42 protein-coding genes, 1 tRNA gene and 1 pseudogene (2 of these 44 only partly in view) are annotated in these 57,671 nt (G+C 64.1%); 19 read left to right on the top strand and 25 right to left on the bottom strand.

Annotated features, from left to right (window positions below; translation table 11 throughout):
• A protein-coding gene (locus tag RIA72_RS15805; RefSeq protein ID WP_350033025.1) for a formimidoylglutamate deiminase crosses the window boundary here: on the bottom strand, positions 1 to 284 show its 5' end (the start). It extends 1,066 nt beyond the left edge of the window; the window shows 284 of its 1,350 coding nt (coding positions 1-284); it begins with the start codon at positions 282 to 284; its stop codon lies beyond the left edge, outside the window.
• A 58-nt stretch (positions 285 to 342) separates the two neighbouring features.
• Here RIA72_RS15805 and hutI point away from each other — a divergent pair, with 58 nt between their 5' ends.
• The 6 genes from hutI to RIA72_RS15775 all read left to right on the top strand — a co-directional run bounded on the left by hutI (position 343) and on the right by RIA72_RS15775 (position 7,595).
• Complete coding sequence (gene hutI, locus RIA72_RS15800) at positions 343 to 1,527, top strand: imidazolonepropionase (protein ID WP_502957973.1); 1,185 nt, start codon at positions 343 to 345, stop codon at positions 1,525 to 1,527.
• A complete protein-coding gene (hutH, locus tag RIA72_RS15795; RefSeq protein WP_350033023.1) occupies positions 1,524 to 3,044 on the top strand; it encodes a histidine ammonia-lyase in 1,521 nt (506 codons plus the stop codon). Before hutI ends, hutH begins: the two co-directional genes overlap by 4 nt.
• Positions 3,044 to 3,844 carry an N-formylglutamate deformylase gene (gene hutG / locus RIA72_RS15790; RefSeq protein ID WP_350033022.1) on the top strand — a complete coding sequence of 267 codons (801 nt, stop codon included), beginning with the start codon at positions 3,044 to 3,046 and terminating at the stop codon, positions 3,842 to 3,844. Before hutH ends, hutG begins: the two co-directional genes overlap by 1 nt.
• Positions 3,844 to 5,520 carry a urocanate hydratase gene (hutU, locus tag RIA72_RS15785; RefSeq protein ID WP_350033021.1) on the top strand — a complete coding sequence of 559 codons (1,677 nt, stop codon included), beginning with the start codon at positions 3,844 to 3,846 and terminating at the stop codon, positions 5,518 to 5,520. The genes hutG and hutU overlap by 1 nt, the downstream gene beginning before the upstream one ends.
• Positions 5,521 to 5,595: 75 nt before the next feature.
• Complete coding sequence (locus tag RIA72_RS15780) at positions 5,596 to 6,759, top strand: acyl-CoA dehydrogenase family protein (protein ID WP_350033020.1); 1,164 nt, start codon at positions 5,596 to 5,598, stop codon at positions 6,757 to 6,759.
• Positions 6,759 to 7,595, top strand: a complete 837-nt coding sequence (locus RIA72_RS15775; RefSeq protein WP_350033019.1) for an HTD2 family dehydratase — start codon at positions 6,759 to 6,761, stop codon at positions 7,593 to 7,595. Before RIA72_RS15780 ends, RIA72_RS15775 begins: the two co-directional genes overlap by 1 nt.
• A gap of 13 nt (positions 7,596 to 7,608) precedes the next feature.
• On the opposite strand, the pseudogene RIA72_RS15770 reads toward RIA72_RS15775, so the two are convergent.
• The 12 genes and pseudogenes from RIA72_RS15770 to RIA72_RS15715 form a co-directional block, all read right to left on the bottom strand.
• A pseudogene (locus RIA72_RS15770) lies at positions 7,609 to 8,357 on the bottom strand (IS5 family transposase).
• A gap of 78 nt (positions 8,358 to 8,435) precedes the next feature.
• Positions 8,436 to 9,455 (bottom strand): sugar kinase, encoded by a 1,020-nt coding sequence (locus RIA72_RS15765; protein WP_350033018.1) that lies wholly within the window; start codon positions 9,453 to 9,455, stop codon positions 8,436 to 8,438.
• Complete coding sequence (locus RIA72_RS15760) at positions 9,455 to 10,240, bottom strand: 2-keto-4-pentenoate hydratase (protein ID WP_350033017.1); 786 nt, start codon at positions 10,238 to 10,240, stop codon at positions 9,455 to 9,457. The genes RIA72_RS15765 and RIA72_RS15760 overlap by 1 nt, the downstream gene beginning before the upstream one ends.
• Positions 10,241 to 10,259: 19 nt before the next feature.
• A complete protein-coding gene (locus RIA72_RS15755; protein WP_350033016.1) occupies positions 10,260 to 11,006 on the bottom strand; it encodes a FadR/GntR family transcriptional regulator in 747 nt (248 codons plus the stop codon).
• Between the two features lie 82 nt (positions 11,007 to 11,088).
• Positions 11,089 to 11,994 carry an alpha/beta hydrolase fold domain-containing protein gene (locus RIA72_RS15750; protein WP_350033015.1) on the bottom strand — a complete coding sequence of 302 codons (906 nt, stop codon included), beginning with the start codon at positions 11,992 to 11,994 and terminating at the stop codon, positions 11,089 to 11,091.
• A gap of 13 nt (positions 11,995 to 12,007) precedes the next feature.
• The gene (locus RIA72_RS15745; RefSeq protein WP_350033014.1) at positions 12,008 to 14,851 is read right to left on the bottom strand and encodes a TonB-dependent receptor; all 2,844 of its coding nucleotides are present in this window, start codon (positions 14,849 to 14,851) and stop codon (positions 12,008 to 12,010) included.
• A 119-nt stretch (positions 14,852 to 14,970) separates the two neighbouring features.
• Entirely contained in the window at positions 14,971 to 15,792 is an 822-nt protein-coding gene (locus RIA72_RS15740; protein ID WP_350033013.1) for a rhamnogalacturonan acetylesterase, read from the bottom strand.
• 41 nt (positions 15,793 to 15,833) lie between these two features.
• Entirely contained in the window at positions 15,834 to 16,586 is a 753-nt protein-coding gene (locus RIA72_RS15735) for an SDR family NAD(P)-dependent oxidoreductase (RefSeq protein WP_350033012.1), read from the bottom strand.
• A 12-nt stretch (positions 16,587 to 16,598) separates the two neighbouring features.
• A complete protein-coding gene (locus RIA72_RS15730; RefSeq protein WP_350033011.1) occupies positions 16,599 to 17,873 on the bottom strand; it encodes an MFS transporter in 1,275 nt (424 codons plus the stop codon).
• A 19-nt stretch (positions 17,874 to 17,892) separates the two neighbouring features.
• The gene (locus RIA72_RS15725; RefSeq protein ID WP_350033010.1) at positions 17,893 to 20,058 is read right to left on the bottom strand and encodes a heparinase II/III domain-containing protein; all 2,166 of its coding nucleotides are present in this window, start codon (positions 20,056 to 20,058) and stop codon (positions 17,893 to 17,895) included.
• Complete coding sequence (locus RIA72_RS15720) at positions 20,055 to 22,271, bottom strand: polysaccharide lyase 6 family protein (protein ID WP_350033009.1); 2,217 nt, start codon at positions 22,269 to 22,271, stop codon at positions 20,055 to 20,057. Before RIA72_RS15720 ends, RIA72_RS15725 begins: the two co-directional genes overlap by 4 nt.
• Before the next feature lie 173 nt (positions 22,272 to 22,444).
• Positions 22,445 to 25,477: a TonB-dependent receptor gene (locus tag RIA72_RS15715; protein ID WP_350033008.1), complete on the bottom strand. Its 3,033-nt coding sequence runs from the start codon at positions 25,475 to 25,477 to the stop codon at positions 22,445 to 22,447.
• A gap of 209 nt (positions 25,478 to 25,686) precedes the next feature.
• Here RIA72_RS15715 and RIA72_RS15710 point away from each other — a divergent pair, with 209 nt between their 5' ends.
• Positions 25,687 to 26,094, top strand: a complete 408-nt coding sequence (locus RIA72_RS15710) for a hypothetical protein (RefSeq protein ID WP_350033007.1) — start codon at positions 25,687 to 25,689, stop codon at positions 26,092 to 26,094.
• Positions 26,095 to 26,130: 36 nt separating this feature from the next.
• Here the strand turns inward: RIA72_RS15710 and RIA72_RS15705 are convergent, their stop codons facing one another.
• Positions 26,131 to 28,854, bottom strand: a complete 2,724-nt coding sequence (locus RIA72_RS15705; protein ID WP_350033006.1) for a protein kinase domain-containing protein — start codon at positions 28,852 to 28,854, stop codon at positions 26,131 to 26,133.
• 100 nt (positions 28,855 to 28,954) lie between these two features.
• Here RIA72_RS15705 and RIA72_RS15700 point away from each other — a divergent pair, with 100 nt between their 5' ends.
• From RIA72_RS15700 to RIA72_RS15670, 7 genes are all read left to right on the top strand, one after another.
• Entirely contained in the window at positions 28,955 to 29,623 is a 669-nt protein-coding gene (locus tag RIA72_RS15700; protein WP_350033005.1) for a hypothetical protein, read from the top strand.
• The gene (locus tag RIA72_RS15695; protein WP_350033004.1) at positions 29,620 to 30,009 is read left to right on the top strand and encodes a hypothetical protein; all 390 of its coding nucleotides are present in this window, start codon (positions 29,620 to 29,622) and stop codon (positions 30,007 to 30,009) included. Before RIA72_RS15700 ends, RIA72_RS15695 begins: the two co-directional genes overlap by 4 nt.
• A 31-nt stretch (positions 30,010 to 30,040) precedes the next feature.
• Positions 30,041 to 31,072: a hypothetical protein gene (locus RIA72_RS15690; protein WP_350033003.1), complete on the top strand. Its 1,032-nt coding sequence runs from the start codon at positions 30,041 to 30,043 to the stop codon at positions 31,070 to 31,072.
• 538 nt (positions 31,073 to 31,610) lie between these two features.
• Positions 31,611 to 32,105 (top strand): hypothetical protein, encoded by a 495-nt coding sequence (locus RIA72_RS15685; RefSeq protein ID WP_350033002.1) that lies wholly within the window; start codon positions 31,611 to 31,613, stop codon positions 32,103 to 32,105.
• An 878-nt stretch (positions 32,106 to 32,983) separates the two neighbouring features.
• Positions 32,984 to 34,873, top strand: a complete 1,890-nt coding sequence (locus RIA72_RS15680; protein ID WP_350033001.1) for a TonB-dependent receptor domain-containing protein — start codon at positions 32,984 to 32,986, stop codon at positions 34,871 to 34,873.
• A 31-nt stretch (positions 34,874 to 34,904) separates the two neighbouring features.
• On the top strand, positions 34,905 to 35,735 hold the full coding sequence (locus RIA72_RS15675; protein ID WP_350033000.1) for a TraB/GumN family protein: 831 nt from the start codon (positions 34,905 to 34,907) through the stop codon (positions 35,733 to 35,735).
• A 128-nt stretch (positions 35,736 to 35,863) separates the two neighbouring features.
• Positions 35,864 to 37,960 (top strand): winged helix-turn-helix domain-containing protein, encoded by a 2,097-nt coding sequence (locus RIA72_RS15670; protein WP_350032999.1) that lies wholly within the window; start codon positions 35,864 to 35,866, stop codon positions 37,958 to 37,960.
• Between the two features lie 10 nt (positions 37,961 to 37,970).
• Here the strand turns inward: RIA72_RS15670 and RIA72_RS15665 are convergent, their stop codons facing one another.
• From RIA72_RS15665 to RIA72_RS15645, 5 genes are all read right to left on the bottom strand, one after another.
• Positions 37,971 to 38,681, bottom strand: coding sequence for a carboxypeptidase-like regulatory domain-containing protein (locus RIA72_RS15665; RefSeq protein ID WP_350032998.1), 711 nt, complete (start codon positions 38,679 to 38,681; stop codon positions 37,971 to 37,973).
• 18 nt (positions 38,682 to 38,699) lie between these two features.
• Complete coding sequence (locus RIA72_RS15660) at positions 38,700 to 39,773, bottom strand: hypothetical protein (protein ID WP_350032997.1); 1,074 nt, start codon at positions 39,771 to 39,773, stop codon at positions 38,700 to 38,702.
• Positions 39,774 to 39,792: 19 nt separating this feature from the next.
• Positions 39,793 to 40,251, bottom strand: coding sequence for a DUF3617 domain-containing protein (locus RIA72_RS15655; protein ID WP_350032996.1), 459 nt, complete (start codon positions 40,249 to 40,251; stop codon positions 39,793 to 39,795).
• Positions 40,245 to 40,556 carry a hypothetical protein gene (locus RIA72_RS15650; RefSeq protein WP_350032995.1) on the bottom strand — a complete coding sequence of 104 codons (312 nt, stop codon included), beginning with the start codon at positions 40,554 to 40,556 and terminating at the stop codon, positions 40,245 to 40,247. Before RIA72_RS15650 ends, RIA72_RS15655 begins: the two co-directional genes overlap by 7 nt.
• 233 nt (positions 40,557 to 40,789) lie before the next feature.
• Positions 40,790 to 46,651 carry an autotransporter domain-containing protein gene (locus tag RIA72_RS15645; RefSeq protein ID WP_350032994.1) on the bottom strand — a complete coding sequence of 1,954 codons (5,862 nt, stop codon included), beginning with the start codon at positions 46,649 to 46,651 and terminating at the stop codon, positions 40,790 to 40,792.
• A 329-nt stretch (positions 46,652 to 46,980) separates the two neighbouring features.
• Between RIA72_RS15645 and RIA72_RS15640 the strand changes: the two genes are divergently transcribed.
• The 4 genes from RIA72_RS15640 to RIA72_RS15625 all read left to right on the top strand — a co-directional run bounded on the left by RIA72_RS15640 (position 46,981) and on the right by RIA72_RS15625 (position 51,151).
• Entirely contained in the window at positions 46,981 to 48,084 is a 1,104-nt protein-coding gene (locus RIA72_RS15640; protein ID WP_350032993.1) for a sensor histidine kinase, read from the top strand.
• On the top strand, positions 48,081 to 48,920 hold the full coding sequence (locus tag RIA72_RS15635; protein ID WP_350032992.1) for a LytR/AlgR family response regulator transcription factor: 840 nt from the start codon (positions 48,081 to 48,083) through the stop codon (positions 48,918 to 48,920). Before RIA72_RS15640 ends, RIA72_RS15635 begins: the two co-directional genes overlap by 4 nt.
• Positions 48,921 to 49,002: 82 nt before the next feature.
• The gene (locus RIA72_RS15630) at positions 49,003 to 49,797 is read left to right on the top strand and encodes a CPBP family intramembrane glutamic endopeptidase, BDIM_20840 family (RefSeq protein WP_350032991.1); all 795 of its coding nucleotides are present in this window, start codon (positions 49,003 to 49,005) and stop codon (positions 49,795 to 49,797) included.
• Between the two features lie 328 nt (positions 49,798 to 50,125).
• Positions 50,126 to 51,151, top strand: a complete 1,026-nt coding sequence (locus tag RIA72_RS15625) for a hypothetical protein (protein ID WP_350032990.1) — start codon at positions 50,126 to 50,128, stop codon at positions 51,149 to 51,151.
• A 195-nt stretch (positions 51,152 to 51,346) separates the two neighbouring features.
• Here the strand turns inward: RIA72_RS15625 and RIA72_RS15620 are convergent, their stop codons facing one another.
• The 5 genes from RIA72_RS15620 to RIA72_RS15600 form a co-directional block, all read right to left on the bottom strand.
• Positions 51,347 to 54,244 (bottom strand): TonB-dependent receptor plug domain-containing protein, encoded by a 2,898-nt coding sequence (locus RIA72_RS15620; protein WP_350032989.1) that lies wholly within the window; start codon positions 54,242 to 54,244, stop codon positions 51,347 to 51,349.
• Positions 54,245 to 54,794: 550 nt separating this feature from the next.
• Positions 54,795 to 54,871 (bottom strand) — tRNA-Arg (locus RIA72_RS15615).
• Positions 54,872 to 54,919: 48 nt separating this feature from the next.
• A complete protein-coding gene (locus RIA72_RS15610; protein ID WP_350032988.1) occupies positions 54,920 to 55,396 on the bottom strand; it encodes a DUF1178 family protein in 477 nt (158 codons plus the stop codon).
• A gap of 11 nt (positions 55,397 to 55,407) precedes the next feature.
• The gene (grxC, locus tag RIA72_RS15605) at positions 55,408 to 55,668 is read right to left on the bottom strand and encodes a glutaredoxin 3 (RefSeq protein ID WP_350032987.1); all 261 of its coding nucleotides are present in this window, start codon (positions 55,666 to 55,668) and stop codon (positions 55,408 to 55,410) included.
• Between the two features lie 3 nt (positions 55,669 to 55,671).
• Positions 55,672 to 56,526: a ComF family protein gene (locus tag RIA72_RS15600; RefSeq protein ID WP_350032986.1), complete on the bottom strand. Its 855-nt coding sequence runs from the start codon at positions 56,524 to 56,526 to the stop codon at positions 55,672 to 55,674.
• Between the two features lie 108 nt (positions 56,527 to 56,634).
• On the opposite strand from RIA72_RS15600, the gene RIA72_RS15595 reads away from it, so the two are divergent.
• Entirely contained in the window at positions 56,635 to 57,426 is a 792-nt protein-coding gene (locus RIA72_RS15595; RefSeq protein WP_350032985.1) for a methyltransferase domain-containing protein, read from the top strand.
• A 50-nt stretch (positions 57,427 to 57,476) separates the two neighbouring features.
• On the opposite strand, the gene fsa is transcribed toward RIA72_RS15595, so the two are convergent.
• A protein-coding gene (gene fsa / locus RIA72_RS15590; RefSeq protein ID WP_350032984.1) for a fructose-6-phosphate aldolase crosses the window boundary here: on the bottom strand, positions 57,477 to 57,671 show its 3' end. 456 nt of this gene lie beyond the right edge of the window; 195 of the gene's 651 nt are visible here — the last part of the coding sequence; its start codon lies beyond the right edge, outside the window — the gene reads right to left on this strand; the stop codon is at positions 57,477 to 57,479.

The following is a 57,671-nucleotide window of genomic DNA, read 5'->3' as shown; positions in this document are numbered from 1 at the left end:
TCGTCGGGCGTCAGCCGGTCGAGGAAGCGGTACATGATCTCGCGCCAGCTCCAGAAATTGTCGTCGGGCCGGCTGCGGCGCTCCGAAAGCCCGGCCATCCCGCGCTGGAACCCATGGCTATGCACGTTGCAGAGGCCCGGCAGTCCCGCGCGATGCTGTTCGTCGTCACTGTCCGCTGCGACGCCCGTTTGAACCGAGGCGATCCGCCCCCCGGCGATACCGAGCCGCACACCCTTTTCCCAGCGATTGTCGATCCACGCGCGTTCGAACCAGAGCGAAGCCATCATCCGTCCTCAAATATTATGTCTAGACATAATGGCGGATAAGAAGGATGCTGTCCAGATGGAGCAGCTTTGGACGAACGCCCGACTCGCAACGATGGCCGACGATGGTTTGGGCCTGATCGAAAACGGCGTGGTGGCGGCGAACGCCGGCCGCATCGTCTATGCGGGACCCGCCGAGAGCGCCCCTGCCGTCGCCGCGACGATCACCGATTGCCAGGGCCGGCTGGTCACGCCCGGCCTGATCGATTGTCACACCCACCTCGTCCACGGCGGTAACCGCGCGAACGAATGGGCGATGCGGCTCGAGGGTGCGACGTACGAAGAGATTGCGCGCGCGGGCGGCGGCATCGTGTCGACGATGCGTGCAACGCGCGAGGCAAGCAAGGCGGACCTGGTGGCCAGCGCCCTCCCCCGCCTCGACGCGCTGATCGCCGAGGGGGTGACGACGATCGAGATCAAATCGGGGTACGGCCTTTCGACCGAGGACGAACTCAAGATGCTGCGCGCCGCGCGCGCGCTCGCCGATCATCGCGCGGTTCGTGTCGAACCGACTTTTCTTGGCGCCCACGCGCTGCCCCCCGAATATCAGGGCGACAGCGACGCCTATATCGACCTGGTTTGCGGCGAGATGATTCCCGCCGCCGCGCCGCTCGCGAACGCCGTCGATGCCTTTTGCGAGGGCATCGGATTTTCCCCCGCCCAATGCGCGCGCGTGATCGAAGCGGCGAAAGCGCATGGGCTTTCGATCAAGCTGCACGCCGAACAATTGTCGGCGCTCCATGGCAGCGCGCTTGCTGCGCGGCATGGTGCGCTGTCGGCAGACCATCTCGAACATGCGACCGAGGACGACGTCCGCGCGATGGCGGCGGCAGACACGGTCGCCGTGCTGCTTCCCGGCGCCTATTATTTCATGCGCGAAACGAAGCTGCCGCCGGTCGACGCGATGCGTCGCCATGGAACGCGCATCGCGCTTGCGACCGACAATAATCCGGGCACGTCGCCGACGACCTCGCTGCTGCTGATGCTCAACATGGGCGCAACCCTGTTCGGGCTGACGATCATCGAAGCGCTGCGCGGCGTAACGGTCAACGCCGCCGCCGCCCTTGGACTCGGCGCCGAGGTCGGCACGATCGAGCCCGGCAAAGCCTGCGATCTTGCGATCTGGAACGTCAGCGAGCCCGCCGAACTTGTCTATCATATCGGCTTCAACCCGCTTCACCAACGTATCAAGGACGGACAATGATTATCACTCCCGGCGCCATGACGCTCGCCGACTGGCGCGAAATCTATGAGGGCGCGAGCGCGGAACTGAGCGAGGATGCGTGGGTCGCCATCGACGCCAGCGCCGCCGCGGTGGCGCGGATCGTTGCGAAGGGCGATCCGGTTTATGGGATCAACACCGGCTTCGGAAAGCTGGCGAGCGTGCGAATCGCGAGCGAAGACCTCGCGATACTCCAGCGCAATATCGTGCTGAGCCATGCTGCGGGAACCGGCGCCCCCTCGCCCACCCCCGTCGTTCGGCTGATGATGGCACTCAAACTCGCGAGCTTCGGCATGGGCGCCTCGGGGGTACAGCGCCGGACGGTCGCGATGATCGAAGCGATGCTGGAAAAAGGCCTCACGCCCGTCGTCCCGTCACAGGGTTCAGTGGGCGCGAGCGGCGACCTCGCGCCTCTGTCGCACATGGCCGCCGCCATGATCGGGGTCGGCGAAATCGACGTCGGCGGCAAGACGCTGCCCGCCGCCGATGCGCTGGCGCAGGCAGGCCTCGTCCCGCTCGAACTCGGCCCGAAGGAAGGGCTCGCGCTGCTCAACGGCACCCAATTTTCTTGCAGCCTTGCGCTCGCGGGTCTTTTCCGCGCCGAAACCGTCTTTCGGTCGGCCCTCATCACCGGCGCGCTCTCGACCGAAGCGGCAAAGGGGTCGGATGCGCCGTTCGATGCCCGGATCCACGCGCTGCGCGGCCATACCGGACAGCGCGAAGTCGGCGAGACGCTGAGCGGCCTGATGGCGGGATCGGCGATCCGCGCCTCGCACGCTGAAGGCGACCCGCGCGTCCAGGACCCCTATTGCCTCCGCTGCCAGCCGCAGGTGATGGGCGCCGCGCTCGACCTGCTCCGCCAGGCGGGGACGACGTTGGCAATCGAGGCCAACGGCGTCTCGGACAATCCGCTGATCTTTGCCGATAGCGACGAGGCGCTGTCGGGCGGCAATTTTCACGCCGAGCCCGTCGCCTTCGCCGCCGATATGATCGCGATGGCGCTCTGCGAGATCGGGTCGATTGCCGAGCGCCGCATCGCGATGCTCGTCGACCCTGCGCTGTCGGGCCTTCCCGCCTTCCTGACGCCGCGCCCCGGCCTCAATTCGGGCTTTATGATCCCGCAGGTGACGGCGGCTGCGCTGGTCAGCGAAAACAAGCAGCGCGCCTATCCCGCAAGCGTCGATTCGATCCCGACCAGCGCCAATCAGGAGGATCACGTCTCGATGGCGGCGCATGGCGCGCGCCGCCTGCTCGACATGGCCGACAATGCAAGCGCGGTGATCGGCATCGAACTGCTCGCGGCGTGCCAGGGGATCGACTTCCATGCGCCGCTCAAGTCCAGCGACGCGCTCGAAGCCGCACACAAGCATCTGCGCGCCGCGGTCCCGACCCTCGAAGACGACCGGCATTTCCACCCCGACATGGAAGCCGCGACGGCGCTGATCCGCTCGGGCAGTCTCGTAGCCGCCGTGCCCGCGCGGCTGCCGGGAGTCGGGTGATGGACTGGCTGCGCGTCCATCGGGGCGACGCGCCGCTCGTTATCGCCTTTCCGCACGGCGGCACCGATCTGGCCGGGCTCGACGACCAGTTTGTTTCGCCCTGGCACGCGCAGATCGATACCGACTGGTGGATTGCCGATCTTTACGCCTTTGCCGCCGATCGCGGCGCGACGCTGATCGCGACCGATATTTCGCGTAGCGTCATCGACATGAACCGCGACCCGTCGGGCGCCTCGCTCTATCCGGGTCAGGCGACGACCGAATTGTGCCCGACGACGACCTTTGACGGCGAACCGCTCTATCGCTTCGATCACCCCGACGAGGCTTCGATCACGCAGCGGCTCAACCTCTATCACCGCCCCTATCACGACAGGCTGACCGCCGAACTCGAGCGGCTGAAGGACAGGCATGGCCGCGTCGTCCTGTACGACGCCCATTCGATCCGCAGCCATGTCCCGCGCCTGTTCGACGGCACGCTGCCGCAGTTCAACATCGGCACCAACGGCGGCGCCACCTGTGCCCCCGAACTCGAAACGATCGTCGCCAACATCTGCGCCGCCAGCGGGCACAGCCACGTCGTCAACGGCCGCTTCAAGGGCGGCTGGACCACGCGCCATTACGGCCAGCCCGACGTCGGCGTCCACGCGATCCAGATGGAACTCGCGCAGCGCGGCTATATGGCCGAACCCGACGAACTCTCCCACGCCAACTGGCCCTCTCCCCTCGTCCCCGATCCCGCGATCCGGCCCGTGCTGGAACAAGTGATCGCCGCGACCCTCGATTTTGCGAAAGGACAATGATGACCCGCCCCCTTAATCCGAGGCTCGACAACAGCCGCGTGATCCGCCCGGCGACCGGCCCGGAGATCAGCGCGAAAAGCTGGCTCACCGAAGCGCCGATGCGGATGCTGATGAACAATCTGCACCCCGACGTGGCCGAGGCGCCGCACGAACTCGTCGTCTATGGCGGCATCGGCCGCGCCGCGCGCGACTGGGAAAGCTATGACCGGATCGTCGCGACGCTGAAGCGGCTGGAAGGCGACGAAACCCTGCTCATCCAGTCGGGCAAGCCCGTCGGGGTCTTTCGCACCCATGCCGACGCGCCGCGCGTGCTGCTCGCCAATTCGAACCTCGTTCCCGAATGGGCAAACTGGGAACATTTCCACGAGCTCGATAAAAAGGGCCTGATGATGTACGGCCAGATGACGGCCGGAAGCTGGATCTATATCGGCAGCCAGGGCATCGTGCAGGGCACCTACGAAACCTTTGTCGAGATGGGGCGGCAGCATTACGGCGGCGACCTTAGGGGCCGCTGGCTGCTCACCGCCGGTCTCGGCGGCATGGGCGGCGCGCAGCCGCTCGCGGCGGTGATGGCGGGCGCGAGCTGCCTCGCGATCGAATGCCAGCCGAGCCGGATCGAGATGCGCCTGCGCACCGGCTACCTCGACAAGCAGGCCTGGTCCATCGACGAAGCCATTGCGATGATCGAGGCGAGCCATGCCGAGGGCAATCCGGTCTCGGTCGGCCTGCTCGGCAACGCCGCCGAAATCCTGCCCGAGATCGTTCGCCGCGGCATTCGCCCCGACCTGCTTACCGATCAGACGTCGGCGCACGATCCGGTCAACGGCTACCTCCCCGCGGGCTGGACACTCGACCAATGGTTCGCAAAGCGCGAGAGCGATCCGGCCGCGGTCGCCAAAGCCGCCAAGGCGTCGATGGCGGTGCATGTGCGGGCGATGCTCGACCTTCAGGCTGCGGGCGTGCCGACCACCGACTATGGCAATAATATCCGTCAGATGGCGAAGGACGAAGGCGTCGAAAATGCCTTCGATTTCCCCGGCTTTGTCCCCGCCTATGTCCGCCCGCTCTTCTGCCGCGGTATCGGCCCCTTCCGCTGGGCGGCGCTGTCGGGCGACCCCGATGACATCTACAAAACGGACGCCAAGGTGAAGGAACTGCTGCCCGACAATGCGCACCTCCACAATTGGCTCGACATGGCGCGCGAGAAGATTCAATTTCAGGGCCTGCCCGCGCGCATATGCTGGGTCGGGCTTGGCGACCGCCACCGGCTCGGCCTCGCTTTCAACGAAATGGTCGCGTCGGGCGAACTCAAGGCTCCCGTCGTCATCGGCCGCGACCATCTCGACTCGGGCTCGGTCGCCTCGCCCAACCGCGAGACCGAAGCAATGCGCGACGGGTCGGATGCGGTCAGCGACTGGCCGCTGCTCAATGCGCTTCTCAATACCGCGAGCGGCGCGACCTGGGTGTCGCTGCACCACGGCGGCGGGGTCGGCATGGGCTATTCGCAGCATAGCGGCATGGTGATCGTCGCCGACGGCACGCCCGAAGCCGCAAAGCGGCTGGAACGCGTGCTGTGGAACGACCCCGGCACCGGCGTGATGCGCCACGCCGACGCCGGCTATGCGATTGCGGTCGACTGCGCGCGCGAAAAGGGTCTCGACCTGCCTTCGATCTAACGCTTGTTTCAGTTGCGCCGAAACAGCTTCGCATTCTAAGGCTCTCCCCGACGATCAGGGGAGAGCCAAACGCCGATGTCCGAAGCCCAACCGCAAAATCACCCGGAGATCCGCGATGCCGTACGCCGCCTCTGCGCCGATTTCCCCGGCGACTATTGGCAAAGGCTCGACCGCGACCGCGTCTATCCCACCGAGTTCGTCCGAACGCTCACCGAAGCGGGTTTCCTCTCGGTCCTGATCCCCGAAAGCTATGGCGGCTCCGGCCTCGGCCTCGGCGCGGCCACCGCGGTGCTCGAGGAGATCCATCGGTCGGGCTGCAACGGCGGCGCGTGCCACGCCCAGATGTACACGATGGGCACGCTGCTCAAACATGGCTCCGAAGCGCAGAAACAGACCTGGCTGCCGGCCGTCGCCAGCGGCGAGCTTCGCCTCCAAGCCTTCGGCGTCACCGAGCCGACCGCGGGCACCGACACGACGCGCATCCGCACTTTCGCCAAGCGGGTTGGCGACAATTATGTCGTCAACGGCCAGAAAATCTGGATCAGCCGCGCCGAACATTCGGACCTGATGATATTGCTCTGCCGCACCACACCGCGCGAAGAATGTGCGAAACCGTCCGACGGGATGAGCGTGCTGCTTGTCGACATGCGCGAGGCGGCGGGCAAGGGCCTGACCATCCGCCCGGTGCGCACGATGCTCAACCATGCAACGACCGAACTGTTCTTCGACGATCTCGAAGTGCCGGCCGCCAACCTGATCGGCGAGGAGGGCAAGGGCTTCCGCTACATATTGTCGGGCATGAATGCCGAGCGCATCCTGATCGCATCCGAATGTATCGGCGACGGCCGCTTTTTCGTCGACCGCGCGGCCGCCTATGCCAGGGACCGCTCGGTCTTCGGCCGGGCGATCGGCGAAAATCAGGGCGTCCAGTTTCCGATCGCGCGCGCCTATGTTCAAATCGCCGCCGCCGCCGAAATGGTCGACAAGGCGGCGCGCCTCTTCGACGCGGGCGCCGATTGCGGGACGGAAGCGAATATGGCGAAAATGCTGGCTTCCGAAGCCAGCTGGTACGCCGCCGACATGTGCCTTCAGACGCACGGCGGCTTCGGCTTTGCCGAAGAATATGACATCGAGCGCAAATTCCGCGAGACGCGGCTTTACCAGGTCGCGCCGATCAGCACCAATTTGATCCTGAGCCATGTCGCGACGCATGCGCTCGGCCTGCCCAAGAGCTTTTGATGGACGATTATTCCGCCTGGGTCGGCCGCAGCGAAACGCGCGAGGATGTTGCCACCGCAGCCCCTCTCGCGGGACTTGCCGCGCTGCTCGATCACGATGCCCCGCCGTGGGCGCCCAATATCGTCGCGCCACTGGGTCATTGGCTCTATTTCCTGCCCGACGCGCGCCAGTCGGCGATCGGCGAGGACGGGCATCCGCGCCGCGACGGGCGCGGGCTGCTGCCGCCCGTACCGCTGCCGCGCCGCATGTGGGCGGGCAGCCGTATCGCGTTTCTCGCACCCATGCCCGTTGGCGCGGTGCTGTCCCGTGTGACGACAATCGAGGCCGTCAAGCCCAAGCGCGGTGCGAGCGGCGACCTGCTGTTCGTCACGCTCCGTCATGCGATTTCGGCGAATGGCGTCCCCGCGATCCGCGAGGAACAGGACATTGTCTTTCGCGAAGCGGCCGGTACCGCAGCCGTGCCCGCGCCGATGCCAGCCGCGCCTGCTGCTCCCGATCCCGCCGACGCCATTCGCAGCATCGTGCCCGACGCGGCCCTGCTCTTCCGCTATTCGGCGCTGACCTTCAACGCGCACCGCATCCATTACGATCGCGACTATGCCCGCGACGTCGAGGGTTATGCCGGGCTCGTCGTCCATGGCCCGCTACTAGCAACGCTGCTGATGGATCATGCTCTCCGCTCAGGCTTCACTCCCAGCCGCTTCGCCTTCCGCGCCGAGGCGCCGCTAATCGACGGCGCACCCTTCGACCTCTGCCTCGCCCGCGATGGCGATGGCGCCCGCCTTTGGGCACGCGATGGCACCGGGCGTGTAACCATGCGCGCGAATCTTTCCTAGGTTGATTCGACATTCAGCACCGGAAGGCGATGGCTGCGAGGTATAGTGTTGCGAGGTAGTCGTGCGGCAACCGGTCGTATCGGGTAGCGACGCGCCGTAGCTGCTTGAGCTTTCCGATGGTGCGTTCGATCCGGTGGCGGAGCTTGTAAACGGCGGGATCGAACTCGCGCCGCCGAGGCATGCAGATGCGCCGTGGGATGATGGGCCGCGCGCCGCTGGCCTCGACATGGTTGAGGATGGCATGACCATCATAGGCCTTGTCGGCGAGGACATGGCGGGCGTCGAGGCCGGTCAGCAGCGGGATTGCGAGTTTGGCATCGCTGATATTGCCGCCGGTCAGGATGAAGCGCACCGGCCGGCCGAACGTATCGACCGCGATATGCCATTTGGAGGTCGTCCTCCTCGGGCGCGCCCCAGAGCCTGGTCGCAGCGCCCCTTTTTGGCCCGTTGCCGCCTGGACATGGGCGCGCACGATCGAACTGTCGACCATCAGATAGCATTATCCCGGTCGCGGACGAGCGAGGTGAAGATGCCTTCCCACGCCCCGGCGACCGCCCAGCGGGTCAAGCGATTATGGACCGTCTTGTACTTGCCATAGCGCTCCGGCAGGTCCGATCAGCGCGCGCCCGACCGCAGAACCCACAAAATACCGTTCACGAACAAGCGGTTATCCGATGCCGTCCGGCCAGGATCGGACAACTTGCCCGGTAACATCCGTTCAATCCGAACCCACTGCGCCTCGCTCAACTCATAACGCTTGATACCCATGATACCTCCGCAATCTGCGGAAACTCATGAATCAGACACCATCACATGCTGGGACTAAACACCTAGGCACCCTCACCGCGCGACGTCGCCAGCCGGAGCCGACGCCTGCTCGACCAATGCGCGGGAAAAAGGAGCTAGGTCACCGCGCAGCCCGTGCTTGAGGGCCGATAGAGCCAGTCCCTGACCAGCAATGGCCCCAAGCGACTTCTCTTGCCAGAACGCATCGAGCACGCCGGCCGCGAAAGCATCGCCAGTGCCAACCCGATCAACGATTGGCGCAATGATGGCATCGGCGGTCGTTGCATGGGCATCGCGCGTATCGACACGCGCAACGATGTGGTGTTCGGCAGCGCCGACGATGCGACGGGCGGTCGATGCAACCAGTTCGAGCGCCGGAAAGCGCGCAAGCAGCGCGAGCGCCGCCGCGCGTCTCCGGTCCGCGCCGTCACCCGAAAACTCCTCTCCCAACAAGAGTGAAGCATCGCGATGATTGCCGAACAGCACGGTCGCCTGCTCGACGATCGCGCAAAGGATTGGGGCAGGATCGGCTTGCCACCGCTCCCACAGTCGGCCGCGCCAATTGCCGTCGAACGACACCCCCATCCCGGCGGCGCGCGCGGCGCGCACGGCGGCGAGTGCGGCTTCGGCCGATCGCGGACCCAGCGCGGGTGTCACGCCCGACACGTGCAGCCATTCGGCTCCCTCCAGCAATGCCGGCCAATCCCAACTATGTGCCTCCGTCTCGGCAAACACCGATGCCGCGCGGTCATAGACGACCTCGGCCGCGCGCATCGGGCCGCCCGGAATATGGTAATAAAGACCCATGCGGCCTCCGCCGCGCGCAATATCGCCTGTGTCGACACCGTGACGGCGCAGTTCGGCAAGCACGCCGTCGCCGATAGGGCCGGTGGGCACGGCGCTGATCATACGGCTGTCATGCCCCAGAGCGGCCAGTGCAACCGCGACATTGGCCTCGGCCCCGCCCACCCAGGCGTCGAAGCGGGGCGACTGCAGCGGCAACTCGCCGGCGGGAACCGAGACGCGCATGACCATTTCGCCAAAACAGGCGACGCGGCGGGATATAAGGTTCATCAGGATAGTCCGGTTTCGGGGACGGCGGTGCAGCCGATTTGGATCGCCGGACCAAAGGACGCGGTCGCGCTTTGGCCGGGAAGGATGGGGTGGACACCCGTGATCGCTCCGGCCGATATCCACTGGCCGGGCGCGAGCGCAATAACGCCGCGCAGGTGCAAATCGACGAGGAAACGAAGCGAGCCCCACGGGCCGTCGAGCACATCGCAGGCCCGTCCGGTTCCAACCCTCGCGCCCTCGATCGCCGTGTCGACCTTCAGCCGGTCGAAGCCGGCGGCGTCGAGTCTTGGCCCCACCAGGATGCCGTTGTTGATCCCGATATCGGCAATGATGCCGAAGGGGGCGTGATCATGGACATCGGGTGCAGGCGAACTCGCGATCTCGAACCCTGCGCGAATTTCGCTTACAAGCTTCTTTGCCTCCTCCGCCGACGGAACATGATCCGGAACGCGGTCGAGGCGCAGCATGACCTCGGCTTCGACAGCCCCCGCCCCGCCGATGAAAACGGATGCCTCAGCAAGCGAGCCATCGGCGATCTCGGCGCAGCGAAATACCGGACCTGCAAGGCGCTCGGCCCCGAGCGACGCAATCAGCGGGACAGGAATCCGCCCGACCTTCCAGCCCAGAACCGGCAATCCAAGCGCGGCAATCATCTGCTGCTGGATTGCATAAGCGGCGTCCAGCGTCGCGGGCAAAGGCTGCGGGAAGGCAGGCAGCGCCGTTCCCGAACGGCGCGCATCCAACAAGACAGCAGCCGCGTCGTCGACACGCACAGAAATGCTCATGAGCGCGGCAACCGCAGCATCAGGCGAGCTTTGCGCTCAGCAGATAGCGTTCGCGGCTCTCGGCGGCGCGGCGGCGGAGTTCGTCGAGCGCGCGTTCCTCGGTTTCGTCGAGCATCGATTCGAGCAGGCGGTTGAAGTGCCGCCGCATGGCGAGGCGTGCCCCCGCCGGGTCGCGCCGGCGCAGCGCCTCGACAACATCGGCATGTTCGGATTGGCGCGCACTGCTGTTCTTGCGGCAGACGAGCGAATGGCTTTCCTTGACCTCGGGCAACTCTGTGCGCATCCGCCACAGATTCTCGATGACGTGGATGATTGCCTTGTTGTTCGATGCCGCCGCGATCGTCCGGTGAAATTCGCGGTCGATCGCGTTGATTTCATCCTCGCTCGCCTTTTCGTCGGCCATGGCGGCAAGCAGCTCGTCAAGCTTTTCGAGCGTTTCGGCCGAAATCGTCGGGGCCGCAAGCGCCGCAGCCTCGGCTTCGAACAGCGAGCGCGCCTCGGTCACCTCGAACGCGCTCACCTGGGGCAGTCTTTTGCTCTCGCTCGGCAGTTCCGCCTCGACATAGGCACCGGCGCCGGTACGGATATGAATCCAGCCGGTGGCCTGGAGCGCGATTTCGGCCTCGCGGATCGTTACGCGGCTCACCTCGAACTGTTCGGACAGCTCGCGCTCGCCCGGCAGGCGCGTTCCCGGTGGATAGGTCCCGTCCTCGATCATGCCGCGAATGGCGTCGGCGATCTCTTCGAAAAGGCGGCGTTCGGCCATGTCTCAATCGTCTCCCCGCTTATGGTGGAGAGAGTCCATACAATCCGGTAGGACAATTTTGAAGCATAACCGTGCGTCGGGATCAATTTTCATCGCCGCACGCTCCTTTGTCCGCGATTTCCAAGGCGCACAGAAAAGCGAATATCCGCTTCGTCATCGCTTCCCGCGAGGTGGCGTCGAATTTGCCATGTCCTCCCTGCGGAACAACGAACAAGTCGTGTGTCACCCCCAATTCGCCCAGCCGCCGCGCAAGCATTTGCGATTGGGCGACGGGGACGACCGGATCGGCATCGCCGTGGGCCATGAATATGGGCGGACTGCTCGCCGACAGCCAATTAACGGGCGACATTTGCCGCGCCAGATCGACCGCATCGGGATGTGCGCCAATCCAGTTGGCAACTGTCGGGTGCAGTCCGCCGCCGCGCCCCCCCAACGCAGCAAGGTCAGTGGGGCCATAATGGTCGATGATTGCAGCCGCACGCGGCGGGTTGCGACATTCAGGGGCGTCGATGGCGTTGGTTTCGGGAAGCAGCCCCGCCATCAGCGCCAGATGCGCCCCCGCCGACGTCCCGGATATGACGATACGATCGAGATCAAAGCCCAGCGCCGCCGCATTGGCCCCGACCCAGTGGAGCGCGCAGCGCGCATCCTCGACCGCGGCCGGCGCCCTGGCTTCACCCGCCAGCCGGTATTGAACCGTTATGATGGAAAAGCCCGCAGCCAGATAGGACCGGAACCCCGTCCAGTCATCGGCCCGCGCCCCCCGCGCCCATCCGCCGCCGTGGAAATGGATGAGCACCGGTGCGGGCGACTTCGCCGCAGCCGGGTGGATATAGGCGTCGAGATGCAGCGCGGTCTCGCCAATCTGACGATAAGCGACATCGCGCATCGTGCGTACCGGCACCGTGCCATCAAATGCAATGGCAGGCTGCGGTACCCAAAGTACCGCAGCCGCCGTTGCGACCCACGAGAGCAGAGCCTTTGCCACGCCCCGTGCCGGCTCAGATCCGCGCCCGGATGCCGATGAAATATTTTGCGCCATAATAATGATATTGGCGGGCGCTGCCATAGACCGGCATGTAGGTTTCTTTGGGGTTGTTGAAGATGTTGAGCGCCTCGAGGCGCAGCGACACGCCCTTCATCAGCGCCAGCGACGCCCGCAGATCCACCGTCTCGCTCGGTCCGACATAACGAAGTTGGGCATTCCCGCCCACAAAATCCTGATAATAGCGCGAGCGATAATTATAAATCGCCTGCAGCGAGAGCGGGCCGATGTCGTAATAAGCCTGTGCCGACAGAACATGCTTCGAATAACCCGAGAGGTTCGCGGGTTCGATAATGCCCGGCTGGACGCTGTCGGTCACCGGATCATAGGCGTCGCCCAGCCGAATATCGTGCGTCACGAAGTTCGAATCGGCGTAGTTGTAGCTGACCTTGGCGCCAAGGCCGTCGAGCGGCTTGGGCAGGAAGCCGAAGCGCGTCGCTGCCGTGAGTTCGAGGCCATAGATGCGCGACTTGTCCGGGCTATTCCGCGTCTGTGCAACGGGCACCACAACATCCTGACCGCCGATATTGAAGGTTTCGTCGATGATCACCGGCTGGAAACCGCCGTTGAACTGCTTGTAATAGACCGTTGCCGACAAAAGGCTGTCGCGGTTGGGATACCATTCGATCGCCGCATCGGCGTTCCACGACATCAGCGGCTTGAGCCGCGGGCTGCCGTTCGCGTTGATGTTGTTGATCGCATCCTCGATCGATGTGAAGCTGTTGCCACTTTCCAGCGTAATCGTGCGACCCGCACCAAGCGCGCTTGGCGCCGGACGCGACATGGCGCGATAGCCCGCGAGGCGGAACAGCGTATTCGGCGCAATCTCGAAGATCGCATTGACGCTCGGCAAGATACGCGTCGTCGAGCTCTTGATCGTCACCGTTTCGAAATCGCCCGTCGTGACAAGCTGGAGCGAGCTGTCGGGGTTCACGATGACGTCGAGGTCGCTGCGCAATCCATTCGACACAACGCGCGTGTTGACGACGCGAACCCCGAAATTGCCGCGCACAGGCATCGAACCCAGGTCGGCGTCATATTCGGCCATGATATAGCCCGCGAGCGTGCGTTCGGTGACATCGCGATTAGCGACCGAACGCTTGTCGTCGAGCGCGCCGGGGTCCTCGGTCCCCATATATTCGCGGAACAGACAATCGAGGTCGAAGGTCGCCCAGCTGTTGATGCTGTTGGCGTCACCCGCAGCCGACAGGAAATTGCGCTGCGGGAAGGTCTGGACCCGGCACAAATTGTTGATGCGGTTATCCTCGGTAATCGGCGGATTGAAATTGAAGTCGCCATTGCGGACATCATAGTCCCGATAGACGAGTTCGGACCAGCGACCGCCAGCGGCGATGGAACTCAGGAAGCCATCCATTTCATAGCGCGCATCGGCCCGGCCCGCGACGATCCGGTTGTACCGGCGGCTCTGGTCGCGGCGAAAGCGTGCATCGTCCCAGAAGAGGTCGTGGTTGTTTAGGTCGAAGCGCGGATCGATCGTGATCGTCGGGATGAAACTGCCCGGTGCGAGCACATAGGTGTACGGGATGCGCTGGTTGTTGATGGCAGTGCGAACGCCGTTGACGTCGAAGGCATCGGTTCTCAGGCGCGAGTTGCGTTCATCCTCGAGGCGGATCGTGCGCGAATAGGAGCCGTCGATCGTGATGGTCAGCCGGTCGGTCGGCATCCATTCGATCGACAAGCCGCCGCCCAGATATTCTTCGGACCGCGACAATTCGGTCGTGTTCGATTCGATCGACGTCAGACCATTGAAGCTGCGCAGCGTACCATTGTCGTCGAACACCGCATTGGTGATGCCATAGCGCCCTTCGGACAGATTGAGGTCGCGGCGATTCTCTACAAAGGTCCGGTCCGAATATTGGATGTCCAGATTGACGTTGACCTTGTCCGACGGCCGCCACTGGATCGCGCCGAAAACGGCATCGCGGCGATCGGTTTCGCTGATCTGGCGAAACGTATAGGCGTTCGGCGCCAGATAGAATGCGCGCGGCTGCGCATATTCGGCGCGCGTAAATTCGTTGCAGTTGCCGTTGGCGACGACGACCGCCGCCTCGCACGCGGTCCATGTCGTCGAGGCGGCGAAGGTTTCCTCCGGATTGTTCGTGTCGTTGCGCTGGATGCCGATGGCGATGCCGATCGTGTCGTTCGCAAACTGGTCGACATAGCTCAGCGTCCCGCGCCAGCCGATGCCGCCTTCGCCGACGACGCGATCGCCATAGGGATTATATTGCGCCTTGATTTCGCCCTGCAGGCGTTGCTTACCGAAGTCGAGCGGGCGTAGCGTTCCGATCTCGACCGTCCCCGCAACGCCGCCCTCGATCAGGCTTGCCTGCTGCGTCTTGTAGATCTTGATGTTGTTCACGAGTTCCGAGGGGAACTGGTTGAAGTTGACCGAGCGGTCGCCGCTGCCGTTCGAGGCGTCGCGGCCGTTGAAGGTCGAATTGCTGAGGAAGGGGCCGAGGCCGCGCAGCGCGATTTCGGACGCGTCGCCTTTTTCGCGGTGCGTCGTTGCGCCGGTGATCGTCTGGATCGCCTGACCGACCGACAGCGCGGGAAGGTCGCCGATGTCGTCGGCCGACAGCGCATCGACGATCGCCGTCTCTTGGCGTTTGGTGTTGATCGAATTCTGGATCGTTTCGCGAATGCCCGTGACGACGATGGCGTCGGTATCGTCCGCCACATCCTGAGCGATAGCGGGAACGGCAACAAGCATCGTCGATGCGGTGCCGGTCAGCATGGCGAGGCGCAACGCGCGCAGCGCGACCCGATTGTGCGAAATCACTTCAACTCTCCCCGTAGGCATATCGATTCTGTTCTGACCAATATCGTCAGCCAGATTCGTATTTATGTCAACCATTTTGTAAGCCGATATGGACTAGCCAATAATTCAGGCCAATATCCCTATTTCACGAGCTGGCTGCGCAGGCCGGGCACGGCGTGCGCCAGTGCCTGCGTTACCAGCCGCGCGGTCACTTCGGCGCCGATATCGCCGAGGTGCGTGTAATCGAACTTGCGCGTCACCTGCCCGCGCGGCCCATTGCCCTCGATTGGCGGAGGCGTCGGCGGCGTAGGCGGTGCGGGCGAGGTCGTTCCCGCGCGTGCGGCGGCGAGCTCGGCATCGCTCGGCGGCTCCTGCGCCAGCTTGGTCGCCATCTCTGCACCCATTTCCTGCACCTGCCGGGCGCTGAGCGCGTTGAGGTCGACGAGCGGGACCTCCATCGCCTTGGCGACGCCGCGCACCTGATCGGACCAGCTTGCGAGCGTGTTCTTGAGCTTGCCTTCCTTGAAATCGCGCCGCGTCAGCGGGGTGACGAGAACAGGCATCGCGCCCGCCGCGCGCACGTCGCTGACAAACTGCCGCAGGTTCGCCGGGAACTCGGTGGTCTCGTCCGTCCAGCGTTCGGGCCGCGCCGACTGGTCGTTATGCCCGAACTGGATCAGCACATAGATCGCGCGATACCCCGGCACCCGCGCCTCGGCGAGCGCGATGTCCCACGATCCCTCCTGCCGATAGCTGCGCGTGCTCCGCCCGCCGCGCCCCGCGTTGACGCACGCGACCGACGATTTCACATGCTTCGCGCAAAAGGCGCCGCCCCAGCCACTGTGCGGCGCCATCGTCGAGTCACCGACAAGGACAATCTTGTAGGGCGTGATCGGCTCGGCATCGGTGCGTTCGCGTTCCTTTGCCTGCGCGCCGCCTGCAAGCAGGGCGGTGGCAGCCAACAAAGCATAAGGCCGCATGAGTCCTCTCCCCCACGTAGCGTTTATGAGAAGTAGAGCCCGCCGTTGACGTCGAGGCAGACGCCCGCAAGAAAGCTTGCGGCTGGCGACGCCAGAAAAGCGATCGTCTCCGCAACCTCATCGGGATGTCCTTCGCGGCGCAGCGGCGTGTTGCCAGCGGTCGCGGCGCGCCCTTCGGGTTTCGAGAAGATGTCGTGGAAGCTCGTGCCGATGAGGCCGGGCGTCACCGCGTTGACGCGGATGCCCTGCGGCCCCAGTTCCTTCGCCATCGCGCGCGTATAGGTCATCAACGCCCCTTTCGCCGTTGCATAGACCGACGCGCCAGGCCCGCCGCCGTCGCGGCCCGCCTGCGACGATACGTTCACGACCGCTGATCCTTCGCCAAGGAACGGCAGCGCCGCCTGCATGACGAGGAAAACCGACTTCATGTTGAGCGTCATCACATGATCGAAAAAAGCTTCGTCCATTTCGCCGAGCGTCTTGCGCGCAACCATGCCGCCAGCAAGATTGACGAGGATGTCGAGCCGTCCGCTGAACGCCACCCCGACCTCGTCGAGCATCGCCCGCACCGCGCCGCTGTCGGTCACGTCGGCCTGGACAAGGAAAGCATCACCTCCGGCGTCCAGAATCGCCTTCAGCGTCTCGTCAGCTGCCTCGCGCCCGCTGTTGTAGTTGATCGCGACGCGTGCCCCGCCGCGTGCCAGCGCGATCGAAACCGACCGCCCGATGTCGCGTCCGCCGCCGGTTACCAGTGCGGTTTTGCCTTCAAAGTTCATTCTGTTCATTCCTTATTCTGGAGAGTTTGCTGCCCGCGCAGCAACCGGTTCGACCCGGCCGCCAATCAGGCGGAAAGCGAGGAAAGAGAGCGGCACAATCGCCGCCGAAAGCGCGAAGATCGGCGCGTAGCTTGTCTTGGTGAGCACGGGCACCAGCCAGGTGGTGATTAGTGTCCCCGCCACCGCGGCAGTGCCGCTGATCCCGGCAAGGCTGCCGACCGCGCCGCCGCCGAAAAAGTCGCTGGGCAGTGTCTGAATATTGCCGATCGCCGTCTGGAAACCAAAGAGGATACAGGCGATCAACAGCACCGCGGTCAGCGGATCGTCGGCGCGGATGGTGAAAAGCAGCGCAGGCAGCATGATCGCACAGCCGAGCGCGATCGCCGTGGTACGCGCCTTGTGGACGCCGCCGCCTGCGCCGATGATCCGGCCCGCAAGCCAGCCGCCGAACAGGCTGCCGAACATCGCGCCGACAAAGGGCACCCAGGCAAAAAGGCCGATCTGCTTGACGTCGAAACCGAAGGTTTCGGCGAGATAGATTGGCAGCCATGAGACGAACAGCCACCAGACGGGATCGAGGAAGAAGCGCGCCAGGATGACGCCCCAGCTCTGCCGGTGGCGGAGCAGCTCGCCGAGCGGGATACGGCGCGTGTCGCCCTGCCCCGCTTCGGTGCGGCCCGACAGGATATAGTCGCGCTCTTCGGCGCTGATATGCGGATGGATTTCGGGGTCGGCCTTGTAGAACCAGAGCCACGGCACAAGCCAGATGAAGCCGAGCACGCCGATCAGCAGGAAGGTGCCCTGCCAACCGAACTGCACGAACAACAGCGCGATCAGCGGCGCCGACACAATCCCGCCGAGCGACGCGCCCGCGTTGAATATCCCCTGTGCAAAGGCGCGTTCGCGCGACGGGAACCACAGCGCATTCGCCTTGGCGGCGCCGGGCCAATTCCCTGCCTCGCTGATCCCCAGCGACGCGCGCAGCACGACGAGCAGCGGCATCGAACGGACGAGGGCATGCGCGGCGATCGACAGCGACCAGACGACGATCGACAGCGTGAAGCCCAAGCGCGTGCCGATGGCGTCGAAAATGCGTCCGAACAGCGATTGGCCGAGCGCGTAGAAGACCATGAAGACGGTGACGAGGAGGGCATAATCCTCCTTCGTCGCACCGATGTCCTTCGACACTTCGGGCCACATCACCGCGAGCGCGTTGCGATCGATATAGTTGATGACGGTGGCGAGGCCGATCAGGCCGATGACGCACCAGCGCAAACGTCCGTGCATTATATCTTTCCCTTCGGAATCATTTTTTTCCGCCCGCCGGAGCAAGGTCGAAGCGTCCGACCGGACCCGTCCAGCCGAGCTGGCGCCCGTCGAGCGTGATGCGATGCGCCGTGCCCGCCGCGACCTCCGACGCAACCGTCACGGCAATGCGGCGCCCATCGACGAGCGTGATGATGACGAGGTCGGCGTCTTGTACCCGGCGATGATCGAGCGCGGCGACGCGCGCGCTGCTCGCGACGACGGTTTCAGCCGATGCGTCATAGCTGCCGTGCGGTTCGAGCAGCCCGACGAAGCGCGCGTCGGTCGCGCCTTCGACACGCTGGATCAGCGCAGGCTCGCGCCGCAGGTTGAACTCAGGATCGTTCGCACCGCTCTCGACGACCAAATAGCGCGCGCCCGCGGGCGGCAGCGCGTGATAGGAATAGAAGCGGCTGGCTTTCATCCAGGTCAGCCGCGCCTTGCCCGCCTTGCTCCCCTCGCCATCGACCCACAGATGCTGATAACCGTGCGCGCTCCCCAGCACCGGCCGCTCGGCAAGGTTCCGCGCGAACTCGATGTCGCTGTCGATGATATGGCCCGAAAAATGCAGCGGCAGGTCATAGACATGCCTGCCGCTGCTCGAGGCTTGGAGGAGGTCGAGGATCAGGGGTTCGGCAAGGCCGTCAACATCGAGCATCAAGAGCGCGCGGCGGATCGCGACGCCCTTGTACGCCTGATCGATTGCGCCGATCGACCAGCGCGTCGGGCCGTCGAGTCCCGTCGAAAGCTGCTGCGCGGGGTGGTTTTCGCCGAGGCGCCACTTGCCGTCGAACTGGCTCTTGCCATCGACGACCAGCGTGTTGTGCGCGACCGTCGCGCTCGCCCAGCTGTCGTTTTCGGGAAGATAGCGCCCGCCTTGCTTCGCCTCGACATTCAGGAAGCGCGCGGCGCCATAATCGGTGACGACCGGGCCATTATCATCGAAATAGAGCCAGTTGAGCCGGTCGAGATGCCCATGCCCCATCCCCTGCACACCGTTCTTGGCGACGAGCAGCGGACCGTCGATCGTCGGCCGCGCGCGCAGCAGCACGAGCGCGCCGTCCTTGCCCTCCGGCCCGTCGCCGAGCAGCCGCGAGCCGAAATTCCACGGGACCGCCTTGCCCGCCGCAAGGTCGGCGGCAAGCGCCTGCCCTTCGGGTGTCAGGACGGTGCGCCCCTGCCACTCTGCGATCGACAGAAAGGCCGGGTCTTTCGTCGCGGCATAGCCGATGGCGACTGCGTGATAGAGCTCCTCGGTCCGCAGCGTCTTGTCGGGCATCGCATCGTTTATCGGGATGAAATGGCCATTGTGCGTCACGTCGACCGTCGTGCGGATCGCCTTTTTCAATATGCCGCCGCGATAGTCGAAGATGCGGCGGTCGGGATCGTTTGCGGCAATGGCCGCCGCAAAGACCGCAAAGGGTTGGATGGCATAGCGCTGGTAGTATGGCCCTTCGGCATAATATCCGTCGGGCGAGAAAAGCAGGTCGAGCTGGCGCAGGAAGCCCGACTTGCCGCTCTTGTCGAGCCCGAGCAGCGCCTTGTCGACCAACTCGCGGTCGCCGAGCAGATAGCCGGCGAGGCCCACGCCCGCGCACGCCCAGGTCGCATGGTTGTGGATCCGCCCGATGACCTCCGGCGACCCGTCGGAGAGGAACTGCGCCATGGGGCGGATCACACGCTCGTCGATGCGCTGGCGATCGGCGGCGCTCAGCGCCGCGCGCACGGGTGCATAGCCCTGCACCGCATTGACGAGGAAAACGCTGTCGTTCAGGCTTTGCCAGAAGAGCCGCCCCGCCGTCTGGTTCGCCTGCGCCGGATGCGGACCGAGGCCGGGGTAAAGATCGGCATAGGCGAGCAGCAGGTCGCGCACATGGTCGCGATAGCGCGCTTCGCCGGTCAACCGGTAAAGCTGGCCTGCCGCGAAAATCGTGCGATAGTTGCGCTTATGCTGCTCGTGGGTGAAGCCGCCGCCAGGGTCCTTCGGCACCGGCACGTTGATGCCCGCGCGGATCGACGCATCGACCTCGCGCGCCGCGCGCTCGATTTCGGCGGCGAACATCGGGGCATGGTCGGCTGGGACTGCTTCGGCCGGTGCTGCGAAAGCCGCCGCAGGACTTGCCGTCAGCGCGGTTCCCGCGAGACAAAGCGCGAGGAAGCGGGTCACGGCTGCCCCTCCATCTGATTGTCGGTGACCGTGCCGCGCGGCGCGCCTTTCCACATTGTCTCGCCGATGCGCGGCGCTGGGGTTGCGGTAAAGCGGTTGCGAACGATTTTCGTATCGGGCGCGCCGACCGTGTGGATCACCTCGACGCCGCTCGATTGGGTGAACTGGTTTTGCGCGATCTTGACGTGCTGCGCGCCGGTGACGCGGAGCGACGGTCCGTCGCCACCACTTTCGGCCACGCGCGACTCGCGCATCGCGAACCACGGCCCGAAGGTGCTTTCGTCACTGCCCTTGCGCAGCAGGTCCGCGACCATCGCGACGCGCACGAACTCGCTTTTTTCTATCGTCAGCCGTTCGGCGGGATACCAGCCCTTCGGCTCCTGCTCGCCGGTGCCGTCGACGACGACATCCATATCGGCGAAGCGGCTCTGGCTGATCGTGATCGCGTCGGCAAAGGTCGACGGCGCGATACGGACGCCGGCAAGCCCCGCGCCCTTGCCCGGACCCGCAACCGTCACGCCGTCGAACGCCAATTCATAATTGGGCGCAACGCCCGCCTCCACCGCGACCAGCACCGCATCGCCGCGCACGCCGCGCGCATCGATGTCGAGATTTTCGAGCTGCAGACCGCCACCCGCAGCAATCCGCGCGAGCCCCGCTCCGCCGATACGCAGTACCGGCCTGGCGCCGGACGCGCCCGTGATGGTCAGGCGGCTCTGTACCGCCAGCGGTGCGGCGAGGTCATGGGTCCCGCTTGCGAGCGACAGCGTGTCGCCCGCGCTCGCGGCTGCAACAGCATCGGCGAGCGCGCCGACCGCGACGGGGATCGTGCGCCCGCTGCCGAATGCCGCCTCTGTTTCTGCCCCGTCATACCAGCGAACGCCCACCTCCTCGCGCGTCACCGGCACAAGGTCACGCGGCGCGCCAACCGACGCCAGCGCCGGATCGGCCGGATAGAGCAAGCCGTTCGCGGCGCGCTCGAGCTTGATTTCGCGATAGCTTATCCCGCGTGAAAACAATGGCTTGTCGACGCCTGAAGCGACATTGCCCGTCATCGCAATCCCGCTCGCATCGCCCTCGGCTCGGAACGGGTCGCCGCCCTTCGCGCCGACGATCAGGTTGCGCTCGAACCGGCTATCCTCCGGCGCCGCCGATCGTTCGGCATCGGCGCCTGCCGCAAGCGTGATGCGCGCGCTGTCGATGATGCTGTTGCCCTCGATCCGCGCATTGGCGACCTGATGATAGCGGTTGATGACCGAGTTCGGCACGCCGTTCATCACGGTGATCGCGCTCTTGAACGATGAACCGGCAAGCCCTTCGAAATAATTGTCGCGGACGATCTGGTCGCGATTGATGACCCGCACGCCGCCCGTGTCTGGGATGGAATTTCCGAAGAAGATATTGCGCTCGACAAGGTTACCGTTGCCGTGCCGCAGGACAAAGGCGCCTTGCGAGCGAAGGACGAGATTGTCGCGCAAGATATTGCCGCCCGCCTTGACCGAGACGATCTCGACCTCGCCGCTGCAACGGTCGAAAATGTTGCGCTCTACGACCGTCCTGCTGTCGGTCAGCGATTCCTCGCTGGTCCCGATGCGGATCGTCTCGCCGCCGTTCGATCCCAAGGGCGGACGCGGCCCGAAATAATTGTGATCGATGCGATGGTTGTTGGCGTCCGGCTGCCCCTTTGGACGGATGACCGCGAGCGTGACGCCGGCGTTGGTCTTGCCCTCGAAATGCGAATGGTCGACGCGGTTGCCCGTCCCGTAAAGCGCGACCCAGATATCCTCGGCGCGGCGGTCGGGCTTGCTGAACGCGTCGATGACGACTTCGGTCAGGCGGGAATCGACGGCGACCTGCTTCGAATCGCGGCGAAAAGATATGACCTCGCCGGTCGGGCTATGGCCGCCGCGAAAGACAAGGCCGGAGACGACGAGGTGCCGGCCGGCGAGCCGCAGGTTCGACTGGCCGGTCAGCACCACCTGACCTTTGGTCTGTGCGGCAAGGGTGATCGGCTTGCCCGCAACTCCGGCGCCGGTGAACACGGCCTGGAAATCGCGCCACTCCCCATCGGCAAGCAGGATGGTGTCGCCGGGCTGGGCGGCTTTGACCGCAGCCTTGAACTGCGCCGGATCGCGGACCAGCACATCGCGCGCGAGCGCGGTCCCGGATGCCGCAACCATCAGCGCCGCAAACAGAGCCAAACGAAGTTTCACTGTCTCTCCCAACATCGTCTATCTAAAACTGGTCTATACATGAGGTAGGACAATTACAATCAAATCTTACTGTCAAAATGACCTATCGGACTATCCGCACGGGACGAGGCTTGGCGGTTCCGGCAGCACGATCTGGACGGTGACCGGCTGCCGGATGGCCCGCGCCGACGGCGCTAGAAGCGCAGCGATGCGCCGAAGGTGATGCGGCGGTCGGGAAGCCCCTCGCCGCACAGCAGCGCGCCGTCATTCACGCAATATTGCGAGATTTTCGACTTGGTCAGATTGACGCCCTCGACCCCGATGTTGAGGAAATCGGTCACGTCATAATTGATGCTGGCGTTGAGCTGCCCGCGCGCCGAGGTGACGACGGGGAAGCCAAAGGTGCTCGCCAGCGTCGCGCCGCCCACCGTATCGAGCGTGCGGAACGCGCTCCGCCACGTATAGCGCGCGCGTGCCGAAAGCCCGTATTTCTCGTAATAGAGCGTCACGTTATAGGCATGCTTCGAAAAATCGAGCAGCCCCTGCTTGGCGACCACCGGCTCGAAATTGGCGTCGTTATAAATGCCGTTGATGGCGTTGAAGATATCGGTCCCGCGCACGGCCGATTCATTGACCGCGTCGCCGCCGCCGAACTCCTGATATGTATAGTTGGCAACGATACCGAAGCCCGAGGCAAAGCCGAGCACATCTTCGAATTGCGACAGGTCATATTGCACCGCGACCTCGATCCCGGTCTGCGTGGTGTTGCCGGTGTCGTTGATCGTTGTCAGGATCGGTACGCACATGCCCGACCCGCCAATCGGCGACAGCTGGTTGCGGAAGGCGATGGGGTTATAGATGCCGCCGCCTTCGCACGGCGCGGTGATGTCGCGAAAACCGTTGGCGTCGAGCGGCGCATCCTCGAGCTGCGTGACGAACAGGTCGGTGCGCTTCTTGTGGAACACCCCGATGCTCAGCACCGAAGCCGGCGCAAAATACCAGTCGACCGATGCGTCATAGGAGGTCACGGTTTCGGGGCGCAGGTTCGGATTGCCGATCGACGCCGCGGCGTTTTCGCTCGTCACGAACGAGACCGACGTGGATAAAAGGTCGAAGTCGGGGCGGTTGATGTCCCTGCCCCAACTGGCGCGCAGCAGAATGTCATCGGCGAGGTCGGCGACGACGTTCACGCGCGGCAGCAATTTGCTGTAACCGCCGCGGGTCACAACCTGTGTCACCGTGTTGCCGGTAACCGAGTTGCCGATCGAATCGAGCCGCGTGTCGAGCCAGCGGAGGCCGAAATTGCCGCGGATCGGCCCCGCCGCGAAATTGGCCTGACCGTATACGGCGTGCGTCGTTTCGTTGATGGTAAAGAAGCCCGCCGAATTGGCCGAGGCATCGTTGAGCACGCGCCGACCGGGCGCCGCGAGCAACGCTTGACGCAAGATGTCGATCGTGCCCTCGCGGTCGCTGAACGCGCGGTCGGGATCGACAAGCAAGAAATCCTTGAAGAACAGGTCGCGCCCGTCGCCGTCGCCGAAATTATTCGGGCCCGGCACCAGCAGGTCGGCGAACAGGCTTCCGCGCGGGCTGTCGTTGAGCGCGCTGAGCGTCAGCGTCGTGCCGACGTCATTGAACGTACTGGTCGTCTTGTTGTAGCGATGCCCGATATCGAAGGAGGTGAAAAAGGGCGTCAGATCCTCGACATCGAGCGACAGGTCGACACGAAAGGCGTCTTCCTTGTTGCGCGTGCTGTCGTTGCCAATGACGACCTGTTGCAGCACGACATTCGCGGGGTCGAGCAATTGCGCGACGGTCGGCGCGAGCGGTGAATCGAAGTTGATGCCGAACCGCAACGATCCGCCCGACAGATCATAGCGGAAAGGGACCGCATTATCGTTTCCGGTGAAAACGGGTGCGTTCGGATTGATGAAGTTCAGCGTCGTACTGAGATCCGGATTGGACGTGTTCGAAATAGACCGCGACGCCTCTACGCGCCCGGTCAGGCGGCCCGCGCTGAACTCCGTACCCAGCCGGTAAATCTCGCTCTTGGTCAGACGAGCCCCGACGTCGCTCGAAAAGCGCAGGTTCGGGTCGTCGCGGTCGACCGCGAGATTGGGTTCGAGAACGCCCGTTTCCGCAACCTGAATGCTGCCAAGCTTGACGCCGTCGAGCGATCCGAAATCGACCGTGCGGAACGAGGTCGGAACGCTGTGGTTCAGGATCACGTTGACGCCCGAACCCTGGACGCGCGAGCTGTCCTGCCGCCGCTCCTGATCGTTATAGACGGTGTCGAAATAGAATTTCAGATTGTCGCTCGGCGCCCATTCGATCGTGCCGGCGAAATTCTTGGTATCATATTCGAAATTCTCGAGTTCCTGATTGAGGAACTGGATGCCGACGAAATCGAAGGGTTGCGCCGCCGGGCGCTGGGTCGGCTGGTTTTCGAGAACCCCGTTGCGGATCACCGCCGCGTTGACATTTTCGACAAGCCCGCCGTCGAGGTCGACGCGTGGACGGAATGACGTGGCCTCCTGCTGGGCATAGCTGCCGCTGAGCACGATTCCGATCTCGCCGATGCCGGTCGACCAATTATTGCCGAATGTCGCCGAGACACGCGGCGTCACGCTTTTCGATAGCTCGCTATATTCGCCCTGCGCCCGTGCGGCGATGAGCGGTTCGCGCAAGTCGAGCGGGCGAATCGTACGCAGGTTGATCGTGCCGCCGACCGACCCTTCGATCGTTTTGGCTTCGGGGGCCTTGGTCACTTCGACCGAGGCGATGATCGAGGCGCTGACGTCCTCGAAGCTGATGCCGCCGCGGCCCGAACCCGACCCGACGGTCGATACGCCGTTAATCTCGACGCGGTTGTCATTGGTACCGCGGATCTGAACGCCGGTGCCGACGCCTGCCTCGCGTGTGATCTGAACGCCGGTGATATTCTCAAGAACCTCGGCAAGGTTCTGGTCGGGCAGCTTGCCGATATCCTCGGCCTGAATGACCTCGATCAGACTGTCGGCATTGCGCTTTTCCGAAAGGGCGCTCTGCAACGAACTGCGGATTCCGGTAACGACGATCGCATCGTCATCGCTCGCTTCGGCGGGCTGCCCCTGCGCGAAAGCGGTCCCCGACGCCAGCATCGCACCCAATGCCGTCCCGACAAGAAATCTTGCAAGTGAGCGAAAATTGGACGCGGCCGAAACGGTGCCGCCGACAGACATCGACATTTACCTCTCCCTCGTTGGCTATTTTTTGTCAGACATAGTGGTATGCCAATTCCTGTCAATCAATTTTGACAATTATGTCGTCATTATTGTCATACCAATTTGGCTGACGCAGCAGCGGAAGACTGGACCCGATGCCTTATCGTCGGCACGGGCAGAGTGCGGCTGCGAAACCCATATTTCCCGAAGGAGGTCACGCGAGCACGCGGCCGATGATCGTGGCGGCCGCCCTGTCGAGCAGTTCGCGCGACGCGACAATCTCGCGCCCGACCAGCGTCGACGCTTCGGATTTATCTGACGCTATGCTTGATTCGGTGACCGCCTTGCTCAGCGCTGAGGGCCGGAAGGCGATCGCGCCCGACATGCTGGCGAAGTTTGCCACCGCTGCGCGTAAGCGGATGCGAGATGAGAAAGGCGGCTATCGCCGCGACCATCTTCGCGCGCTGGCGCAGCGGGTCGAAGTCGATGTGGGAGAGGTCCGGATTCTCGGCTCAAAGAGCAATCTGCTCCAAGCGCTGGTCGCGGGGGCCGCCGAAACAAAGCCGGGCGCAGTGCCCAGCTTTGTTCCGAAGTGGTGCGCCCACGATGACGAAGATGAGAACTGGGTGATCGTCGTTTAAGGTTACGGGCGGCCGATAACCGGCGGTGCGTGTCTCTCAATTTCCCAGCGAACGGCGCAGCGCTGCTAGCCGGTTGCGGGTGGTCGTATCCTTGGTGACGCGCAGTTTCGTGTTCGCGGCAGTGAATGCACGCGCCGCTGCGGCGCGATCGCCGCGTGCCAGCGCGATTTCCGCCAAGGCAAGGTCAACCCCCGCACCGAACTCCGGTCGTCCCGTCAGATCAGCAGCCTTTTGCCGGTCGAGACCATCGAGTAGCGCGGCTGCCTCGGCATGGCGCCGGTTGGCCATCAGACATTCCGCCGTGTAGAAACGGATCACGTGCGTCAGCGGATAATCCGCGCCAAAGGCTTGACGCACCGACGACAGGGCATCTTGCGCAACGGTGAGACCACGACCGCGCTGAGCCGTCTGGCACAGTGCAACAGCATAATCATTTTGTCCGACGAGCGCCTGATGGGATTGCGAACCTGCCAGCGCCGCCGCGCCGCGCCAGACCCGCTCGGCTTCACGCGCGGCGTCATCGTAGCGGCCAAGCGCGGCAAAACTCTCGAACCGCGTTGAATGCAGGCCCAGCGTAAAGCGGTGATTGTCGCCGAACCGCGCGCGCATCGCCGCGAGTAGCGACTCACTCGCCCGGAGCGCTTCCTCATCCCTGCCCGACATGGACAGGCTGTTGACCCAGTGCTGGCGCGTGACCAGCGTGTCGGCATGATCGGCACCGCGCAGGCGCCGGGATTCCGTCACGATGGCGCGCGCGATAGGTTCGGCGTCCTGCGCGCGGCCAAGGCGCATCAGGACAAGGACCAGCGACGATTTCGCCTTGAGAAGCTGGGTGAGCGGCACGCCCGACCCATCGGCCTCGCCGATTGCGACCGCGCGCCGAAAGGCGCGCTCGGCCTGTTCGATGTCGGCCATATAGCCATAAGCGCCCTCGGCCTGTGCCAGCGCAAAACCCACCCGCCCCCTATCGCCGCGATCACCGAGGCGCAGACGTTCCGCTTCCAGAAGGCGCCCGGCTTCTTCGAGACGTTCGGGCTGGCCTGAGGTTGCTTCCATATGGATGCGCCCCATCCGCCCGATGATGGCATCATCGCTGCCCGTCGCATTCGCCTGTGCGAACAATTGCCCGGCACGGACATATTCGGCGCGGGCGGTGTCAAAATCGGACCGCCCGTGAAAGGCGCGCGCAACCGCCAGATGCAGCCGCGCCGCGACTTGTGGAGAGCCGGCAAACCGCTGATCGATGTTGCGGCTGGCTCGCTTGATGGCGTCGATCACGGTTTCATCAGCGACGGAGCGCGCGGGGTCGGGACTGGCCAGCACATCTTCCGCAATGAAGCTGTAGCCGGTGTCGGCCAACTCGCGCGCAGCGATGGCCTCATTGCGCTGCGTCCACGCATAAACCGCAAAGGCCGAGCTGGCGATAAGGCCGAGCACAAGGCTGGCGGCAGCCGCGCGTATCCAGGGACGGCGCATACGCCGGCGCTCGTCCAACTGCTGCTGTTCGGCGACAAATGCAGCGCGCTCGGCGTCGCGCGCCGCAGCTTGCCGGCGGCCATCGAGATGCTGCAGTCGGTGCGCCAGTTCGGCGGCGCTGTCCAGTCTGCGCTCTGGCGCAACCTCTGCGGCAGTACGGATGTCGTCGCGCAGCAGCGGATCGGCAATACGATGCTCCCAGCCTGGTCCGAGCGTCGCCGTGAAGTCGCCCACGGCTAGCTGATAGAGGATGAGGCCGAGCGCATAGATGTCGCTTTTGACCGTCGGCATGGCATCGCCGGTCAACTCGGGCGCGCGATACGCCAACGTGCCCGAACGCGGTTCGTCCTTGCCCAGATCAGCATCGAGCGAGCCCGGATCGGTGATGTGGAAGCTGTCCAGCACCGCCTCATCGAGCAGGCGTCCGCTGCCGAAATCCGCCAGCCGGACGACAAGCCCCTGTTCGGCTTCGGCGATGAGGATATTGGCGGGTTTTAAGTCTTTGTGCAGCACGCCAAGGCCGTGAACATCGGCGACGGCACGGCAAATACCTGCCGCGACGGCCAGACGCGTCTCCAGTGGAATGGAGAACAACCCGCCCGCATCGTCCGCCCAACCGATCAGATCGCGCCCGCCAAAGGCATATTCGAGAAAATAGGGCGAGGCGTCGAAATTCCATTCCAGCAGCGCTGGCAGCGGCGCGAAGGCTCCAAGCCCCGCGAACACCACGCGCGACAGCGCCGCCTCGCGTTTGAGCGCGCGCAGGCGGTCGGGCGCGTCAGCGAATTTGAAAACGCGGCGCTCGCCCGTCTTGTCATGGCTGGCCAGCCAGACATCGTCTGCGCCGGTATCGCCGAGCGGTTGAGCCAGCCGCCATTGCTTGCGACCCGGCACGATGTCGCCCACCGCGAAGGTAAAGCGCGGCGCGAGCGGAAATTCGACGCTGGCGATCTTGACCGCGCAGGTCAGCCGATAGCCGACGCGCGGCACGGTCTCGATGATATTGTCCTGCCGTTCGCCCAGCGCCTTGCGCAGCTTGGAGATGGCGGTCGGGAGGGAGCCTTCGACCACGGTGAGGCCGGGCCACACCGCATCGAGGATTTCGTCTTTGGTAACAACCTCACCCGCGCGCAACAGCAGCTCGTGCAGCACTTCAAGCGGTTTGCCTTCGAGCGCCACCACATGACCATCGACGCGCAACGCCCAGCTCGCCTCATCAAACTCGGCTCCCGCAAAATTCCAGAGCCGCCTGCGACGCCGCGAAGATGAAGTGCCGCCATTCATGTCGTTCCCCCTGTGCAACGGCTTTAGAAATTCTTGAGAACGCCATCAAGACTTTGGATGCGGGGGATTTTAACCCGTTCCAACAGGAAGGAGCGCGCGGATGAGTGGATTTGTCGAGCGGCCGATCATAGCGGTTGACGATGTCGGCGGTTTTTTCCGCACCGGAAAAGTCGAGGGCGCCAGCACATGGAGCGAAACGCACATCTCTTCGACGACGACGACCAGCGGCGGTGGAGGATACCTACATCAAGGCAGCGGATTTATCTCCAGCCCCACCACCAGCACGACAACATCGTCAAACGTAACCGAAGTGACCCGTTTCTTCCTCGCTTTCGGCAACGACGAGGAAGAAGAGTTCAAACTGAAGGGCGGGAAATTCCCGGTGCGCGATGGCCATGTCGTGTCGGTCATCCGCGTCGGCCCGAAGGGGGAGGGTTGGGGATACAACCTTGCCTATTATAATCATTCCACCAAGACCGGCTATGCGCCCGAAGCGTCGCTGAAGCACCCATTGGCCAAGCCACCCAGCATAGGACTCCTTCTTCTTGCGAGTGCAAGCATCGTGCTGGCCGCGATCTACGTGAATGTCCCCATTTATCTTCTCCTCATTCTCCTGGGAACCGCGATCTATTTCTACAGCAAAAAGCGAGGCGAATACCGGCGGCTGATCGAAGCGGTGCGCGCGTGCCGGGACCGGGAAATTGAAGCGGCCAAAACGGCCTATGCAGCCCGCAAGGGACAGAGCGAAGATCAGGAGGTACAGATATGAACAACCGGCATATGCGGAAACTGATGCCACTCGGCCCACTCGCGGCCCTGGCCCTGCCGCTGGCAGCCTGTGGGGGCCAGTCCGACTTTGCCCGGCAGATCGCGGCCGTTTGCGAAGAGGACGCCAAGCCGGGTCGAGATTGCGGTTGCATCGCCGAACGCCTCGATGCGTCGTTCCCCGATCGTCTCAAGCCTGCCTTTGTCGCATTGCGCTGGCCGCTCAAGCCGGCGCCCGACGACCGCGATGAGGTCAACGGAGCAATGCTGCGCGCAGCAGGGATTGACCCCGCAGACCGGCACCAAATGGAGTCGGCTAACCGTGCGTTTCGCGACATCTATCAACCGCTGCGCGAACAACTTCGCACCGAGTGCGGCGACGACTTGTAAAACCGCCTGACGTTCCCCCCAACCAGCCAAGGTGATTATCGTGCATCATAAATCTTACACACGCCTTCGCCGCATCGCACTCATGCTGTCTATCGCGCTGCCGGTAACCGCCTGCGATTCAGAATCCGACGCCAATGCCACCGCCGGTCCGGCGGCCAAGGGCGCGGCGGCTGGCACGACCCGAGCGCAGCCACCGGCCAAGGCATTGGCGCCCGCCGCACTGGCCGCATGGGAAAACTATGCCCGTAGCCAATGCGCACTCGAGGACGCCCACTTTACCCCAGTTGCTTTCGCACCCGTGACAAATGCGGAAGATTCTAAAGATAAGGGCGGCTTCATCACCGCCGACTTTAACGGCGATGGACAGCCGGACTTTCTTGTCGTCAAGGAAAGTCGCGGCTGCGCCACGCAGGGGCCGCCATATGGCAACGCGGGGCCGCCCAACGACTTCATCGTTTCCACAACCGCCGGCTACAGGGTCTTCGACGGCTTCATGGGCTGGATCGGTCCCGCCATGATCGCCCGTCGCGGCGACCGCGACGTGCTCAACCTGCCGGGCGGCTTCAATGGCCGCTGCGGCCCCGTAACCACGGTCACATGGGGCTGGACGGGAACCGCCATCGACGCCGTAGAGCGGCGTAACGAGAGCGGCCAACTCGTCGATCGGGAGGGCTGCGCCGTCAGTGCGCAGCGGCCCGCCACGCAGGGCGGCGGCGGAAGCTTTCCACCGATCGAGCCAGGCTATTGGGCGGCGGGCGGCACCTGTTCTGCGGTGATCGCGGACGCTCTCGAGATTCCGATCGACCAGACCGGCCTGAGCCATTTCACCGAGAAGCAAGGATGGTCGGGACGTTTCGAAGTGCTGCGATACTCCGCCCTTGGCGGCAACCGCTGGCGGATGCATGGACGGGAGCATACCGAGATCGGCGATGAACCGGCCCACCGGGACATCGTGGTCAATAGCCGAACCAGCTTCACCGAGCTGGGCGAGTTCGGAGCCCGCTATACGCATTGTCCGACATCGCAGATCCCCCGCTCCCTCCGCGGAGAATTCGAGCGATGACAGCCAGCAGGGACATTGGAGCGGCCTCGCCGGGCGGCGACTGACCAGAGAATGAAGTTCTGCTATGCCTATTGATCCCTTCTACACCGCGCGGGGCGCCGTCTTCGGACTCGCGTTCTTCGCCTTGGCGGCCTGCGAATCGGAATCCACCGCAGCGTCCAACGCCGCGCGGGGGAATGCCACGAACGTCGGCGCGTCCGCGCAGCCCCAGGCTACAACGCCGGTCGCGCCCGCGGCGGCGACATTGCCGATCGAACCGGGCATTTATGCCCAGGCGAACCAAGGCTGTGCCCGCGCCACCGAAATGCTTTTCTATGACGGGACAAATATCGGCGAGGTGAAAACCAACGAGGAATGGGAGGGCAATGACGGCCCGAGCTCGGAGGTTGAACGGATTGCGCGCGTCGGCCCGCCCCGCAGAAAACCCGATGCCGATTATGCGGCTGCCAGTCGCGGGTTCACCCTGGCTTGGTCCGCCGAACAAGACGGCGGCGATTTTCCTAGCCTCGCAGTGAAACCGGTAGGACCTGGCCGATTTGTGAGGCGCAGCATTGGCGGCAACACGATCATTTCATACGACGAAGAAAGCTATCAGAAATGCACCTTCGCGCAGCTCTCGCCGCAAATGCAGGCGGCGATCCGCGCCGAGCGGCCGCAATTGACAAGCAGAGCAGCCGCTGCCGGCAGCGCTGGCGCGTCGACTTCGATTCCGGCCCCTGTTACGCCATTCAATATCCGCCCAGGCCATTATGTGCCGGTTGGGGCCGCGTGCGGCACGACGATCGAGATGATCTTTTTCTGCGACGGGCGCCGCGCGGGATGGATCGCCCTGTCGCCCTTCGCGCCGAACCGCATGGAGCCGACCGCAAAAGCACGGCGGCGCGGCGCAGACTGGGTCCTCGATGCCGTAACGGGTGAAGTCCTGCAGGTGAAGGCCGCGGACAGGATCAGCGTTGGCGATCCCAACACGGGCGTCGAAACGATGCGGTGGTGCCCGGCCGGCGAGGTGCGCGCCTCGGCACGGGCGCGGTAGGTAAAGGGCAAACGGCCATGGTTTTTTTGTCCTACGCCGCGCGCGGCGCCCTTCTTGGTTTTCCGGCACTGGCCCTGCCGATATCGGCGTAAAAGAGCGAGGGGCCGTCTCTCGCCGTCTTTGGCGCCCCCTCGGCGGGACAGCCGCCGACATCGAGCGGATAGCGGCGCAGCGCGGCCTCGGCAGCTTCACCGACCATTGCCAGGCGGGGCGGATTTGCCGCTACCGCGTCAGCATCGAGAATCTTTAGGGCATCGAGTTCTTTTCAACCAACTGGGGATTTCGTAGACTGTCTGGCGATGGGCGGGGCCTCGGTCGAGACCGGCCTCACGCTTCGCCGCAATTCCAATACGGCTCCCGTCGATCCGCAGCCCTTTCTGCGCGCGCGACAGGGAAATTGCGCCTACGCCGTTCGAGCCGACATCGGCCATACACGAGGGATGGTCTATTCACTCTCAGTCCGCGCGGTGGATTTCAAGGCGAGTCACGATGCGCAGTATCGGACCCCACCAGTTCCTGCGCGAAATCGCGGCGAAGCGGACAGTGCGCGCTCCCGCCGGAACCGGCCGGATTTTTGAACTCCCCGATGCCGCAGGATCGGATAGGCCTGGAGCAATCTGGCTCGGTGTCCAGCATTTGCAGATGCATTCCCCAAGCGCGAAGCCTTGCCGAATACGCGCCGCGAACTCGTAATTGTCTCACCACTGATCATTTCGCAGCCTGCGGCAAAGTCGGTAAGATCGCCAAAATATCGGGATATCATCAGCCGGCCATCATCCTCCCCTTTTCCTTAATCCGATACGACAGCGGCAGTTTCGCACATTAGACCAGAGGCAATGATGTTTACCCTGTCCCCGCGACCGCTTGGCCGCGCGCTGATGGCTGTCGCCGCTATCGCCGGATTTCCCGTTCATGCGCAACCAGCGGATGAAGGCGACGAGCGTGCAGTCGAACGCGCCTCCGACGCATTTGGCATCCGTATCGGCACCGAGCAGATCGGGCTCTATAATGAAACCCAGGTGCGCGGATTCAACCTGCAGGACGCCGGCAATTATCGGATCAATGATGCCTATTTCGTGAAGTCGGGAGGTCTGATCGACACGGTCCTGTCCGGCGTGATTACGCGGGTTGGCTATAACGCTCTCGACGCCGATTTTGCCGCGCCTTCAGGAGTTGTGGAATATAGGCTGCGTTCGCCCTTCGACGCGCCATCGGTGCAAGCAGAAGCCATGCTTCGCGAATTTGGCGGGCAATCCTACGATCTTCGTTTGGCCCAAACAAGCGCCGACAGCCGCGTCGCTGGGCTGGTCGGCGCGCAGGCGCTGCTCGGTAAAAGCTCGTCAGGCTTGTCGCCCAGATATTATCGTTTCGGAACAGTGGCCGAGTGGCGCCCGGCCGAAGGCGCCAGCCTGACCGGCTTTGCCTCGCTCAATATATTCGACCTTGATGGGATTTATGGTGTCAGCGCGGCGGGCAATGCGCTGCCCCCCAAAATGAAGCACCCCCGCCGTTACGTCACAAGCTGGAGCGATCATGACGGTGCCGACCTCAACCTCGGCATCCTAGGCTCGTCACAACTTTCCAAGACGTTCGCTGTTTCGGGATCGCTCATCTATTCGCGTCTCGATCTCGACCACGCGGACTTCACGCAATTGATCGTCGACGAGAATGGCTCCGGCCGCGCCGTGGCCTTCTCGAACCGCCCGCGCGACAATCAGACCTGGTCGGCGTCATTTGGCGGAAGCTGGCGTCCGGCTGAGGATCATCGCCTGTACGCGGAACTGCGCGGCCGGCAGACACGCAACCGCTTTGCCCCGGGCGTTTCCGTCGACCTCGGCGTCTTCGATCTAGGCCATGGCATCGCGGCATCACCCGAACCCGATCTGCCTCCGTTGTCGACGACGCTTGATGCGATCGACCAATATAGCGGCGCCTTCGGCTATGAAATGACGACCGGACGACTCCGATTGAAGGCCGGAGTTCAGAAGACGTGGCATCAGCGCGAAATCACCGCCCCGGCTCGCCCGCGCGAGTCCAAGACGCAAAGTCCGTGGCTTTACGATGCGTCCGCTGCATTCGCGCTCGCCCCTGATTGGACCGTCTTCGCGAGTGCGACGCGTGGGCTTGAGGAATCCGGCGCGGCGCCGGACAATGCAGCCAACCGCAACGACATTCTGCCGCCCACGATCTCGACGCAGCAAGAGCTTGGTTTCCGTGGACAACTTGCCGACGGGCTGACGCTGATCGGCTCACTCTTTGCGATCAGTAAGGCCGCGCCGGGTTTCAATGCGAACAATGTCTTCGGTCTTTTCGGCCGACTGAGGCACCGCGGCGCCGAACTCTCGTTGGTGGGGAACCTCACACCACGGCTGCGTATCGTGTCGGGTGCCGTCTGGCTCCACGCCCGGCGTAGCGGCGATCCCGTCGAGACCGGCGTTTGGTCGAAAGAAGCGGTGGGTTTGCCCGACGTGCAGGCGATGACCGGTCTTACCTACGCGGTTCCCGGCGTCGACGGTCTGTCGTTCGACGGACAGCTCAGCCATTCGTCGAGCAGGCGCGTCTCTTCGCGGGGCGATTTGCGTACGCCGTCGCTGACCACCGCCGATGTCGGCGCGCGGTACGGATTCGAGATCGGCAAGGCCAAGATGGCACTGCGCGCACGCGTGACAAACCTGTTCAATGCCGACTGTTGGTTTGCCACACGCTCCGAACTGCTCGACCGCCCCGGCCGCCGCGCTTTCCGCCTGTCGCTGACGATGAACTATTGAAGCGCCACGAACGCTCCGCTGGAGATATGGAATGAAAATAATCCTGGTGTCGCTCTTGGGAATGGCCGTTCCTGCAATGGATGATCCCTCGGCAACGTCCTGCACGCCGCTGCCGGGTGTCGAAGCGCTGCGCGACGCGCGCCCTGATTTTGTGATCGTGGGCGAAGCGCATGGCACCGCCGAGCTCCCCGCTGCCTTCGCCGATCTTGTTTGCGCTTACGCCGCGGCGGGTACACCTTTAACCGTCGGATTGGAATTCTTGCCCGCCGAGCAACCGGTGCTCGACGCCTATCTCGCCTCTAGCGGTGATGACGCGGCTAAGGCTGCGTTGCTGGCCTCCCCCGCCTGGACGATCCGCGATGGCCGCGCCAGCCAGGCAATCTTCGGCCTGATCGAAGCTCTGCGAAAGATGAAAGCCACACACGGCGATCTGGCAGTGGTGGCGTTCGACCACCCCAGCGAACGGCCGGGAACATCGGCGACGCGCGAAAAGGGCATGGCGGACCTGCTGCTTGCCGCCAAGCGCGGACGACCCACGGCGCCGGTGCTGGCGCTGACCGGCAACGGCCACGCGGGCAAGAGCGAATGGACATCGCTGGGCCCGCCCTTCGCTGCCATGGCGCAGCTTTTGCCCGCAGAACGCACGATTGCCATATCCTTCCACGTCGAGGGAGGCGAGATCTGGTCATGCTGGCGCGAGACTCCGGAGGCAGACGAAGCATGTGGCCCCAGGCCAATCCGGGCAAGAAGCGACAGTCGCCCGCGCGGTATTGAGGCCGGCAGCGGCCGCAAAGGATTCGACGCCACGCTTTCGGTGGGTTCGCCTTTCACTGCATCGCTCCCGGCGAAGCCCGCGCCTTGAACTGGCCCGGCTCCGGTCGGCGCGCTCCACCGCGCATAGTGGCCGCCAACGACACCTGTTCATCGGCTACCGAAGTCGTTACGCAGGGTGCGATTGACGATTGGTCCTTCGACACAGTCCAGGCGGCGATGAACGAGATGTCTTCCATCCCGGTGCGTCCGATCGAGCTTGCGATCGAACCGCCGTTCCGGTTGCGAGCGCTGGAGGTCACTCCGGCGGCGCTGGAGATACGCCGCGGCAACGACGTCGTGACGCTAGAACCGCGCGTGATGCAGGTCCTCGTCGCGCTCCACCGCGCGGAGGGCCGCGTGGTCAGCCGCGAAGAACTGCTGGAACTGTGCTGGGAAGGCCGGATCGTCGGCGACGATTCGCTTAACCGCAGCGTCAGCCAGCTTCGCAAGGCGCTCGCCGACGAGGAAGACGTATCGGTCGATACGATCCCGCGCGTCGGCTATCGCCTGCTGGTACCGAAAAGTCCGCAGACTTCCACCGCGACGCCTGAACCCCCGCCGGCGCGACCGCGCCTCTCCTTCCGCACCAAGGCTACCGCCTCGGTCGCGGTCGTCGCCGTGTGCGCCATCGCCGGCGCGCTCGCGCTTTATGCGGGGAGTTCCAAAAGCTGGTCGGCCAGCGGCATACGTCCCCTGACGCAGGAAGCCGGCGTCGAAATGTTCCCCGCCATGTCGCCCGACGGGCTGGCGGTGGCGTATGCCGCCGGGCCCGGTTTCTGGGAACCGCGCGACATCTATGTGCGCAACGTCAGCGTCGGCGACGCCACCCCGGTGCGCCTCACCCAAACACCGGATGCCGATGAATATGCGCCCGCGTGGAGTCCCGATGGTTCCCGCCTGGCCTTCCTGCGCGAGGATGCATCGGGCGAATGTTCCGTCATAATCATGGCGCCGCCCAATGGCCCCGAACGCTTTGTCAGCAAATGCTCCGATGCCTATGCGGGCCTTGCATGGTTGAACCCGAGCACGCTGGTTATCGAAAATCGGCCGGTCGGGGCGCGCGCGCGACGCCTCGTCGCGATCGATATCACAAGCGGGCGCGCACGCCCGCTAACCAATCCGCCGCCCAACATGCTCGGCGACGGAGCTCCAAGCGTATCGCCCGACGGCCGCTGGATCGCATTCCGCCGTACCGCAGCCCTCGGCAGTGATTCCATTCACGTGCTCGACACGCGGACCGGAGCGACGAAAGGGTTGGCGGATGGTGGATGGAAAGCCGTCGGCTTCACCTGGGCGAACGACCAGCGCACGCTATTCTTCAGCAGCAATCGTGGCGGCGACTTCGGCCTGTGGGCGATCGATACAATGAGCGGAGCAGCGCCGCGCCGCGTCACATTGGGGATGTTGCCGCTCGGTAGGTTGTCGGCGGATCGCGAGGGCCGAAAAATCGCGGTGGAGACAGGGAGAATCCAGGCATCGCTCTCGCTAATCGACCGCGATGGTGGGCGGTCAACGCCGCTCCTAGCCCCCGAGGGCGTCGACTGGGATCCGGATGTCAGTGCCGATGGCGCAACGGTATTTGCGTCCGATCGCAGCGGCACCAATCAATTGTGGGTGCATCGGCCCGACGGACGCCTCGTCCGGCTGACCGACATGAAAGCCAGCTATGTTTTCGCGCCGCGCTGGTCTGTCGATGGCAAACAAATTCTCTTTCTCGCTGTCATTGGAGGCAAAACCGACGTCTTTTCCCTGCGACACGACGGTTCGGGACTGACCCGCATCACGAGCGATGGCGCGCCAAAAGGGCGCGCGATCTTGTCGCCGAACCACGATCAGCTTTTCGTTACATCGGTCAGCGGCTCAGGCTGGCACCTCGTTAAGCATGATCTTCGATCAGGGCGCAGCGCGCCGGTGCGGAATACTGCGGGCATTGCCATCATCGAGCGCGCGGGCGACCGCTTGTTCGCCCGGCGCACGGGCGCCAACGGCATCGTCGAAATCGATACAGCGTCGGGCGCTGTGCGCAAATTACCGACCAACATCGACGTCGAAGGAATCGAAAATTGGGCGCCGCGTGCTGACGGCATCGTCCATGTGCGCGGGACCGGGCCATCGGCCGAATTGTGGTTGACAACTTGGGCCGGGGTGAGCCGCCGACTTGCTGCGTTGCGTCAGGCTCCGCGAGCCCCGTTCGCGATTGCCCCGAACGGCGACATTATCACCCCCGAACTGATCGCAGGCGACCGCGATCTCATGCTGATCACTCTCGGTTGACCGCCGCCCATCATCGACTGCGGACTTCGATCCGCAGTTGGTAAATGCCCGGCCCGGTCCGTTCGAATCCGCTCGTAACTGATGCTCGCCAAGCATAATCGCGCTGAGGCGTCAATGCCATGCTGACCATCATTGGGCGGCCGCGATGGCTCGCGGTGACGCGATAGGGCACCGGGCGCAGCCCCGTTACAACCCAGCCTTCGCCCGTGCTGCGCAGCCGTTTTTCGATCGGCGAGCCGCCGCCGACAGGGTGCAGTGTCACCGTCACTTCATTAAGCGGCGTATAATCGCCGATCGCCGAGTTGACGACGAGCATCCCGCCGACGCCATAGGCATCCTCGGTGGTCTGCTCGGCGAAACGCAGTCGGAAGTTCCGCACCGCACCCGCATTGCCGGCGAAGGGCGCGCTATTGTCGGGGACGAGGTCGACCGTCATGTGCGTACTGTCGATGTTCAGCGTCGCCTTCGCATGCGCAGTCCATACGCCGGGGGGTTGGGGAAGGTGAATCCGGTAGCGCCCCTGCCGGTCGGTCCGCGCCGACCGGCTGATGCTGACCCCGCCGGGATTCGACTGATAACGCGCCGTCACTTCGGCATCGGCGACCGGCCGCCCCTGCTCATCGGCAACCTGCCCCTGGACGGCGCCCTTCACAGGTGTCTGCGCCTGCACGGCGGCTGGAGCGGCGAACAGCAGGGCAACGGCGAACAGGAAACGGGACATCATGAAACCCTCGGAAATTCAGCGAATGGCATAACGCTCGAAAATCGCGTCGAGTCGCCGCTCGTGCCGTTCCGACAATTCGACGCGGCGGCGCGTGAAGTCCGCGACACGATCGGGCATATAGGCGTCGAGCGTCGCGTCGAAGGCCTTCAACTCGTCGGCGAACGCCGCATATTCGTCCTTATACGCCTGCTTGTACCCCTCGCGCATGTCGAGAAATGTCCAGTCGGTCCGGTGAACATGCGGGTCCCAGCTGTTGCGAACCTGTTTCAGCGCGCGTTCGGCATTGCGTAGCCGGATCTGCGCCGCGCGCGTTTCGGCATCGCCCAGCGGTGCGATGAAATCATCGACCAGCGGCGCCGGCTGAAATTCGAGAGACCCCAATGGCGCGATGTACCCGTCGGCTTTTGCGGCCTCACGGGCATGATAGCGCTGCCACGCGCGTTCGAGCGCGCGCCGCGCCTCGACCACGCGGCGCACCGCATCTTCCAGCCGGGCGTGCATCACATCGTCCGGCGCATTCACGACGACGATCTGTTCGAACTCCCTCGTCAGCGTGTCGATCTCCGCGACGGCGGTCTCGATCTCGCCCAGCTCCGCCGACGCGCTCCGGCGCGACACCGCAAATGCGCGCATCGCGCCCGCATAGTGCCGCGTGGCGTCGCGATAGTCGCCAACCGCCTGCAACTGCTCACCCTCATCGTCCGACGCGCGTTCGATCCGCCGACGCAGCCGTTCCGCGTCGTCGAGGTGCAAATCCGCCAGGATCGCATCGGGGTCTCCCGCGTCGGCCGGTTCCTCGACCTCGACGGGGACCACCGCGCCGCCGCCTCCGCTGTGGCGTGCCATCAACGCATTCATCCGCCGCACGACCGCCAGGCATTCCTCGGGGTCGCTTTCAGCCAGCTCCGATGCTTCGTCATATAGCGCCTGAAGCTCGTCCGGTACCTTATACGGCACGTCGCCGGGCAGCTGCGACACTGCTTCTGCCGCTGACTGGAGCGGGTCGTCGCACGCGCGCGCCATCGCACTCGCCGGCACCAGCGCAAACGAAACGGCGGTGGCCACAAGGCCGTACCGGCTTATCAGCATCGCCGCGATACCCGTTCCGTCAGGCCGCCTCGGCGGGGCAGGCCGGTGATACGAACGCCCCCACCTGACGCGTACGAATGACGTGCGTTTCGCCATTCAGCTCCATTTCCATCGTGCCTTCGACATCGAAGGATTCCTTCTGGAACGTCCCCTCGATATTAAGTCGGCTGCCCGACGGATGCCGCGCCGCGACCTCGATCGTGCCGCCCGACATGCGGTTGGTGTCGACCGTCCAGCCGTCCTCGATCGTGCCCGGCACGGCAAAACGCCCCGCCACTACGTCCGCCGCGCGGATGCACCGTTCGTCTTGATGATCGACGTCGCCGGTCTGGACGACGCGGTACAGGCCTGCGCGCAGCGGTTCACCGCTCGCGCTCAGCGTCGATCGCTCGCTCGCGTCATCGTTCTTGGCCGTGCTGCACCCGGCCAGCAACAGAACGCCGCCCACGGTCAACAGGGCCTTGGATGGCTTCAACATTTCGGCTTTTCTGCCGGCGGAGCCATGCGATTGGTGGCATCGGCGACGTCGATCGCGGTGTTCGCGGCCGAATTGACAAGCGCACCGCCCGTGCCCGCCTTGCCCGCGACAACGCTGACTAGACCCGAACTGCGCGCAGCGCGCAGCAGTCCGCCCAAGGCCTTCTTTTTCTTCTTGCACGCCTTGGGCGGGTCGACTTGCTCGGGCGCCGCGGCCGTCGCCGGTTGCTCGTCGATGGGGGTCGCAGCCGAAGCGGGTGCGACAAGGGCAAGTGCGGGCAGAACTGACCAGAATACAGGTTTCATTGCTATCTCCTCTGATGATCGGGATCAGCGGACGGCGGTACATCAAGCCCTACCAGTCACGCCGGACGGGTCTCGCCTGCCCTGCCCGGCCGCGCGGCATAAGCACGTGCGCGACGAACGGCGGAACGATGCGACGAGCGGGCGGACCAAAGAAACCCCGACCGCGTCTGGACGCGGCCGGGGTCAAGGGCCGGGACATCGAACCTGATGTCCCGGCGACGGAAAATTGATGGTCAGAACCGGACTGACAGGCCGCCGGAGAAGGTGCCGCGATCACTGTTCGCAAGGTCCCGGCTATAGCCAACATTGACCCGCACCGACGGCGCCAGATCGATCGACGCGCCCACGGCAAGGTTCGCCGCGCTGCGGTCGAGCCGCGCGCCGTCGACGCGTATCCCCGCGCCCGGCGCGCCGGTAAAGCCGCCGGTCGCAGTCGCCGACATGCCGTCGAGCGTGAAGCGATAACCCATCGCTATATAGGGAGTGAAGGCAGTGCCACCCGCATCCAGCGTCGACGACAGCTGCAAGGCAACGTCGCCGTAAAGGCCGCGCATGCGCTTTTCGTCGACCGCCAGGCCAAAGGCGCCCGCACCGCTTTCAACCACCGCATCGCGCTTGGTATCGACATAGGTTAGGCCGACGCGAGGCGCCAAACGGATGGCTCCCAGCATCATGCCATAATCGACCGTCAGGTCGGCGACCCAGCTGTCCAGGTCGTAACGGCCTACCGCTGCGGATGAGGGCGCCGCGATCAGCGAACGGCTGGTGGTCGCGTCCGCACCGACCCGCGCCAGCATCGCATGGACACCCAGCCCGCCCAGCCGCGCATTGGCATAGGCCCCGACAGCAAAACCGTTTGCCTTTGTCTCGGCGCCCAGCGCGCCCAGGCTCTGCCGCGTGTCGAGCGAGCCGATGAACAGGCCCGCCTGGGTGTTTTCGCCGAAACCATAGCCGACGCCACCATAGACACCGTCGGTGCTGCTGTGACCCCCCGACGCGCCCGTCCTCACGCTGCCGTTCAGCTTGCCGTCGCCAAGCGCTGCCTGTCCGAACAGGAACAGGCCATCGCGCTTCGGCGCAACGGCGACCATCTGGCGCGTGCTGGCCGACAGGGTCAGCGCCGCGTCGGAGCCGATATGGAGCGCCGAGGCATAGGCTTCGCCGGTGAGCTGCGCAAAGGCGTTCTGGTTCGCCCGCCCCTCGGCATCGGTCAGAACGTTCAGCGCGTCGGTATAGGCCTGCACGCCATAACCGCCGCGGAGCACCTCGTTCGAATAGTCGATGCTGGTCCGCACGTTCGATGGATAATGAGCATCATTCTCGAACTCGCTGCGAATTTGCAGGCGATTGCCGTTCTGGACGACGAAGCCGAAGATCGTGTCGGACTTGTTGATCGTCGTGAAGCGGCCCTCGATGCCGCCTTCGGCCACGACAAGGTCGAGCAGTTCGCCTGGCGTCCCCTGAAGCACCCCGGTGATGTCGACAGCGGCGCCCTGCTCGATCGTCATCGCCCCCGAAATGTTCAGTAGGTCGCTGGCCGTCGGCGTCAATTCGAGGAGCAGGTTGGATCCGGTGCGGAAGATAACGTCGCCATTCACCGTCATCGTGCCCGGCGAAGCGCCCGGTGACAGCGTGCCGCGCACGTCGATATCGGCATTGACCGTGCCCGCCGACCCGAAGGTCGCGCCCGTGCCGACAAGGATCGCCGACGACGAGGTAATCGTGGTGCCCGCCTGACCGATGAGCCGGCCGCCGGTGATCGAAACGCCCTCCCAGCTGGTATCGCCGGTGAGCGAGATCACGCCGCCGCTAACCGCGAGCCGTTCGAAATCCGACACTTCCTCGCCGCTGAACTCGAACGGATTCTCATAGGTTGATGCCGTGCGAAGCTCGATCGTATCGCTCCCCGTCCCGCCCGAATAGCTGTTGCCGGGATCAAAGCTTCCAAGGATCAGGCGATCGTCGCCCGCGCCGAGGTCGACATCCCCAACAAGTGTGCCCAGCACCGCGAGCGTATCGCTGCCCGCTCCGCCGATGACCGGCGCGGTCAGCGTCGTGCCCGCAACGATTGTCGTCAACCCGCCGTCAATCGACACCGAGTCGAAGGTCGAGTCGGTATCGATGCGCAGTTCGCCCGCGCCCGAGCTTTCGAGCCGCTCGAAATTTGTCGCGCCGACGGACGAAAGCGTGCGAACCGTGCCCTCGCTCTGATTGAGCTGGAGCAGGTCATCGCCGTCACCGCCGTCCACTCCGCCGGCAACGGTCGCACCGCTGGCGAGAAGGAAGCGGTTGTCGCCGGCCCCGAAGGTCACGCCCTCCGCCGACGTCAGGCTGCTGCCCGCACCGAGTTCGAGCGCGCCATCGATCCCGACGGTCTGGAAGTTATAAGCGCCGCCGAGCAGCGCCAGCGTGCCCGGCCCCTCGGACTCCAGATCCTCAAAATTCTGGATCTGCGATGCGATGACCGTACGGCTTTCTTCGGCGCCCGACTGGATGCGAAGCAGGTCACGGCCTTCGCCACCGTTGACCGTGCCATCGAACGCCGCGCCGGAGGCAATGATCAGCTCATTGTCCGACCCGTCGAAATTGACCGTCTGTCCGGCCCCCAGATTGCCGAGCGTCAGCTGCGCCTCGCCAAAAATATTGGCGACCTCAAACCCGTTCATGCCGTTGATCGTCGATGCGTTCGTCAGCGTCAGGTTGAGCGTGTCGTTGCCCGCGCCGCCGTCGAGCGCGCCTGACAGCACCCCCGCCAGCGTCAGGTTCAGCGTGTCGTCGCCTCCGCCAAGACTGACGCCGCCCGCCAGCGTACCCGTCACCGTGACGATGTTGTTGCTGTCGTCGCCGACGATATTCTGGATGGTGCCCGTGCCATCGTTGAGGATCAGGTTCGCACCGTCGAGGAGTTCGATCGTGTCGATATCCTGATCGAGCGTGACGTTGATTGTGCCCTGCCCGCGTGCGGCATAGGATTCGAAACCGGTCAGCCCGCTCGGCAAATTGCCCGTGGCGCCGGCAAGCAGGAATTCGAAAGTGTCGATACCCTCGCCGCCGTCGAGCAGCCCCTCAATCACGCTGCCCACGCGCGCGACATAGCGGTCGTTGCCCGCGCCCAGCAGCACGTCGCCCTGGATCGTGCCCGAATTGACGACGATGTCGTCGCCCGCGCCCAGATCGACGCTGCCCGCGATCGTGCCATTGTTGGTGATGCGTTCGGACCCGTCGCTGCCGGTGAAGGTCACATCGCCTTGGCTGCTGACCGTATCGCCTGCATCAACCTGAATCGAAATGTTGGCGAGGCCAACGGTATCGACATCAAATTCGCCAACCACCGACAGGATTCCGGTGCCCTGCTGGGCGCCGGCCAGCCCCTCGATCCGCTCGAACTCGCGATATTTGGCAGCGTCGAGCCGGCCATTTTCGCTGCCGCTGCCGTCGATCAGCAGCGTATCGGTGCCGTCGCCGCCGAAAGCCGTTCCGGTCAGTGTCCTGCCGAGCGCAAAGACATAGGCGTCATCGCCCTCGCCCAGTCGTACATCGCCATTGACCGTGCCGCGGTTCTCGAACCGGTCGTCACCATCGGCCAGATCGACATTGCCGATGATCTCACCTTCGTTGACGATGTCATCGGTGGTGCCATAGGTCTGGATTGCGCTGGCGACCGTGCGCTCATAGCTGCTGTCGCTGATCGCACCCGGTACGTCCATGCTGGTGCGGCGGACGATTTCATTCTCTTCCAAAACCGTATCGATCCCGCTGCCGCGGATTGTGCCGCTGTTCGTCATGCGGAAGAGCGCGCGGGCCGGGCCATCGGGGTTGTTGGCGTGAACGAGAACCGCCACCGATTCTCCACCGGTCGCTTCGATAGCGCCGTCGTTATCGAACTCGACGATCGCATTGTCGCCATAGATTTGCGCGCCAAAGCCGTAAGCAAGGCCCGTCCCGCCATCGATGTCAGTGCTGCCGCCATTTGCGCGGATCGTGCCGCTGTTGCGGACGATTGCAGTGGTCTCGGGATCGCCGCTTTGCGAGCTTCCTGTCGATATCACGGTTAGGCCGCTACCGCCCGCTCCGCTGCCCTCGATCGTACCACTGTTGTCGATCTCGATCGACGCCGCCTCGATCCTTGCACCGCCGTCAGTCCGGCTGACCGCCGAAATCTCGCCGTCATTGTCGAGTTCGACGCGGCCTTGCGACCGCACGCTCATGCCGAAATAGCTGTCGGCGTTCGAAGCCGGCGTAACCTGCGCGATGCGACCATTCGCGCCGTTGTTGATGCGGGCGCGATGGTCGGCGTTCGAGAATACCGCTGAAAAGGCGGAACTGTTCTGCGAGGTGGCGGAAATCAGGCCCGAATTGATAAAATCAAGCGCGTCGCCATCATTCTGGGCGCTTTCGAGCCTTACGCCGCGACTGCCGGCCAGCGTGCCTTCGTTACGGATCGTCCCGCTAAAACCTTCGCCCATAAGCGCATAATTGCTAGAACTTATGTCGCCGCGATTGACGAAGGTTCCGCCGCCGGGAACATTGGCAATGCCGCGCAGATAGGCGCCATATCCGTTCCCCGACGCGATATCGGCATCGTTGACCACGGTTCCGTCGCCGATCATCATCATGCCGTTCGACAGCACGCCCTCGGCTGTCACCGTAACGACCGTATCTGCCCCCGATGCTTCGATCCCATGCAGTTCGAACCCCGAGCGGCCGTCGCTGTTGAGCGTCCCGTTCGCCAGCGCCGCCGTCGCGCTTTGCGAATAGGACCGGCCATAGGCGTCGTGGTCACCGCCACCGCCGCTGATCGCGCCCGTAACGGAGCCATCGCCTTTCGCAAGATAAATGTCGTTGCCGCCGCCAAGTTCGATGTCACCGACAATTCGGCCCTCGTTGATAATCACATCGGTGCCGTTGGTACCGCCATAGGCTGTCGCGCTGTTTCCCGTGCTCTCGAACGCCTGACCGACGCGGATCAGTCCTTGCGCGCCATTGCGCAATACCGTTGACGAATCTGTCCCCTGCGCCTGCACCGCCGCGCCGAACAGGCTGGAAATTTCGCCGTCATTGACGATCAGAGTATCGCCCCGCGCTACGATCGCATCGCCCGACGCCTGTATCTTGCCGATCTGTCCGCCATTTCGCCGATTGGTTATCGTCGCGCTCGTTGCGTCGATCGCATTCGCATTGATCGCACCCGCGGCGCGCGTGTTGATGCCAGAAATGGTACCGAGATTGTCGACCGACCCGCTGGTCCGAATCGCCGCCGATCCGTCGCGGGTAGGCAACGACGTTTCGCGGATCTGCACAGTAGCCCCTGCCTCCACGACCGTTTCCGCGTTACCCGCATTGAGCGCAGTCCCACTCGTCGTGCTGATGGTGGCATTTCCCGTGACGCGGACGCTGTCTGCCACTTCCGCGTCGATCAGGGCGATGGCGTTATTCGCCTGGCCGACCTGGTTCGCCCGGATAATGAGGTCGATCTTGCCGTCGCCGCCCTCGCCAAGTCCGCGCGACGTCGAAACGTCATGGACAATGATCGCCGACCGGCCCGGTGTGGCAGTCGTGTTAACGGTCGCATCGACATTGATTGTTCCGTCACCGCCGAGGTTGAGCGTTTGCTCCATCTCGTTGTTGCCGCCTGCCGTGGGCGCGGTAAGAGTCAGAACAGAATCATTGCCCGACGCCTCATAACCGACCGAACCGAAGGTGCGGCCGTCGGAAAGTTCGGCCGTGCCCTCAAAAACGCTCTGGGTCGTCGTACCTTGCGCGCGCAGCCAGAGATCGTCAACGCCGTCCCGCATGATCAAATCGCCGGTCAGCAAGGCGGGGCTGTTCGCCGTCGCGCCGAGATTGACCGCGCCCGCCGCGTGATCGAGCCGCCCGGCATTCGCGTCGAGCACCACCCGGCCATCTGCCGCTGGCACCGCCACATCGCCCTGCTGAGTCTGACCTTCGGGTAGATAAACGAAGCGATCCGACGACTGGGCGTGAGCGGCCGAAGCCAAGATGATCGAAATGCCGGCGGCGCTCGCCAGCAAGGACGAACGGTTGGGCGCGCGGGAGACACGGAGCTGGGCGATGCGGGGATGGATGGGTTTCACGGGTGGGGGACCTTTTCAATAACCTGAATGGTTGCCGGAGCGCGCAGTGCGCGCGCCGGCAACGCCACGCGACCGGGGAGTCCACATAGCGCCCGGCGCATTGGCCGACCGGCGCCATCGCCGGGATAGGCGCCGCGACCAACGGCGCACTCACGCGATCAATGGCTGCATTTCATGCAAAAAAAGATCATGATTTTAATGCACTACATCATTGGAAAATCAGCTGGCCATCAGGCCGCCATCATGGCTTTTGCGGCGACGGCGATCTAAACCGCCGCCAACACCGAACAGCGATGGGCACCATGATTCAGCCGTTTCCGGATTCCTTTATGTCCAAGCGCGCCGACGTGTCGGCAGCTGCGCAGCCGTTGGTCTTCGCCATATGGACCACAAGCTATCTGGCGATCGACCTGATCATGTGGGCCGGGGGACGATCCACGCTGGTCAGCAATATCGTCATCAGCCTGCCAATGATGCTCACCGCTCCGGCTCTGACCCTGGCGCTCGAAAAGGTGCGGCGACGATTGCTTCATCTCGGTCCGGTCCCAACGGCGTTTGCACTGGTCCCGCTGGCTATCGGCGCAGCGATGGCGCAGGGCGTGGTCGATTATTCCGTGGTCCGCGTGGCGGCGACGATTCTCTTTGCCGACTGGCAGGCCTATGTCCCGAGCGAGCATCGCCAGTTCGGGTTTGGCATTTACGTTTACACGCTGCATTTCCTGTGCTGCCTGCTCGCCCTGACGCTGCTTCAGGCGCGGCATTCGGTGGAAGTCGCGGCGCGGCAGCATGATGAGGCGCTGGGCGCTCGGCGCCGGGCGGAGGCCAAGGCGCTGCGCCTTCAGCTCAATCCGCATTTCCTGTTCAACGCCCTCAATTCGATCGCAGCGCTGGTCGCGACAGGAGGGAACCGCGTCGCCGATGCGATGATCTGCCGCCTCAGCGACTTCATGCGCGCAACCATGATGGTGGCTGCCGAAAACGACGTGAGCCTGGCCCACGAAATCGCGACGACCGAATCCTATCTGGCCATCGAACGGCTGCGGTTCGGCGACCGCCTATCCTTTGCGTTCAGTATCGCGCCCGATGCATGGGATGCCGCTATACCTGCGCTCATCCTTCAGCCGCTGGGCGAAAATGCCGTAAAACATGGCCTCGCCGGCCCGCATAGCGCCATCCACCTCCAGATCGACGTCAAACGAATGGGCGACCTGTTGGCCATTACCGTGACCGACCGACGCGTCACCATGAACGCCGATGCGGGAAGGATCGCTGTCGGCGGCACCGGGATCGGCCTCAGCAATGTTCGGGATCGTGTCGCCTTGTTCGGCGAGGGCCGCGGGCAAGTGGAAACCGAAATCCTCGCCGACGGCTTTTGCGTGCGATTGGTCATACCCTACCTACGCTTCGCGACCGCTGGTGGACCTTCCCAATGAAACGGCGCATCGAAAGGCCGGTCGATATCGTCGCGATAGACGACGAACCGCTTGCGCTCGCGCGGCTGGCGATGCTCGTTCGGGATATCCCCGGCACGAGGTTGATCGGATCGAGCTGCGATCCTGACGTCGCTCTGGCATTTATCGCGGAGCGACAACCCGACATCGTCCTGCTCGATATCCAAATGCCGGGGACAAACGGTATCGAACTGGCGTCGAGGCTCGGCCATGTGGACGGCTATCGCCCCTTCGTCATTTTCGTAACCGCGTTCGAACAACATGCCATACGGGCCTTTCAGGCCCAGGCAATCGACTATGTCCTGAAACCTGTCACGCAGGCTCGCCTCGAACAGGCGATCGCCCGTGTCCGCTTCTTGGTGCATCATCAGCGCATGTCGGCGGCGGCGCGCGACCATGAACGACGCCTGATGGAGTTGAGCGAGTCCGCAGGCCCAAATAATGATCCGCGCGACAGCGAAGAGATTTGGGCGATGCGCGGAAGCGAGTTCGTGCGGCTGCGCACCGGAGAGATCGAGCGCGCCGAATCCGAACGAGATTATGTCCATCTTCACAATGGCGAACGCGCATTCCTTTTGCGAACCACGCTCGGCGCGTTGCACGAACGATTGGGACACGACCGCTATGTTCGCGTCCGCCGTTCGGCGATCGTCCGGCTCGATCGCATCAGCGCCGTGCGCAACCGTGGATATGGCGATATTCGGATTCTGCTCCACTCCGGCGCTGCGGTGCAGGTCGGGCGGACCTATCTGAAGCCGCTAAGGCACCGGCTAATGGGACTAAATCCCGGCGAACGCTTCAGCCTCTTGGACGCCTGAACTGCCGCGGCAACGCTTTTATGGCCCGAAGGACGGGCCGGCGCCGTTCATCGAACTCTCTCTGCGTTCGTCGCGAACGCGCTTGCCGATCGTCGCGATCACAATTGTTGCAGGACCGCGGGAGACCCGCTCCGGTCTCGCTCCAGATAACGAAAGGCACATCGTGAACGGATTGATAGGGTTGGGAGGAACGCTGACAGTCCTGGTGTCGGTGGGACTGGTGTTGGGCTATACTGATCGCCAGCGATTTTCCTTGCGCTGGCTTCTGGTCGCGGCGCTGCTCGTGGCGCTCAACGATGCGCTTCTGACCCGCGCTTATGGACTGCTCCCTGACCTGATCGGCGGATCATGGAACTGGCAAGGCAAGCTACTCGCCCTTGGCGCCACTCTCGTCATCGCTTCGCTGCCTGCCTTCGGCTGGCGCCCCTCTGGCCTTGCGCTTGCGCAGGAGCCAGGAAGCCTTCGCGCGACGCTGCCCGTCGCAGGCGTCTATTGCGGCTTCTTCATCGTCATCGCACTTGCTTTCCCCGGCGGGCCGACTGACATGGAAACCTCCATTTTTCAGCTGACCATGCCCGGAATCGAAGAGGAACTCTTCTATCGCGGGATATTGTTGTTTGCGCTCAGCCGGGCATTTCGGGGCCGGTGGCGGTTTCTGGGCGTCGATTGGGGCTGGGGCGCGGCGCTTTCCTGTATGCTGTTCGGGATAGCCCATGCTTTCGGATATTCGGACGGACATTTCTCATTCGACGGGGCCGCCATGACGTTGACGGCCCTTCCCGCATTCCTTGCCGTCTGGTTGCGTTTGCGGACGGGAAGCGTGCTTCTGCCGGTCCTGTTGCACAATTTTGGCAACTCTTTTTCATTGGTCGCTTGATGCGATTGCGGCGGGTCCGGTCGCTGCGCCCGATCGATGTCGGGGACATTGATGTCGGGGAGTGCGGAACCGCGCTCCCCGACATCGCCACGCAAGCGGGACTGCTCATTGGCAGTCAGGGATATGACCGTTTCCGGCGGGCATGAGCACGGCCCCCGCGACAAACGGCCCGCCTGCGCGATGAATGCGCGCGCTTCGCCTGCATTGCGGCAATAACGCGGAGGCAGACCCACCGTTGGCCGCCGAGTTCCCGCGTTCGTCGCGGACCTGATTGCGCGGCCCATTGCATCCAGCTTGGCATTTCGTCCGAACAGATAGGGGACGACCTATGCCCATTCCTTTGCGCACGCTACTTTTCGTGAGCCTGGCGCTGCCCCTCCCCGCTGCGGCGCAGACGCTCCCTCCCACGCCGAACCCGTCGGCGGCGGAATCGCGGCGCGAGATCGAGAACAGTCGACGCGAAGCGCGCGAGAATCTGGAACGCGGACGGCGCGGCGAAATCGATCCGCGCGAAATCCGCCGCCCCCGCGACGCGGCTCCAACCGAAAGCTCGGCCGTACCTCCCGAGGTCATCGCGCGCTGGCGGGCCACGCCGCCTGAACGGCTGGGCACCGACCTGGATTTCGTGCGCGCAATGCAAAATGACGATCCCGCCGCTCTCGCACATTGGGAGGGTGTGCTCATGGAAATGAACAGCGATTTGCGTGCCGACGCGGGATCACGGCGATGGATGGGCGGCCCGGTCCACATTCCCGATCAGGGCGCTGTCGACATCACCATCGCTCAGCGCCGAAAGCCGCCGGAGCGCCAGGGCGTCAAGCGCAAGCCTGCCGAGGAAGAGCGTGGGGACGAGAGCGGGCGGAGGAAGCGAAATCCGGCGCAGGAACGCGACGCACTGGAACGCGAGCTGCGCGAGGCACGCCGCCAATATGACGATGCGATGCGGCGGCGTGACGACGATCCAGGCAATCAGGACCTGATCCGGATGGCCGAACACCAATCGGCAAGGGTCCGCCTTGCCGAAGAGCGCTATCAGACGTTTCTCCGTGAAAATGCGCCCGATGAATATCGGGCGCGCCAGCAACAGCTGGAAGCTATCGATCGACATATGGCCGACCCGCGCCAGCTCGACCGAGGGCAAATCCCGCGCCGTGCCGAGCCCGCGGAGCGGCCCAATGGTTCCCCGCTCTCCGAATATGAGGGCCGTCAAGGCACCAACCCGAATCATCGGATGCAGGGAACGCCGGAAGGCGGCGAGGGACCTATCATGCCGGGACGTGCGCACCAGTCCCCGCCAGCGCAAAGACCGGCAAGCCCGCAACTTCCCGAGTATCGCCCGCCCGCCGCAGATTAGGACGAGAGCCCACGAATTGCACTTCTTCGTCCGGCGAGGCAAATAAGCCATGGCGGCTGCGTCCGTGGGGCAAGGACGGCCACGCCCGGCGGCTATCCCGTATCTGTTGAACAGCCCTTATCCAAAACCACAGCGCGGCCATATAAAAGGGGTGGGTTCATGCGAACCCACCCCTTTCTGCCGTCAAACTATCGATCAGAAGCGGATATTGGCTCCCACTGTGAAGGCGCGGCCGAACAGATCGAACGCATCGCCCGTCTCAAGACCTGTCGGCGTACCGAACGGGGTGCCGGGCAGGTAGGGCGGCTGCGTGTCGAACACATTGTCGATCCCGAAATAGAAGCTGTACTTCTCATCGATCTCGTACCGGACCTGCAGGTCGTGCAGCCAATAATCGTCGATCTTGTTCAGCGCGAGGATGTCGGGATTGGTGCTGGTAAAGTTCAGCACATAATCACCGCCGCTCATGAACTTGGTCTGCCAGCTGAAGGTGAAATCATCGACCGAATAGGCGGCCCGGCCGGTGAAGCGGTGGCGTGAAAAAGCCTGCCCGAAGGTGCCGGCGGCGTCCTCGACCGGCGCGACCGGATCCGCCTGCGTCGAATTTTCGATGAGGTAGGTATAGTTGGCCGTGATCGACAGCCGATCGTTGGGCGCGATACCCAACCCGGTCCAATAGCGCAGGCCGACGTCGATGCCGCTGTTTTTATATCCGGCCACATTGATCAACTGGCCATCGACCCGGGTAACGCGGCCCGTGTTCGCATTGCGGACGACATTGTCGCAATAGAGCGGCAGGTCGGTCAGCAAACACTGCTGGATCGAATAGGTGCGATCGATCGTGTTGATCGCCCGGTCGATAGCGATGTCGTAATAGTCGAGAGTCAGTGACAGATTGGGCACCTGCACCGGCGTGATCACCGCACCGATGGTGAAGGTCCGCGCCTTCTCCTCCTGCAAGTCCAGATTGCCGCCCAAAAACCCGTTAATCCCTTGCAGGTCGGCGAGCGTATATTCGAACACGCCGTTCGCAGCGATTGCCGCCTGGATCGCCGGGATCGCGCGGCAGGCCGCCGCATATTCGTTCGACGTCGAGGCCGTCACGCCGTTGCATGGGTCGGCGACGGCCTCAAAGGTTTCGGAAGGTTGGCCGAACAGTTCGGATGCGTTCGGCGCCCGGTTCGCTTCGGCGTAGACGCCGCGCAGGCGTAACCCTCCGAACGGTTGCAGCTCGGCGCCGACGTTCCAGCTCAGCACGCTGCCGACGGTCGAATAATCGGACAGCCGGGCGGCCGCGATCAGGCCGAAATGATCGACGAAGCTGTCACGGATCAGGGGGATATTCACTTCGCCATAGATTTCCTTGACCGAGTAACTGCCGACAAGGTCCGGGGTCTGGTTCCCCGAATTGCCGCCGGTGTTGGTCAATATGTCCCAGTCGCTGACCGACTTCTCCTTGCGATATTCGAAGCCCACCGCAAAGCCGACGTCGCCGGCGCCCAGATCGAAGGGCGTGCCGCTGAGCGTTGCGGTGGCCACATGCTGCTGATTGGTAATTTCCTGCGACTTGGGAATAACCGCCTGAACATAGGCGGCCGCGCGCGGATCGACCGTATCATAGCCAAAAAGATTGATCGGGATGCAGCCCTCCGCACGAGCCGCGGGGTCGGCGCAGACGATATCAACGCCCAGAACATCGCCTGGACCCACCCGAACGGCATTCAGCGCGTTTCGATAGCGGCGATTGTCGATGTCCTCGCTGGCGTTGTAATCGTTCATATAGCCATAAACATAGCTGGCCTCATATTTGAACCGCGACCCGAGATCGCCGCGAATGCCCGCAACCGCACGCCAGGTGTCGCGACGTACGACATTGCTGCGGTCGAACACGTCGTTTTGACGGCGCCGGAACTGGATTGCAGCAACATCATTGTCGGGATCGGCATCGCTGTTACGCGCCGCAATTGCCGCGGCAACCTCTGCAGGAATAAAGGGGTTGGTTATCGACATGCCGAGATCGTCGGGGTCGGTATAAACATCGAGCCATTCGAGCGCGAAGGCTTCGATCTGACTGTTCGACCGCACACGCCCATAGGTCAGCTCGCCAAACAGCTTCGTCCCCTCGGCGATGTCGAAATTGGCAATCGCGGACCCGAGATAGCGTTCGACCGGCACCGAGATATAGCGATCATTGTTTCGGTTATAGCCGGCGCCGGCGGGAAAACCTGCCACGACATTATTGTCCCGGTCGAAGGTGAACAGACTGCCACCCTGATAGGCATTGTTGGCGAGGCCGTCGGCATCGACAAGCTGGAACCGGCCCTGCGACGCATAGCTGCTGTACGACGCGGGGCCGCAGATCAGCCCGGCACAATCCTGCGCCGAGCGCGCGCGCTTTCGCGACAGCAGCCCTTCGTCGCGGTCGTAGGTGAAGTTCATCAGGATATTGCCGCGATCGTCGGCGCCGAAGCTGGTACCGGCCGTTAGGCTTGTCATATAGCGCGCGTTGTCGCCCCTCCCGGTGAGCCCCGTCTGCCCGCGGACGGACACCCCCTCGAACCTGTCCTTGAGGATAAAGTTCACGACGCCAGCGACCGCATCCGAACCATAAACCGCAGACGATCCGCCGGTGACAATTTCAACCCGCTCGACGAAATCGGTAGGAATATTGTTGACGTCGACCGCCGAATCGCCCGGAAGTCCGCCCACCATGCGGCGGCCGTTGACAAGCACCAGCGTCCGCGACTCGCCTAGGCCCCGGAGGTCGATTGTCGCTACGCCGGTCCCGGAAATCAGGAAGTTGGAATTGGCGCGCGTCAGGCCAATCGCTACCTGCGGCATTTCATTCAGCGTGTCCTGAATGTTCTGCGCCGCATCATATTGCAGGTCGCTATTGCTCACCACCGATACAGGAACCGGCGCATCGACATCCTGGCGCGCAATCCGTGAACCGGTAACGACGATGGCTTCCCCCTCGGTGACGCCGTCATTCGCCATGTCTTGCGCTGCTGCCGATCCCGCACACAGCGCCATCCCAATGGCAAAGGACGCCGCGCCCGTACCCAACAGGCGCCCGCGAACAGTCTTATTCATTTCATACACTCCCTGTCGAAAACCCATGAGGCCGGAGCGATGTCGCTTCCGTGGCGCGCATGGTGATCGCCCGCGATGCTACGGACGTGAGCACACGCTTCGGGAATATCCCGCGATTATCCGAGGGTCCTTTCGGCGAATGGTGCAGCGCCGCGACGAGCGGCGGTAGGCGGACGGCGGGCAATCACGAGCATATACGCTCTTGATGCACTGCAATTCCGCCTTGGAACAATCGCTTCGAGTGCCTGTGGGGGATTGTCGGCTGCTCGGTCCGCCTGTGGCTGAATATACTCGTCGATCTCACCCACGGCGCGGCCATCGCAACCGCGATGGGCGACCGATCAACTGCCTCCAACGCTCAGGGTGACTATAAAAATGCGCTGACAGAACTGTTGAAAGGTTTTGAGGAGTGACCGCGCCCTTCCCGCTGGCGGAGGATCTGATCATTTCAGACCTGATGTTCGCCTATCGGCCAATACCAGCCAGAGTTCTCTCTTTTGTTCGGGATGGCTTTGGGAAAGATTGGCAGATTTAGGCGCTTTCAGTGTATTGGTGCGCCCGACAGGATTCGAACCTGTGGCCCCCAGATTAGGAATCTGATGCTCTATCCTGCTGAGCTACGGGCGCGTCGGGGTCGTGTAGCGGCGGCGCGCGCTCAGCGTCAATCGGCTTGGATCAATTGACCGCGTCGGGTGGCACGATCGGGACAAGCAGCGGCATGGCGGCGATGCCCTCGTCGCGCAGCGCCTCTGCCTCTTCGGGCGAGGCCTGACCGTGAATCAGGTCCTCGGCGGCGCGCCCTTCGTGCATCGCGCGGGCCGCGGCCGCGAAATCGCGCCCGACCCAGCGCGACTGCGGCAGCATCTCGGCCTGTTTCGCGGCGATTTCGGCCATCACGCGGCGGACAAGATCGGGCGAGGGTTCGTTTTTGGTGGGCGGTGCCGGCGCAGCCACGGCGGGGCCCGTAACGGACCGCTGGTTCGATTTCGCACCGATGCGCGGCGCCATCACCGCCTTGCTGACTTGGCTGTCGCCGCAGACCGGACAGGCGATCAGCCCGCGGGCCCGCTGGTCGGCAAAGCTCTCGCTGCTTGCGAACCACGCCTCGAACCGGTGCTCTCCGGCGGCGCAGCAAAGGTCGAACACGATCACGGCCGACGCTCCTATGCGCGCCCGATCAGCGCGTCGAGTTCGCCTTTCGCGTCAAGCGCGGCCAGATCGTCGCTGCCGCCCACGTGGCGGTCGTCGATAAAGATTTGCGGCACCGTCCGGCGTCCACCGGCGCGCGCGACCATGGCGTCAAAGCCGGCCCGATCCATCGTCACGTCGATTTCGCGAAAATCGGCGCCCTTGTCGTCCAGCAGCATCTTGGCCCGCGTGCAATAGGGGCAGAATGCCTTGGTATACACTTCAATCCTGGCCATCGCCTATCCTGTCATCCTTTCGCCCTGCATATCGGAATCCAACGAGGCAATGTCAAATTCGTTGCCGGTTGCGGCGTCGGGGACCACGCGCGCCCAGGTCAGCGCCGACACCCGCGCCGCGCCGCTTCGGCGCAGCACGCGCGCGGCGGCGCGCAGCGTTGCGCCGCTGGCGTGGACATCGTCGATCAGGATCAGGTGGCGACCCGCCGCGCGCAGCCTGGCATCGACGGCAAGCGCAAAAGCCCCGGCGACAACGCGTTCGCGCTCGCGCCGCCTCCTGCCGCGAAGCGAGGGGGTCGCCTTGACGCGGCGCAGCAGGTGATAATCGCGCGACGCCCCGGTCAGTCGCGCCAATTCGTCGGCGACAAGCGCCGCCTGGTTGAAACCGCGCGACCAGAGCCGCCAGCGGTGCAAGGGCACCGGGACGAGCAGCATCGCCTCCACGGGTCCGAGGGCCGCCAGCCGCCGCGCCATCAACTGCGCCATCAGCCGCGCATGTCCCGTGCGCCGCCCATATTTCAGGCGCAGGGCGACGGTTCGCGCCACCGCACCATAAGCGACGACCGCCGGCGCGCCATCGAACGGCGGCGCTTCCGCCAGACAGGCGCCGCAGTGGATCGACTCGCCCGGCATCGCGGACGGCAGCGGCAAGGAACAGCTGGCGCAGCAGGGGTCGCCCAGAAAATCCAGCGACGACCAGCACGGCAGGCAGAACTGCCGATCCTCGGCGACAACGGCGCCGCAGCCGGGACAGCGCGGCGGCAGCGCATAGTTGGCGACCATGCGCGCCGCGGCGCGGGCGAAGCGGATCGCCAACGCCGTCGGCCGATCCGATTCTGGTGCGTCCGGTGTCGCCATCGCCATCCCCGGCTTGTGAAGCATCGCGCGGGACGGCACAAGCGGCGCATGTCTGCCCCTCCCCCGCTACTCTTTTCCTCGGCCCGCCACCGCGCGCAACGCGATCGCATGGCCCGCCTTCCCGCGGCCGCCAATTTCCTTGCGCCGATCATCGCCGAAACGCTGATCGACCGGCTTGCCATGGTGACGCGCACATTTCGGCGAACGCTGGTGATCGGCGCACACGACGCGGCGCTGATCGGCCATCTGCGAGCCAGCGGTACCGATCTTGCCGTCGTTGAGGCCGGACCACGGCTTGCCGCCCGCGCGGATGCCATGGCCGTCGAGGCCGATGCGATCGAGCTGCCATTTCAAAGTTTCGACCTGATCGTCTGGCCGGGCGGACTCGACAGCGTCAATGACGTACCGGGTGCGCTGCTGCGGCTGCGCGCGCTGCTCGCGCCCGACGGCCTGTTGCTCGGCGCGTTCGTCGGCGACGGCAGCCTGCCGCGACTTCGCCGGGCGGTGATGGCAGAAGGGGTGCGCCCGGTCGCGCGGATGCACCCGCAGATCGACCTCGCCGCGACGGGCAATTTGCTCCAGCGTGTCGGCTTCGCGCTGCCCGTCGTCGATGTCGATGCGCTCACCGTGCGTTACGACGACTGGTTCGCGCTCGCGCGCGATCTGCGCGCAACGGGGCTCTCCAGTCGGCTGAACCCCGCGCCGCCCCCGCTGACCCGCGACGAAGCGGCGCGCATCGCAGTGGCTTTCGCCGCGGGAGCCGACGCCGACGGCCGCATCGCCGAAACTTTCCGTATCGTTCATTTCAGCGGCTGGGCGCCGCACCCGGACCAGCCGCAACCCGCAAGGCGCGGCAGCGGCACCGCATCGCTCGCCGACGCGTTGAAGCCGAAAGAATAGACGTCGCCCCGGCCGGGGCCGGGACAACAACATCGGTAAAGACCGGTCGGTTAAATCGACTGCCCGGTCTTCGCCCAGTCGGCGAGGAAGCCTTCGATGCCCTTTTCGGTCAGGACATGCTTGAACAGCCCCTTGATGACCGATGGGGGTGCGGTCATCACGTCGGCGCCGATCTGCGCAGCCTGTAGGACGTGGATCCCGTGGCGCACACTGGCTACAAGGATTTCCGTCTTAAAGCCGTAGTT

This window comes from Sphingopyxis sp. (assembly GCF_040216815.1).
Lineage (GTDB): Bacteria > Pseudomonadota > Alphaproteobacteria > Sphingomonadales > Sphingomonadaceae > Sphingopyxis.
This window is presented reverse-complemented; position numbering and strand designations above follow the sequence as displayed.

Coding starts and splice junctions, on each gene's coding strand:
- hutH (WP_350033023.1), top strand. CDS start 1,524: ATGATTATCACTCCCGGCGCCATGACGCTCGCCGACTGGCGCGAAATC.
- RIA72_RS15775 (WP_350033019.1), top strand. CDS start 6,759: ATGGACGATTATTCCGCCTGGGTCGGCCGCAGCGAAACGCGCGAGGAT.
- RIA72_RS15600 (WP_350032986.1), bottom strand. CDS start 56,526: ATGGCGACACCGGACGCACCAGAATCGGATCGGCCGACGGCGTTGGCG.
- RIA72_RS15760 (WP_350033017.1), bottom strand. CDS start 10,240: ATGAGCATTTCTGTGCGTGTCGACGACGCGGCTGCTGTCTTGTTGGAT.
- RIA72_RS15700 (WP_350033005.1), top strand. CDS start 28,955: ATGAGTGGATTTGTCGAGCGGCCGATCATAGCGGTTGACGATGTCGGC.
- RIA72_RS15715 (WP_350033008.1), bottom strand. CDS start 25,477: ATGTCGATGTCTGTCGGCGGCACCGTTTCGGCCGCGTCCAATTTTCGC.
- RIA72_RS15735 (WP_350033012.1), bottom strand. CDS start 16,586: ATGAACTTTGAAGGCAAAACCGCACTGGTAACCGGCGGCGGACGCGAC.
- RIA72_RS15595 (WP_350032985.1), top strand. CDS start 56,635: ATGGCCCGCCTTCCCGCGGCCGCCAATTTCCTTGCGCCGATCATCGCC.
- hutI (WP_502957973.1), top strand. CDS start 343: ATGGAGCAGCTTTGGACGAACGCCCGACTCGCAACGATGGCCGACGAT.
- hutU (WP_350033021.1), top strand. CDS start 3,844: ATGACCCGCCCCCTTAATCCGAGGCTCGACAACAGCCGCGTGATCCGC.
- RIA72_RS15755 (WP_350033016.1), bottom strand. CDS start 11,006: ATGGCCGAACGCCGCCTTTTCGAAGAGATCGCCGACGCCATTCGCGGC.
- RIA72_RS15675 (WP_350033000.1), top strand. CDS start 34,905: ATGAAAATAATCCTGGTGTCGCTCTTGGGAATGGCCGTTCCTGCAATG.
- hutG (WP_350033022.1), top strand. CDS start 3,044: ATGGACTGGCTGCGCGTCCATCGGGGCGACGCGCCGCTCGTTATCGCC.
- RIA72_RS15765 (WP_350033018.1), bottom strand. CDS start 9,455: ATGAACCTTATATCCCGCCGCGTCGCCTGTTTTGGCGAAATGGTCATG.
- RIA72_RS15670 (WP_350032999.1), top strand. CDS start 35,864: ATGAACGAGATGTCTTCCATCCCGGTGCGTCCGATCGAGCTTGCGATC.
- RIA72_RS15660 (WP_350032997.1), bottom strand. CDS start 39,773: ATGCTGATAAGCCGGTACGGCCTTGTGGCCACCGCCGTTTCGTTTGCG.
- RIA72_RS15650 (WP_350032995.1), bottom strand. CDS start 40,556: ATGAAACCTGTATTCTGGTCAGTTCTGCCCGCACTTGCCCTTGTCGCA.
- RIA72_RS15640 (WP_350032993.1), top strand. CDS start 46,981: ATGTCCAAGCGCGCCGACGTGTCGGCAGCTGCGCAGCCGTTGGTCTTC.
- RIA72_RS15780 (WP_350033020.1), top strand. CDS start 5,596: ATGTCCGAAGCCCAACCGCAAAATCACCCGGAGATCCGCGATGCCGTA.
- RIA72_RS15620 (WP_350032989.1), bottom strand. CDS start 54,244: ATGAATAAGACTGTTCGCGGGCGCCTGTTGGGTACGGGCGCGGCGTCC.
- RIA72_RS15665 (WP_350032998.1), bottom strand. CDS start 38,681: ATGTCCCGTTTCCTGTTCGCCGTTGCCCTGCTGTTCGCCGCTCCAGCC.
- RIA72_RS15655 (WP_350032996.1), bottom strand. CDS start 40,251: ATGTTGAAGCCATCCAAGGCCCTGTTGACCGTGGGCGGCGTTCTGTTG.
- RIA72_RS15730 (WP_350033011.1), bottom strand. CDS start 17,873: ATGCACGGACGTTTGCGCTGGTGCGTCATCGGCCTGATCGGCCTCGCC.
- RIA72_RS15680 (WP_350033001.1), top strand. CDS start 32,984: ATGGCTGTCGCCGCTATCGCCGGATTTCCCGTTCATGCGCAACCAGCG.
- RIA72_RS15710 (WP_350033007.1), top strand. CDS start 25,687: ATGATCGTGGCGGCCGCCCTGTCGAGCAGTTCGCGCGACGCGACAATC.
- RIA72_RS15625 (WP_350032990.1), top strand. CDS start 50,126: ATGCCCATTCCTTTGCGCACGCTACTTTTCGTGAGCCTGGCGCTGCCC.
- grxC (WP_350032987.1), bottom strand. CDS start 55,668: ATGGCCAGGATTGAAGTGTATACCAAGGCATTCTGCCCCTATTGCACG.
- RIA72_RS15705 (WP_350033006.1), bottom strand. CDS start 28,854: ATGAATGGCGGCACTTCATCTTCGCGGCGTCGCAGGCGGCTCTGGAAT.
- RIA72_RS15635 (WP_350032992.1), top strand. CDS start 48,081: ATGAAACGGCGCATCGAAAGGCCGGTCGATATCGTCGCGATAGACGAC.
- RIA72_RS15695 (WP_350033004.1), top strand. CDS start 29,620: ATGAACAACCGGCATATGCGGAAACTGATGCCACTCGGCCCACTCGCG.